Annotated in this window: 61 protein-coding genes and 1 pseudogene (1 of these 62 cut by a window edge); 34 read left to right on the forward strand and 28 right to left on the reverse strand. The window is 64.4% G+C overall.

Annotated elements, in window-relative coordinates; genetic code table 11:
- Positions 1-247: 247 nt before the first annotated feature.
- The 6 genes and pseudogenes from M2428_RS18260 to M2428_RS18285 all read left to right on the forward strand — a co-directional run bounded on the left by M2428_RS18260 (position 248) and on the right by M2428_RS18285 (position 4,581).
- Positions 248-835 carry a ferritin gene (locus M2428_RS18260; protein ID WP_277527376.1) on the forward strand — a complete coding sequence of 196 codons (588 nt, stop codon included), beginning with the start codon at positions 248-250 and terminating at the stop codon, positions 833-835.
- 128 nt (positions 836-963) lie between these two features.
- Positions 964-1,895 (forward strand): annotated as a pseudogene (ppk2, locus tag M2428_RS18265) (polyphosphate kinase 2).
- A 274-nt stretch (positions 1,896-2,169) separates the two neighbouring features.
- On the forward strand, positions 2,170-2,805 hold the full coding sequence (locus M2428_RS18270) for a LysE family translocator (RefSeq protein WP_277527377.1): 636 nt from the start codon (positions 2,170-2,172) through the stop codon (positions 2,803-2,805).
- 104 nt (positions 2,806-2,909) lie between these two features.
- The gene (locus M2428_RS18275) at positions 2,910-3,521 is read left to right on the forward strand and encodes a glyoxalase (RefSeq protein ID WP_277527378.1); all 612 of its coding nucleotides are present in this window, start codon (positions 2,910-2,912) and stop codon (positions 3,519-3,521) included.
- Positions 3,522-3,566: 45 nt separating this feature from the next.
- Complete coding sequence (locus tag M2428_RS18280) at positions 3,567-4,037, forward strand: group II truncated hemoglobin (RefSeq protein ID WP_277527379.1); 471 nt, start codon at positions 3,567-3,569, stop codon at positions 4,035-4,037.
- Between the two features lie 64 nt (positions 4,038-4,101).
- A complete protein-coding gene (locus M2428_RS18285; RefSeq protein WP_277527380.1) occupies positions 4,102-4,581 on the forward strand; it encodes an SRPBCC family protein in 480 nt (159 codons plus the stop codon).
- 136 nt (positions 4,582-4,717) lie between these two features.
- Here the strand turns inward: M2428_RS18285 and M2428_RS18290 are convergent, their stop codons facing one another.
- From M2428_RS18290 to M2428_RS18300, 3 genes are all read right to left on the reverse strand, one after another.
- Positions 4,718-5,020, reverse strand: a complete 303-nt coding sequence (locus M2428_RS18290) for a hypothetical protein (protein WP_277527381.1) — start codon at positions 5,018-5,020, stop codon at positions 4,718-4,720.
- 224 nt (positions 5,021-5,244) lie between these two features.
- Positions 5,245-5,700 carry a hypothetical protein gene (locus M2428_RS18295; RefSeq protein WP_277527382.1) on the reverse strand — a complete coding sequence of 152 codons (456 nt, stop codon included), beginning with the start codon at positions 5,698-5,700 and terminating at the stop codon, positions 5,245-5,247.
- A 154-nt stretch (positions 5,701-5,854) separates the two neighbouring features.
- Positions 5,855-6,007 (reverse strand): LPXTG cell wall anchor domain-containing protein, encoded by a 153-nt coding sequence (locus tag M2428_RS18300; protein WP_018773036.1) that lies wholly within the window; start codon positions 6,005-6,007, stop codon positions 5,855-5,857.
- Positions 6,008-6,639: 632 nt separating this feature from the next.
- On the opposite strand from M2428_RS18300, the gene M2428_RS18305 reads away from it, so the two are divergent.
- The 3 genes from M2428_RS18305 (at position 6,640) to M2428_RS18315 (ending at position 8,940) form a co-directional block, all read left to right on the forward strand.
- On the forward strand, positions 6,640-7,128 hold the full coding sequence (locus tag M2428_RS18305) for a GNAT family N-acetyltransferase (RefSeq protein WP_277527383.1): 489 nt from the start codon (positions 6,640-6,642) through the stop codon (positions 7,126-7,128).
- A 146-nt stretch (positions 7,129-7,274) separates the two neighbouring features.
- Positions 7,275-7,931: an alpha/beta hydrolase gene (locus M2428_RS18310; protein ID WP_277527465.1), complete on the forward strand. Its 657-nt coding sequence runs from the start codon at positions 7,275-7,277 to the stop codon at positions 7,929-7,931.
- A 61-nt stretch (positions 7,932-7,992) separates the two neighbouring features.
- Positions 7,993-8,940 carry an alpha/beta fold hydrolase gene (locus M2428_RS18315; protein WP_277527384.1) on the forward strand — a complete coding sequence of 316 codons (948 nt, stop codon included), beginning with the start codon at positions 7,993-7,995 and terminating at the stop codon, positions 8,938-8,940.
- A 109-nt stretch (positions 8,941-9,049) separates the two neighbouring features.
- Here M2428_RS18315 and M2428_RS18320 read toward each other — a convergent pair whose 3' ends face one another.
- Positions 9,050-10,486 carry an MFS transporter gene (locus M2428_RS18320; RefSeq protein ID WP_277527385.1) on the reverse strand — a complete coding sequence of 479 codons (1,437 nt, stop codon included), beginning with the start codon at positions 10,484-10,486 and terminating at the stop codon, positions 9,050-9,052.
- Between the two features lie 225 nt (positions 10,487-10,711).
- Here M2428_RS18320 and M2428_RS18325 point away from each other — a divergent pair, with 225 nt between their 5' ends.
- A complete protein-coding gene (locus M2428_RS18325) occupies positions 10,712-11,581 on the forward strand; it encodes a class II glutamine amidotransferase (RefSeq protein ID WP_277527386.1) in 870 nt (289 codons plus the stop codon).
- Positions 11,582-11,682: 101 nt separating this feature from the next.
- A complete protein-coding gene (locus M2428_RS18330; protein WP_277527387.1) occupies positions 11,683-12,465 on the forward strand; it encodes an IclR family transcriptional regulator in 783 nt (260 codons plus the stop codon).
- Positions 12,466-12,491: 26 nt separating this feature from the next.
- Here M2428_RS18330 and M2428_RS18335 read toward each other — a convergent pair whose 3' ends face one another.
- Genes M2428_RS18335 through M2428_RS18360 form a run of 6 tightly spaced genes read right to left on the reverse strand, consistent with a single transcriptional unit; the run spans position 12,492 to position 18,213 of the window.
- Complete coding sequence (locus M2428_RS18335) at positions 12,492-13,490, reverse strand: glycerate kinase (RefSeq protein ID WP_277527388.1); 999 nt, start codon at positions 13,488-13,490, stop codon at positions 12,492-12,494.
- On the reverse strand, positions 13,487-14,476 hold the full coding sequence (locus M2428_RS18340) for a D-glycerate dehydrogenase (RefSeq protein WP_277527389.1): 990 nt from the start codon (positions 14,474-14,476) through the stop codon (positions 13,487-13,489). The genes M2428_RS18335 and M2428_RS18340 overlap by 4 nt, the downstream gene beginning before the upstream one ends.
- Before the next feature lie 2 nt (positions 14,477-14,478).
- On the reverse strand, positions 14,479-15,453 hold the full coding sequence (locus M2428_RS18345) for a hydroxymethylglutaryl-CoA lyase (RefSeq protein WP_277527390.1): 975 nt from the start codon (positions 15,451-15,453) through the stop codon (positions 14,479-14,481).
- Positions 15,450-16,694, reverse strand: coding sequence for a CoA transferase (locus M2428_RS18350; protein ID WP_277527391.1), 1,245 nt, complete (start codon positions 16,692-16,694; stop codon positions 15,450-15,452). The genes M2428_RS18345 and M2428_RS18350 overlap by 4 nt, the downstream gene beginning before the upstream one ends.
- Positions 16,695-16,710: 16 nt before the next feature.
- Entirely contained in the window at positions 16,711-18,051 is a 1,341-nt protein-coding gene (locus M2428_RS18355) for an SLC13 family permease (RefSeq protein ID WP_277527392.1), read from the reverse strand.
- A gap of 15 nt (positions 18,052-18,066) precedes the next feature.
- A complete protein-coding gene (locus tag M2428_RS18360; protein WP_277527393.1) occupies positions 18,067-18,213 on the reverse strand; it encodes a hypothetical protein in 147 nt (48 codons plus the stop codon).
- A gap of 316 nt (positions 18,214-18,529) precedes the next feature.
- On the opposite strand from M2428_RS18360, the gene M2428_RS18365 reads away from it, so the two are divergent.
- Positions 18,530-19,270: an SDR family oxidoreductase gene (locus M2428_RS18365; protein ID WP_277527394.1), complete on the forward strand. Its 741-nt coding sequence runs from the start codon at positions 18,530-18,532 to the stop codon at positions 19,268-19,270.
- A gap of 283 nt (positions 19,271-19,553) precedes the next feature.
- Here M2428_RS18365 and M2428_RS18370 read toward each other — a convergent pair whose 3' ends face one another.
- From M2428_RS18370 to M2428_RS18400, 7 genes are all read right to left on the reverse strand, one after another.
- On the reverse strand, positions 19,554-20,933 hold the full coding sequence (locus M2428_RS18370; RefSeq protein ID WP_277527395.1) for a glutamate decarboxylase: 1,380 nt from the start codon (positions 20,931-20,933) through the stop codon (positions 19,554-19,556).
- Between the two features lie 31 nt (positions 20,934-20,964).
- The gene (locus M2428_RS18375; protein ID WP_277527396.1) at positions 20,965-23,037 is read right to left on the reverse strand and encodes a chloride channel protein; all 2,073 of its coding nucleotides are present in this window, start codon (positions 23,035-23,037) and stop codon (positions 20,965-20,967) included.
- Positions 23,038-23,602: 565 nt separating this feature from the next.
- Positions 23,603-24,022 (reverse strand): SRPBCC family protein, encoded by a 420-nt coding sequence (locus M2428_RS18380; protein WP_277527397.1) that lies wholly within the window; start codon positions 24,020-24,022, stop codon positions 23,603-23,605.
- A gap of 238 nt (positions 24,023-24,260) precedes the next feature.
- Positions 24,261-24,575, reverse strand: a complete 315-nt coding sequence (locus M2428_RS18385) for an ATP-binding protein (protein WP_277527398.1) — start codon at positions 24,573-24,575, stop codon at positions 24,261-24,263.
- Entirely contained in the window at positions 24,572-25,183 is a 612-nt protein-coding gene (locus M2428_RS18390; protein ID WP_277527399.1) for a hypothetical protein, read from the reverse strand. Before M2428_RS18390 ends, M2428_RS18385 begins: the two co-directional genes overlap by 4 nt.
- Positions 25,180-25,554, reverse strand: a complete 375-nt coding sequence (locus M2428_RS18395; RefSeq protein WP_277527400.1) for a response regulator transcription factor — start codon at positions 25,552-25,554, stop codon at positions 25,180-25,182. The genes M2428_RS18390 and M2428_RS18395 overlap by 4 nt, the downstream gene beginning before the upstream one ends.
- Entirely contained in the window at positions 25,449-25,862 is a 414-nt protein-coding gene (locus M2428_RS18400) for a response regulator (protein WP_277527401.1), read from the reverse strand. Before M2428_RS18400 ends, M2428_RS18395 begins: the two co-directional genes overlap by 106 nt.
- 132 nt (positions 25,863-25,994) lie before the next feature.
- On the opposite strand from M2428_RS18400, the gene M2428_RS18405 reads away from it, so the two are divergent.
- On the forward strand, positions 25,995-26,423 hold the full coding sequence (locus M2428_RS18405) for a hypothetical protein (protein ID WP_277527402.1): 429 nt from the start codon (positions 25,995-25,997) through the stop codon (positions 26,421-26,423).
- Positions 26,424-26,497: 74 nt separating this feature from the next.
- On the opposite strand, the gene M2428_RS18410 is transcribed toward M2428_RS18405, so the two are convergent.
- The gene (locus M2428_RS18410) at positions 26,498-27,898 is read right to left on the reverse strand and encodes an MFS transporter (RefSeq protein ID WP_277527403.1); all 1,401 of its coding nucleotides are present in this window, start codon (positions 27,896-27,898) and stop codon (positions 26,498-26,500) included.
- A 388-nt stretch (positions 27,899-28,286) separates the two neighbouring features.
- Between M2428_RS18410 and M2428_RS18415 the strand changes: the two genes are divergently transcribed.
- The 8 genes from M2428_RS18415 to M2428_RS18450 all read left to right on the forward strand — a co-directional run bounded on the left by M2428_RS18415 (position 28,287) and on the right by M2428_RS18450 (position 34,970).
- A complete protein-coding gene (locus M2428_RS18415) occupies positions 28,287-28,787 on the forward strand; it encodes a VOC family protein (RefSeq protein WP_277527404.1) in 501 nt (166 codons plus the stop codon).
- A gap of 27 nt (positions 28,788-28,814) precedes the next feature.
- Positions 28,815-28,982, forward strand: coding sequence for a hypothetical protein (locus M2428_RS18420; protein ID WP_277527405.1), 168 nt, complete (start codon positions 28,815-28,817; stop codon positions 28,980-28,982).
- A complete protein-coding gene (locus M2428_RS18425) occupies positions 28,979-30,352 on the forward strand; it encodes an NAD(P)/FAD-dependent oxidoreductase (RefSeq protein ID WP_277527406.1) in 1,374 nt (457 codons plus the stop codon). The genes M2428_RS18420 and M2428_RS18425 overlap by 4 nt, the downstream gene beginning before the upstream one ends.
- Before the next feature lie 446 nt (positions 30,353-30,798).
- Positions 30,799-31,923 carry a GNAT family N-acetyltransferase gene (locus M2428_RS18430; RefSeq protein ID WP_277527407.1) on the forward strand — a complete coding sequence of 375 codons (1,125 nt, stop codon included), beginning with the start codon at positions 30,799-30,801 and terminating at the stop codon, positions 31,921-31,923.
- A 408-nt stretch (positions 31,924-32,331) separates the two neighbouring features.
- A complete protein-coding gene (locus tag M2428_RS18435; protein WP_346780759.1) occupies positions 32,332-32,925 on the forward strand; it encodes a sulfite oxidase-like oxidoreductase in 594 nt (197 codons plus the stop codon).
- A gap of 10 nt (positions 32,926-32,935) precedes the next feature.
- On the forward strand, positions 32,936-33,673 hold the full coding sequence (locus tag M2428_RS18440; protein WP_277527409.1) for an FAD-binding oxidoreductase: 738 nt from the start codon (positions 32,936-32,938) through the stop codon (positions 33,671-33,673).
- Entirely contained in the window at positions 33,670-34,017 is a 348-nt protein-coding gene (locus M2428_RS18445; RefSeq protein WP_277527410.1) for a DUF6510 family protein, read from the forward strand. The genes M2428_RS18440 and M2428_RS18445 overlap by 4 nt, the downstream gene beginning before the upstream one ends.
- Positions 34,018-34,337: 320 nt before the next feature.
- Positions 34,338-34,970 (forward strand): hypothetical protein, encoded by a 633-nt coding sequence (locus tag M2428_RS18450; RefSeq protein WP_277527411.1) that lies wholly within the window; start codon positions 34,338-34,340, stop codon positions 34,968-34,970.
- Between the two features lie 12 nt (positions 34,971-34,982).
- Here M2428_RS18450 and M2428_RS18455 read toward each other — a convergent pair whose 3' ends face one another.
- The 4 genes from M2428_RS18455 to M2428_RS18470 all read right to left on the reverse strand — a co-directional run bounded on the left by M2428_RS18455 (position 34,983) and on the right by M2428_RS18470 (position 38,098).
- Positions 34,983-36,140 (reverse strand): YihY/virulence factor BrkB family protein, encoded by a 1,158-nt coding sequence (locus tag M2428_RS18455; RefSeq protein WP_277527412.1) that lies wholly within the window; start codon positions 36,138-36,140, stop codon positions 34,983-34,985.
- 81 nt (positions 36,141-36,221) lie between these two features.
- Positions 36,222-36,830: a DUF3618 domain-containing protein gene (locus M2428_RS18460; RefSeq protein ID WP_277527413.1), complete on the reverse strand. Its 609-nt coding sequence runs from the start codon at positions 36,828-36,830 to the stop codon at positions 36,222-36,224.
- Positions 36,831-36,848: 18 nt separating this feature from the next.
- Positions 36,849-37,262, reverse strand: coding sequence for a phage holin family protein (locus tag M2428_RS18465; protein WP_277527414.1), 414 nt, complete (start codon positions 37,260-37,262; stop codon positions 36,849-36,851).
- A complete protein-coding gene (locus M2428_RS18470) occupies positions 37,259-38,098 on the reverse strand; it encodes a hypothetical protein (protein WP_277527415.1) in 840 nt (279 codons plus the stop codon). Before M2428_RS18470 ends, M2428_RS18465 begins: the two co-directional genes overlap by 4 nt.
- Positions 38,099-38,401: 303 nt before the next feature.
- On the opposite strand from M2428_RS18470, the gene M2428_RS18475 reads away from it, so the two are divergent.
- From M2428_RS18475 to M2428_RS18500, 6 genes are all read left to right on the forward strand, one after another.
- On the forward strand, positions 38,402-38,890 hold the full coding sequence (locus M2428_RS18475; protein ID WP_277527416.1) for a MarR family transcriptional regulator: 489 nt from the start codon (positions 38,402-38,404) through the stop codon (positions 38,888-38,890).
- 103 nt (positions 38,891-38,993) lie between these two features.
- On the forward strand, positions 38,994-39,260 hold the full coding sequence (locus tag M2428_RS18480; protein ID WP_277527417.1) for a GlsB/YeaQ/YmgE family stress response membrane protein: 267 nt from the start codon (positions 38,994-38,996) through the stop codon (positions 39,258-39,260).
- Between the two features lie 274 nt (positions 39,261-39,534).
- Positions 39,535-39,981, forward strand: coding sequence for an Hsp20/alpha crystallin family protein (locus M2428_RS18485; protein ID WP_277527418.1), 447 nt, complete (start codon positions 39,535-39,537; stop codon positions 39,979-39,981).
- A gap of 29 nt (positions 39,982-40,010) precedes the next feature.
- Entirely contained in the window at positions 40,011-40,358 is a 348-nt protein-coding gene (locus tag M2428_RS18490) for a hypothetical protein (protein WP_277527419.1), read from the forward strand.
- A gap of 106 nt (positions 40,359-40,464) precedes the next feature.
- Positions 40,465-43,131 carry a PEP/pyruvate-binding domain-containing protein gene (locus M2428_RS18495; protein WP_277527420.1) on the forward strand — a complete coding sequence of 889 codons (2,667 nt, stop codon included), beginning with the start codon at positions 40,465-40,467 and terminating at the stop codon, positions 43,129-43,131.
- Between the two features lie 43 nt (positions 43,132-43,174).
- Positions 43,175-43,600 (forward strand): GNAT family N-acetyltransferase, encoded by a 426-nt coding sequence (locus M2428_RS18500; RefSeq protein WP_277527421.1) that lies wholly within the window; start codon positions 43,175-43,177, stop codon positions 43,598-43,600.
- A gap of 123 nt (positions 43,601-43,723) precedes the next feature.
- Here M2428_RS18500 and M2428_RS18505 read toward each other — a convergent pair whose 3' ends face one another.
- The gene (locus M2428_RS18505; RefSeq protein ID WP_277527422.1) at positions 43,724-44,689 is read right to left on the reverse strand and encodes a carbohydrate kinase; all 966 of its coding nucleotides are present in this window, start codon (positions 44,687-44,689) and stop codon (positions 43,724-43,726) included.
- Positions 44,690-44,720: 31 nt separating this feature from the next.
- On the opposite strand from M2428_RS18505, the gene M2428_RS18510 reads away from it, so the two are divergent.
- Genes M2428_RS18510 through M2428_RS18520 form a run of 3 tightly spaced genes read left to right on the forward strand, consistent with a single transcriptional unit; the run spans position 44,721 to position 46,022 of the window.
- Entirely contained in the window at positions 44,721-44,891 is a 171-nt protein-coding gene (locus M2428_RS18510) for a helix-turn-helix domain-containing protein (RefSeq protein ID WP_277527423.1), read from the forward strand.
- A 54-nt stretch (positions 44,892-44,945) separates the two neighbouring features.
- On the forward strand, positions 44,946-45,452 hold the full coding sequence (locus tag M2428_RS18515; protein WP_277527424.1) for a hypothetical protein: 507 nt from the start codon (positions 44,946-44,948) through the stop codon (positions 45,450-45,452).
- A gap of 33 nt (positions 45,453-45,485) precedes the next feature.
- Positions 45,486-46,022: a dihydrofolate reductase family protein gene (locus M2428_RS18520; protein ID WP_277527425.1), complete on the forward strand. Its 537-nt coding sequence runs from the start codon at positions 45,486-45,488 to the stop codon at positions 46,020-46,022.
- Between the two features lie 25 nt (positions 46,023-46,047).
- Here the strand turns inward: M2428_RS18520 and M2428_RS18525 are convergent, their stop codons facing one another.
- Positions 46,048-46,638: an XRE family transcriptional regulator gene (locus tag M2428_RS18525; protein WP_277527426.1), complete on the reverse strand. Its 591-nt coding sequence runs from the start codon at positions 46,636-46,638 to the stop codon at positions 46,048-46,050.
- Between the two features lie 196 nt (positions 46,639-46,834).
- Here M2428_RS18525 and M2428_RS18530 point away from each other — a divergent pair, with 196 nt between their 5' ends.
- Positions 46,835-47,470: a class I SAM-dependent methyltransferase gene (locus tag M2428_RS18530; RefSeq protein ID WP_277527427.1), complete on the forward strand. Its 636-nt coding sequence runs from the start codon at positions 46,835-46,837 to the stop codon at positions 47,468-47,470.
- A gap of 43 nt (positions 47,471-47,513) precedes the next feature.
- Here the strand turns inward: M2428_RS18530 and M2428_RS18535 are convergent, their stop codons facing one another.
- Positions 47,514-47,852 carry a hypothetical protein gene (locus M2428_RS18535; protein WP_277527466.1) on the reverse strand — a complete coding sequence of 113 codons (339 nt, stop codon included), beginning with the start codon at positions 47,850-47,852 and terminating at the stop codon, positions 47,514-47,516.
- Positions 47,853-48,101: 249 nt separating this feature from the next.
- Between M2428_RS18535 and helR the strand changes: the two genes are divergently transcribed.
- The 3 genes from helR to M2428_RS18550 all read left to right on the forward strand — a co-directional run bounded on the left by helR (position 48,102) and on the right by M2428_RS18550 (position 52,364).
- The gene (helR, locus tag M2428_RS18540; protein WP_277527428.1) at positions 48,102-50,330 is read left to right on the forward strand and encodes an RNA polymerase recycling motor ATPase HelR; all 2,229 of its coding nucleotides are present in this window, start codon (positions 48,102-48,104) and stop codon (positions 50,328-50,330) included.
- A gap of 96 nt (positions 50,331-50,426) precedes the next feature.
- A complete protein-coding gene (locus M2428_RS18545) occupies positions 50,427-51,251 on the forward strand; it encodes an SDR family NAD(P)-dependent oxidoreductase (RefSeq protein ID WP_277527429.1) in 825 nt (274 codons plus the stop codon).
- Positions 51,252-51,398: 147 nt separating this feature from the next.
- Positions 51,399-52,364 carry an NmrA family NAD(P)-binding protein gene (locus tag M2428_RS18550; RefSeq protein WP_277527430.1) on the forward strand — a complete coding sequence of 322 codons (966 nt, stop codon included), beginning with the start codon at positions 51,399-51,401 and terminating at the stop codon, positions 52,362-52,364.
- Positions 52,365-52,465: 101 nt separating this feature from the next.
- On the opposite strand, the gene M2428_RS18555 is transcribed toward M2428_RS18550, so the two are convergent.
- The 3 genes from M2428_RS18555 to M2428_RS18565 all read right to left on the reverse strand — a co-directional run.
- A complete protein-coding gene (locus M2428_RS18555) occupies positions 52,466-53,242 on the reverse strand; it encodes an ion transporter (protein WP_277527431.1) in 777 nt (258 codons plus the stop codon).
- 51 nt (positions 53,243-53,293) lie between these two features.
- Positions 53,294-54,043, reverse strand: a complete 750-nt coding sequence (locus M2428_RS18560) for a phosphotransferase (RefSeq protein WP_277527432.1) — start codon at positions 54,041-54,043, stop codon at positions 53,294-53,296.
- Between the two features lie 164 nt (positions 54,044-54,207).
- Positions 54,208-55,093, reverse strand: partial view of an FAD-binding oxidoreductase gene (locus tag M2428_RS18565; RefSeq protein WP_277527433.1) — the 3' portion only. Its footprint extends 488 nt past the window's final position; the window shows 886 of its 1,374 coding nt (coding positions 489-1,374); its start codon lies beyond the right edge, outside the window; it ends in the stop codon at positions 54,208-54,210.

Raw genomic sequence — 55,093 nt, forward strand, 5'->3', positions numbered from 1 at the left:
GTTTTTGTTTGAGTCACGACCACAGGGCGGAACGGCCAGCACCTACTCTGCCAGCCAGTCCCAGACCAGCCACACCAATCCTCACAGTTCTTGTTTGTGCGCCAGCCGCCGCGACCAGGAACGGCAGGGTCTTGACCGGCCATCACGCATTGGGGAAGCTCGAAACAAGAGCCCTGCCAATCGTGAACCGGCCGTCCACGGCCAGCTGTCCGCAGTTGCCCGCACCAACCCACGTAAGGAGATCCCGATGGAATCCGCCAAATTCACCGAACTGCTCACCCGCCAAGTTGGCAACGAATTCGCCGCCTCCCACCAATACGTCGCCGTGGCCGCATGGTTCGACGCGCAGGACCTTCCCCAGCTGGCCAAACACTTCTACCGCCAGTCGCTGGAAGAGCGCAACCACGCCATGATGATGGTCCGCTACATCCTGGACCGCGGACTCAAAATCGCAATCCCCGGCATTGATCCGGTCCGCAACGATTTCGCGAACGTCGAGGAACCCCTCGCCCTGGCCCTCGCTCAGGAACAGGAGGTTACCGAGAACATCAAGGCAATCTTCGCCGCGGCCAGGGCAGAGAACGACGCCTTGGGCGAGCAATTCATGCTGTGGTTCCTCAAGGAACAGGTCGAAGAGGTCGCCTCAATGACCACCCTGCTGAACATTGCCCGGCGCGCGGACAACCTCTTCGACATCGAAAACTTCCTGGCCCGTGAACGCGTCGGCGACCAAGGAGGTTTCGGCGGGCACGGCGGATCCGGCGGGCATCACGCCGGCCAGGCCGGAGGGGGCCACGACTCCGGAACGCCGGAAGCCGCCGGCGGATCACTCTGAAGCCCATCCCTATCGTGAGCTCCACCTGTCGGCTTAGGCTGGTCGCATTCTATGAACTCAGTTGAGCATCGAACGCTGCCACCCTGGAAGGCAGGCGACGGTTCAGCGGGGCCGGAAGGAGGCTGGGGATGGCGCAGGCGGACAGGACGTGGACACCCGAGGATCAGGGCTGGCTGCGGGAAAACCTGAGGGAGGCCATCGACCATCTGGTGGAGATGGGGTACACCGTTCGCGGGGGGCAAGGCGAGGATCCGGAACTGATCCACCCCGGCGGTTCGGCCGTGCAGACTTGGCGGGAAGACTACCCCTACGACGAGCGGATGTCCCGTGATGAGTACGAGCTGGAGAAATACCGGCTGCAGGTTGAACTGCTGAAGTTCCAGTACTGGGGCCAGGACCAAGACCTCAGGCACGTGATCGTTTTCGAGGGCCGGGATGCAGCCGGCAAGGGCGGTACGATCAAGCGCTTCACCGAGCACCTGAATCCCCGCTCGGCCCGGGCCGTAGCCTTGAGCAAACCTTCCGACCGTGAACTGGGCCAGTGGTATTTCCAGCGGTACATCCAGCATCTGCCCACGGCCGGGGAGATCGTGATGTTCGACCGCTCCTGGTACAACCGGGCAAATGTGGAGCGGGTCATGGGCTTCTGCACAGAGCAGGAGTTCGACACGTTTATGGTTCAGGCACCGCTCTTCGAGAGGATGCTGGTGGACTCCGGGATCCACCTGACCAAGTTCTGGTTTTCGGTGACCCGCCACGAGCAGCGCACCCGCTTTGCGATCCGGCAGATAGACCCGGTGCGGCGCTGGAAGCTCTCACCCATAGATCTGGCTTCCCTGGACCGGTGGGAGGAGTACACGGCAGCCAAGGAGGAGACCTGCGAACTGACACGGACCATGCGCCGTGGATCACCATCAAGTTCAACGACAAAAAGCGGGGACGGATCAACGCCATGCGCTACTTCCTCAACCAGTTCGACTACGAGGACAAAGACACGTCAGTGGTCCACGGCCCCGACCGGCTGATCGTGCGTCGCGGCCGCGACGCCGCCGGCGACTGATGTTCATCCTCCTCGGATGATCTGGGACGTGCTTCGCAGGTGATTGGTAGGTTCCGTGGGTACCGGCGCATTTGCCTGCTCCTGGGTTGCAGCGCAGCTCGCCAGGAGACGAACGGCACCATGGGGTTCCCTGGCAGTGCACCCCATGGTGCGAATGCCTCCCGGCGTCGATGAGTCCGACGACGGCTCGCGCCGCAGAGTCGATTGGCAGCGCAACATCTCGAAGTCTGGCCACAATTGCAACCAGACAGCCAGCACCCGGACAATGGTGCGCATGACCGCCGTAACCTTGCTGGCTTTTGCCGGGCTGTGCCTGCTGCTCTCCGTCACACCGGGCCCGGACACGTTCCTGGTGCTGCGGATCTCGCTGCAAAATGCCGGGGCCGGCCTTGCCGCGGCATTCGGCTCGGCACTGGCATCCCTGGTCTGGGCCGTGCTGGTGGGCGTAGGACTCGCCGCGGTGCTGGAGGACTCCGCCGAGGTGTTCCGCTGGCTGAAAATTGCAGGCGGGTTGTACCTGCTGTACTTGGGAATCTCGTCGCTGATCCGGGCCCGGCGCACAACACCCGATGCAACGGCGGGACACGCTCCGCGCCGGAGCCACACCCGAAGGGCAGGGTTCGGTGCCGGCGGGCTCTCCACACTGCTCAACCCCAAGGTCGGCCTGTTCTACCTCGCCGTCGTGCCGCAATTCATTCCGCAGAGCGGCAACACGCTGGACACCGCCATGGTGCTGGGTGCCATCGAAAGCGCCATCGGCTTCCTCTACCTGGCCGCCGTTTCCATTGCGGCAGCGAAGGCGATGGCCTGGCTGCAGCGGCCCCGTGTGAGCAGCTGGCTCGAGCGCGGCAGCAGTGGCATCATCGCTGCACTCGGCCTGGGTGTGCTGGCATCCAGCACCAGTTCTTAGCCCGCGACGGCTCGGAACGGATCGATCAGGATCGGAGAAGCGATTCGCGAGGCCACAGCATAGAGTCATCAACACGACCTGCCCACCTCACCGAAGGACGTGCCATGACCTCCATCGAATCAGTCACCCTGGAAGTACCCGACCCCGCAGCCGCCACCGCCTTCTACACCGCCGCCTTCGGCTTGGGCACGCAGGTGCGGGTGCGAACCTCGGATGCCCCGACGGCCGGGTTCCGCGGGTTCACGATGTCGCTCATAGTGTCTCAGCCGTCCACCGTCAGCAGCTTGATCGACAGCGCTCTGGCTGCTGGCGCCACGACGCTGAAGCCAGTCCAAAAGTCGCTGTGGGGCTACGGCGGCGTCGTACAGGCTCCTGATGGCGCGATCTGGAAGGTGGCGGCGTCGGCGCGGAAGGACACCGGTCCGGCCACCAGGCAGATCGACCAGATCGTGTTGTTGGTGGCGGCCGCCGACGTCGCTGCGAGCAAACGGTTCTACGTCGACCACGGCCTCACCGTAGGTAAGAGCTTCGGCAAGTACGTCGAGTTCGCCATGCCGGCGAGTCCCATCAAGCTGGGGCTCTACGGGCGCCGCGCCCTCGCCAAGGACGCCGGCGTCTCCCCCGACGGCACCGGCTCGCACCGGCTCGCGATCGGCAGCGACGCCGGCCCGTTCACCGACCCGGACGGGTTCGCGTGGGAGGCCGCATCACTGTGAGCCGGTCCCCTTCCGTGCATGGGTGTGGCGTGCCATCGTTGCAGAATGCAGACGGTATACGAAGCTGCTGGCGGTGATGACTTTTTCCTGGCGCTGGCGGAGGCATGGCATACCCGGGCAACGGCGGACGAGGTAGTCGGGCACGCGTTCAGCCATGGTTTCCATCCCGAGCACACGCGGCGGCTCGCAGCCTACTGGGCGGAGGCCTTAGGTGGCCCCACTACGTATTCAGACTCCTACGGCGACGAGACATCGGTGGTGCGGATGCATAGCGGCAACGGCCCGCACGAGGACATGGATCGTAGAGCGATCGTCTGCTTCGATCAGGCACTGACCGACGTCGGACTCGCGGACGACAACCGTCTCCGCAAGGTGCTGCACGACTACTTCGTATGGGCGGCCACCACCACGATGTCCCGGTACCACCGCTCGGCAGATGACGTTCCAGACGGCCTCCCCATCCAGCAGTGGTCCTGGGACGGGCCCGTCGGGAGGATGGGTTCCGACGCCATCTGATCGCACTACACCGCCGGTGTCATGGCGTTGCTGGAACACGAACGGCGTCTGTCAGACTCTGACCATGGCTGTCTACTTCGAATGCACAACGCGGACAAGCATGCCCAGGCCGGAGTTGTTTGACCTTGCACGCAGCATCGACGCCCACAAGGACTCGATGGCGCGGTCACGGGAGGATGCGGTCGCCGGTGTCAGGTCCGGCCTGATCTCGTTGGGAGAACAGGTTACCTGGCGCGCTTGGCACTTCGGGGTCCCGATCCGGATGACGAGCCGGATCACCCAGATGGAGGGGCCGGACTATTTCGTAGATGAGCAGGTCAAAGGCCCGTTCCGGCGGTTCCGGCACGTCCACGAGTTCAGCGAAGATTCCCATGGAACCACCATGGTTGACCGAATCGAGTTCGCGGCCCCGTTCGGCCCTATCGGACGAGTGGTCGAGCGGCTGGTCCTGGCCCGCTATCTCCAGACGCTCATCGAGACACGCAACCGGCACCTGACCGCGGACCCTCAGCCCGGCCAACAAGCGTCCGCTGCAGAGGGCTAGGTAGTTGAGGCAGACCGCAGGGGTTGTGCCACTTCGACGATCAGCCCTTCGGGCCCGCGGATGTAGGCGAGTCGGTAGACGTCCTGATAGTCCACGACGTTGCTGAATGTCGGACGCCCGGTAGTACTCTGACCCATTAGCCGCCGGCGCCGTTGCGCGGCTGCTGTTCGTCCGACCCATGGCAGCTTGCCTTCGTGGCGTCCATGTGGCGCATTACCAGCGAGGCTGAAACTAGGGCTGCTGAAAAAGGCAGACAACCGACTCCCGCGAGTTGATAAATAGCCGCAAAGACGGGCAGAAGCACCTGGCTCACCCCTGAATCCATGACAATCATCTGCAGCTGGCTCGCGGAGATAATCGTGACAACTCCGATCACTCCCAAAATCAAACCGGCCCGCAGCGTTCGCCTATACATCGACGGTGTCTCCGAATTGTCCATTTTCATCCCCCATTGAATGGCCGCTGGTGCCGCGGTTGTGATTCCACCTCAACACAAGGCCAAGGGTCTTACAAGCGAAATGTACCGGAAAATTCAAGGGTTACCTGCGACCGAACCCCTGACAATTCCGTTTGAGATCGCGCGCCCCCGGATGTCGATTCTTTGCGGACACTTTGGCCGCGTCGACCGACTCAACTACCCCGACTCTCCGTGGGAACTCTTCATCAACTGCTGTTGCCTGTGACCTGCCGCTGGCCGATGGAGCCGATCTGAACGTAGCCGACAAGGGTGACGTGCTGCATTGTGCAAGGTTCGCTGGCGCGTCGCCCGGTCACCGAAATCTTGATCTCGGAAGCGGACTCCGTAAGCCGCACGTTTTCAGGGGTGGTGCAATCAACCGAGGACGCGGAGAGGTACACCCGGTTGTCCTTTAGGTCCACGCGGATCAGATGCCAGGGCACAGTCTCAGCAGGTTGGGCGGTCTGGTCTATGGGAAGTTCCGTGAAGTTCGGGGTGATCGTCGATATCCCCGGCTGTGGCGGAAGCTTTGTCGTCGGCGCCGCAGAAGGTTGCGGCGGTCCGGGTTGTTCGCCACAGGCCGCTAATGACGCCGTCGACAAGACCGCCAAGACGACGATGCCACCGAACCGTTTCCCCACGCTGTTCCGGTCGTGTTCCATGTCTGCACAGTACTTCGAAGGGATTCGGGGTGAAAACCGCGGTGCGACCCGTAATACGGGGCAGGATGCGTGATCCTGAAAAACTTCGACGCACGAAAGCGGCGGCCGGTCCTGTGTGGGACCGGCCGCCGCCGATGAGCGATCAGGGTGAGCGTCAGGCCTTGGCCTTTCGCTTCACCCAGCCCCAAACAGCCGTAGCCACCAGCAGCACCAGGCCGATGATGGCCAACCAAAGCAGGCCCTTCACGGCGAAGCCAAGGATCGAAAGAACAAGCCAAATGATAAGTAGTGTGATTATTAGTCCCATACCGGAAGCTTATGCCACGCCAGTGGCCGACGGCGCCGTCGGGAATGCGCCCTGTGTCCGCTTTGGTGCTGCTCAGAGCCACGGTCGTTGACTATGTGGTGGCCGCGGCTCAGCTGTTCCTGGTGATCTGCGGGGTGAAGCGAGGACGAAGCCCGTCATGGATTCGAGTACACGACGACGGTCTCTCTGAGACAATTCGTTCGTCCGGTGGCCTGCCGTAGACCAAGGTAAAGCGTGCGCGAGGAATGGCCCGTCCGTCTGTTGATGTGTGATGATCCTGCCATCGGACGAAAACCTCAAAGGGGGTCCCGTTTGACTCCGATCTGGCCCAATCGATGACGTCAGTGACCTGCTCGACCTCGGAGATTTCCCACTCGTCAACTAGCCAAGCGAACCGTTCCGCGGGCGGCGGTGCCCAAATGCGCACTCGATACTGAGGCGGCGAATCACCGCCACCAACCGGATCAGTCGATTCAGCACGGACACAGCGCACGATGATCAGCCTACGCCGTGAACAGCCATGGCCCGTGGCTGGATCCGGCTACAGGCCGCGATTGGTCGCATCCCGTTCGCCCCGCTACGGGATGCTGAACGTCAGCCTAGGCGCGTCCTCACGAAGCTAGGCTGGGCATATGGAATACCAGATCCGCCAGGCCACTGCTGACGATGCTGATGCCGCGGTTCGAATGCACACCCTGGCCCATGAGGAATGCTATGGACCGCTCTTTCCCTCAGAGTTCTTCGCTGCCCGCCGCGCCAGCATCCCCGCGCGGGTGGAAAGACGCCGACCATATCTGGACAGCGCTCAACCCCGAATCATCGCCTTGGACGCAAGCAACGAAATCGTGGGCTTCGCTGACGCGGGTCCGGGGCGTGACGAGCACCCTCCCCAGGATTTGGAGCTGTACTCCATCTACACCCTGAACCGCACCTATGGCACGGGGCTCGGCGCCGCCCTGCTGAAGGCCGCCATAGGAGACTCATCCGCCTACCTTTGGGTAATTGAGGCCAACCCAAGAGCTCAAGCTTTTTATAGCAAGCACGGGTTTCATCCCGACGGGAAACGTAAACTGCTTCCACCTGACTGGGACGAACTGCCCGAGATACGAATGGTCCGTTAGCGGTTGCCGGGGTGCCGGTGCCATCCGGGGGGTGAAAATGAGGAGATGAGATCCACGTTGAAACAAGATCGGTCCAATAGCCCCTGCCTGCCGCTCCGGGGCTGGGGTCCCGTCGGCGTTTGGTCGGCACTGCGGTGAGCACGTTCGTGCTGATCCCGGGAGCAGGCGGCGCAGCTTGGTACTGGAGCCGTGTCGTTCCTTTGCTTCAGGGGGCTGGCCACGCAGCCGTGGCGGTCGATCTCCCCGGCGACGATGAAAGCGCCGGGCTGCCCGAGTACGCGCGGCTGGTTCTCGAAGCCACCGGCGGGCGGGACGATGTGGTGCTCGTTGCGCAGTCGCTGGGCGGCTTCACCGCCCCGCTCGTTTGCCAGCGAGCTACCGTCCGAGAGCTTGTCCTGGTGAATGCGATGATCCCGTTACCAGGCGAGACCCCCGGCGCATGGTGGGACAACACAGGCTGGGCTGCGGCGCAGCAAAGCGCGGCGAAGGCCCACGGGTACAGTACCGAGTTCGACACGGACACGTACTTCCTGCACGACGTTTCACCGGACGTAGCGGCCGAAGGGGAACCGCATCAACGCCCTGAAGCAAACGCGGTTTTCGAGTCGGTATGCAACTTCACGGACTGGCCCAGGATCCCGACCCGCGTGCTGAGTGGGGAGGCAGACCGGTTCTTTCCACTGGATTTCCAACGACGGGTTGCCCGCGAACGCCTCGGCGTGGAGCCCGACGTCGTGCCCGGCGGCCACCTCCTCGCCCTGGCAAACCCCGACGGTGTGGTCAATTACCTGCTGCGCCGTTGAACGAAGGAAATAGCGCCCTCCGCGCGCAACTATTCTGGGTAATTCCAATACTGTGGAGCGAGTGACGGGCGAGCAAACGGAGACAACAAGCGGCTGGGTGAACGTGCCCCATGCGAGGATCTACTGGGAATCGACCGGCGAACCCTCCGGCATTCCGGTCCTATACCTTCATGGCGGCCCCGGCGGTTCCCTTGGTAAGGGCGGATACCGCAAACGACACGACCACACCCGCTTTAGGATCATCGGGCTGGATCAACGAGGGTGCGGCAAGAGCACTCCGACGGTCCAAGAGGACCTCGACCACCTGTCCGAGAACAACACGCAAGCCTTGATCGAAGACATTGATGCGGTGCGCGAGCACCTCGGTATCCAAAAGTGGATCGTCACCGGTGTTTCCTGGGGCAGTACGCTCGCCCTCGCATATGCCCTCAAATACCCTGCTCGGGTCCTCGGCATCGCTCTCGTAGCCGTGACATCAACTAGCCGCGACGAGGTCCAATGGATCACTGAAGACGTCGGACGCATCTTCCCCGAAGCGTGGAACGAGTTCTCCGAGGCAGCCAACGCAAACCCGGGCGAGCGAGTGGTCGAGGCTTACGCTCGGCGGCTGGCTGGGGAAGACCGCGACGACGCCAGACTAGCCGCCTTATCTTGGGACCGCTGGGAATCCACGCATGTATCCCTGGACCCCAACTGGGTGCCTGGAGCGCTGTTCGAAGATGACCGAGAGCGTATGACGTTCGCCCTTCTGGTTGCGCACTATTGGGCCAACGACGGATTCCTGACCAACGGGCAGGAAATCATCCCCCGGATTCATGAGCTCAACGGCATCCCCGGTTACCTTATCCACGGCCGGCGAGACATCAGTGGCCCTACTAGCACCGCGTGGCAGCTGCAGCGGCGATGGCAATCAAGTCGCCTTGTCGTCATCGAGGACGAGGGGCACGGCGGCCCTTCATCCATGGCGGCATTGTCAGTTGCAGTCGAAGATATTGCTGGAATGATCTGAAACGCTTCTCACTTCGGACAATGCCCCTGAAAGAGGGTCGACGTCGCCGAACGCTGCCGAGCTATGGATGCGGATCCGCCGGCCCTCACTAGGGCATCGAGCTTTGCGACTACCTTCGCGCACCGGCGTAGGCCTGTTTGACCGGCTTGGTGGCGGGCATCGCGATGACGGCGACGACGGTGAGTACGGCGGCGATCATGACGGCCAGGAACACGGCGGCGGAGGCCGACACAATGGTTTGGGGGTCCGTTCCGCCGTGCGGGGTGCCGGCGTAGACGGCGTTCGCTATCGCCCCGAATACGGCGACGCCGATGGAGCTGCCGATTGATCGGGCGAAAAGGTTGGTGCCGGTGACCACGCCGCGCTCGTTCCAGTCGACGCTCGTCTGGGCGGCGATGAGGGTCGGGGTCGCGACGAGCCCGAGTCCGAGCCCGACGATGAAGCAGCTGCCTGCGACCAGCGCAATATTGGGGACGGAGGCGGTGAGGGCCAGGACTGCTGTGCCGATGACGGTGACCGTGATGCCGATCAGGGCAGTGTTCCGGAACCCGATCCGCAGATACAGGCGCCCCGATTGGGACGCACTGATCGGCCAGCCGATGGTCAGTGCCGCCAGGGCGAGCCCGGCCACGATCGGGGAGGTCGAGAGGGCTCCTACGAGAAACGTGGGAACGTAAGAAGTGATGCCAAGCATGACCGCTCCCACGCCGAAGGCGACCATCGCCGTCGTCGCCAGCAGCCGGCGGGACACCACCCACGGCGGCAGGACCGGCTCCGCCGCCCGCCGCTCAACCAGGATAAACGCGACGAACAAGATCGCACCGCCGGCGAACACGGCGTCGCTGGCGGCGGAGTCCCAGGCCCAGGCCTGGCCGCCCTCGAGGGCCCCGAGAATAAGAAGGGTGAGCGAACCCGTGAGCAGCCCCGCCCCCAGATAGTCGACCCGGTGCTTCACACGCTCGATGTTCTCGTGGAACGACCGGACCAGCATCCACCCTGCCAACAGGCACAGCGGGATGTTCACGAGGAATATGCCGCGCCAGATGCCCAGCGTGGCAAACACTCCTCCGAGCGTCGGACCCACCACTGAGGAGACCGCCCATACGCTCGCCAGGTAGCCCTGCACCTTTGCCCGCTCTGCCAGCGTGTAGATATCGCCGGCGATGGTGATGGCCATCGGCTGGACGGCTCCGGCACCCAGGCCCTGTACCACGCGGAAGGCGATGAGAACCGGCATGCTCCAGGCGACTCCGCACAGGATCGAACCGAGCAGGAACAGTCCGATTCCGATCAGCATGATCGGCTTGCGGCCGATGGTGTCAGAGAGCTTCGCGTAGACAGGTACCGACACGGCCTGCGCTAGCAAGTAGGCGGAGAAAAGCCATGGGAACGACGTGAACCCCCCAATGTCATGCACGATCGCAGGGACGGCTGTCGCCACAACGGTCGCGTCGATCGCCACCAGACCAGTTGAAAGCATCAGGGCAATAAGGACAGGTCCGCGTTTGGACCGGAAGCCGACTCCCTCGGCAGGCGTAGCCGTCACGTGACCTCATTCCCATCGGCGCCGAATGGGGGCGTTGCGCGCAGAACCGGTTCCAGCCCCGACTGCATAACGGCACCATTCACCGAATTAGTCCCGGATCTCCCTCATAATCGGGGGATGGTCCGGAAGTGGGTTGGCGGCAGGGGCCACCCCGAGTAGCCTGAACCTCGGGCAGGTCGTGCTGCCGCCGCTGCCGGGCGATTTCTAAGGAGCCAGCCACTTGTCATGTGTCGACTCTTCGGCTTGCACGCCGGCCCCCAATCGGTCAGGGCGACTTTCTGGCTCTTGGACGCCCCAGACAGCCTCGCCGAGCAGAGCCGGCGGGAGCCCGACGGCGCCGGTATAGGCACCTTCGACGGTGACGGTAGAGCCCATGTGGCAAAGCAGCCGCTTGCCGCGTGGGAGGACCACGCGTTCGCGCGCGAGGCGCGGGTTCTGAAGAGCACAACGTTCCTTGCCCATGTGCGGTATGCCAGCACCGGCGCCCATACGCTGTTCAACACGCACCCGTTCGAGCAGGATGGGCGGCTGTTCGCCCACAACGGTGCCTTCGGCGGTCTCAAGCGGCTTGATCAGCATCTGGCCGCGCTCGGTGTTACGGACCTTGTGCAGGGTCAGACCGACAGCGAACGCCTCTTCACGCTCATCACTGCCGAGACCCGCCGGACAGGCGGCGACGTCGGAGAAGGCATCGCCCGGGCCATCAGGTGGATCGCCAGGGAGTTGCCCGTCTTTAGCCTGAACCTCATCGTGACCACTGCCACGGACCTCTGGTCGCTCAGGTATCCGGCAACCCACGAGTTGCACATTCTTGAACGGGACCCTGCCGCTGCTCCGGCCCCGGCGGCCCCTCTGGACGCCCGGAGCATCCGAATCCACGCCCGGAGCACGGATCTAGCCCGTTCCCCGCATGTCCTCTTCGCTACCGAACCGATGGATCACAACCCGGGCTGGCGGCCCATGGCTGCGGGCGAACTGGTGCACGTTGGCCCGTTGCTGGCGGTGACCGCCACTTTTCCATTCCCGGACTCCCCTGCGCATCAGCTCAGCCTCTCCGATCTTGAACCGTCCGCGGCGGCGTCCCAGAAGCCATGACCGCGGCTAGCCAGACGTTGGGTTGGTCATTAGATACTGAACTTTCCCAAGTGCGAGCGTCGGACGGTCTCTGCGATGTGGGCCGACCATAGAATTGGCCCATGGTTACTCCCACGAACCAGGGGCCCGCCCCTTTGCTTGTCTTGGCCAAAATCAGTGACATTCTGGATTCCTTTTCACTCGCTCGGCCGGAGTTGACGCTGGCCGAAATTCGCGATTCGACGGGTCTTCCTACGTCCACGGTGCAGCGCCTGGTGGGGAACCTCGTGGGGCATGGATTTATTGACCGGGTGGATGACAGGTACCGGATCGGCGTGCGGATGGCGTATTGGGCTGCCCCCGCCACGCGGGGAATGGAAGTCCTGGACATCATCGGCCCTCTGCTCAAGTCGCTGCGGGACAGCACGGGCGAGACCACCTGCTTCTTCAAGGCAGAGCAGCACTACCGTGTGTGCGTCGCCATGGCCGAAACGCGCCATGCTCTTCGACGCGAGATGCACCTTGGCAAGATCCTTCCCCTCCACGCCGGCTCTGCGGGGCGGGTCCTCCTGGCCTGGGACGCGGAGCTAATGGACGCCGTCATGCGCGATCCATTGGAATCGATCACTGATTCCACCATCACCACTTCTGAAGATCTGGAAGCTGCGGTGAAGCAGACCCGTACCGACGGATTCGCCATCACAGTGGGTGAGCGTGATGACGGCGCATCCGGTCTTTCGGCCCCGGTTTTCGACTCTGCGGCAGCTCTGGTGGGGGCGGTGGCAATCAGCGGTCCGACCCTGCGGATGACCCGTGAGACCTGTGAGTCATGGGTGGAACCGCTTCTTGCCACAGCCGAAAACATGACGCGACTGATCGGCGGACGGTTTCCCGGCGAGGTGTGACGCTCGCCAGCATCCGGAAGCATCATTCAATTCTCTGGCGGCGCTCCTGCATTGAGTAGCCGGGCTATCTTCCTGCCCGCCTGATGCATCTCAGCAGGGTCAGTGGCTATAAGAATGTCGGTGAAATTTTCGGCATAGGCGCCCAGGTCGGCTGCTACCGAGCCAACGACGGCCACCACAGGGATTCTGCGGCCGGATTTCTGGACCCTGGCCAGGATGGCCGAGATGATCTTGCCCTGCCCGGTCTGCGAATCGAGCCTGCCTTCGCCCACGACGACGGCGGCCGCGCTCTTCAAATGCTCGTCGAAGTCCGCGGCGTCCAGCACCGCGTCGGCACCGGAAACCAGATCGGCGCCGAAGTGCGCCCATAAGCCGCCGGAAAGACCGCCGGCCGCGCCGCTGCGTGGCACGCCTGCCGGATTACGCGGATACTCCACGGATAGCCGGTTGAGACGGGCTTCCAACAGCATGATGCTGGCCGGATCGGCCCCTTTCTGGGGGCCGAAAACCTGAGGAGCGTCTAGGAACCTCGTCGTTACGTCGGACAGGACAGTGATCCGGGCGCCCCTGAGACCGCCGTTGTCATGAATGGCCCGGACGGCACCGGCGCCTCCGTCAGTTGTAGCGGAGCCGCCGGCCGCGACCATGATGTGTTGTGCGCCCCGGTCGATTGCTGCAGCTATCACCATTCCGGTGCCGTAGGTACTGGCCGCTAACGCGTCGTGCGGGGTGTTCCTCCCCGCTGTCAGACCGCTGGCCTGGGCAACCTCGACCACAGCTGTGCCGTCCGCCGCCACGCCAATAGTCGCCGTGATTGGCTCGCCCCAGGGATTCTGCGCCCTAACGGTCAACGCAGTTGCGGCCAGACTGCGGCAAATGGCGTCGAAGGTTCCCTCGCCGCCGTCTGCAACCGGCAGAGGCATTGCCCTGCCGCCGCCGTCGGAGATGCCGGCCGCAAGGGCCGTGGCGACCTCGAGAGCGGAGTAAGTGCCCTTGAAGCTGTCCGGGGCCACAACAATCGTCATGCGCACACCAGTGGGTTGACGGCATTCGGGGGCATGCGCCCTTCGGCGATGGCCATCGCGTTCAGGGCGCTCAGCCGGGCCATCTCGTTGCGGACCGGCACGGTGGCGCTGCCGACGTGGGGCAAGAGGACAGTGTTGGGTAACTCAGCCAGCCCGGGCGCCAACCGCGGTTCGTCCTCGAAGACGTCCAGGCCGGCACCGGCGATCAGGCCCGTCCGCAGGGCCTCCACAAGAGCGGTCTCGTGCACCACCGGCCCGCGGGCGGTGTTGATCAGGATGGCGTCCGGCTTCATGCGCCGCAGCACGTCGGCGTCCACCAGGTGTCGGGTCTGGTCAGTCAGCGGCACGTGCATGGAGAGGAAATCGCTGCGTTTCACGAGTTCCTCCCACCGCACCTGCCGGACCTTGCCCGCGAATTCGCCGAGTTCATCGTCGCTGACAGCGCGGTCGCCCGGCGGCCGCGGCGAGAAGAGCACTTCCATGCCGAAGCCGAGGGCACGCCGGGCGGTGGCGCGGGCAATCCTGCCAAAACCGGCGAGGCCCAGCACAGCACCGGAGACGTCCCGGCCCAACAGGAGCTCCGGCTCCCACCCGTGGAACTGGCCGTCGCGGACCAGCCGGTCCGCTTCAACCACCCGGCGGGCGGTTCCGAGGATCAGCAGCATGGCGATGTCCGCCGTCGCATCCGTCAGCACGCCGGGGGTGTTGCCCACCATGATGCCGTGGCGGGTCGCCGCATCGACGTCGATGTTGTTGTACCCAACGGCGAAGTTGGACACGCCCCGGACGCGGGCGTCGGCCAAGAGTGGCGCGTCGATCACGTCGCGTAGCTGGGTGACGACGACGTCGAACTCGCCTGAGGCGCACAGCGCCGCCAGCGTCCCGTAGTCGGGAGGTTCGGGCAGCACGGTCACGCGGCCGGCATCGCGAAGCAGTTGCAGCCCGGGAGCCGGGATGGCAGTGGTCACAAGGAAGTTGCTGGCCATAGTCAGTTGCCCCCCGTAGCACAGCTGAGGCTGTCCGAACCCGGGATGTTTGACGGGATGACCCATTCGAAGGCCGGCGCCTTGGACCGTGCGCCCTGGGCGGACTTTGACCGGTTGGGTTCGCCGAGTTCTGCAAGCAGCTTCTCGGAAAGACCTACGAGTCCTGCGAACCTATCGGTCGTCAGCCAGCCCGGACGGGTGGCGAACAGGATGTCTTCGGTGGAGGTGTTTCCGCTGGCGCCCGGGGCGAAGGGACAGCCGCCGAGACCACCCAGCGCGCCGTCGACCATGGTTGCTCCGGCCTCAAGGGCGGCAAGGGTGTTTGCGACGCCCAGCCCCCAGGTGTCGTGGCCGTGGTAGACGATGCGCCGTGCCGGGGACTCCTCGCGGACACGCCGGATCAGACTGGAAACCTGTGCGGGGATGGCCTGGCCGAGGGTGTCGCAGAGGACGATGTCGGTGGTGCCTTCGGCGCGCGGGTCGTTGGCGATGGACAGCACCCGCTCCTCCGGGACGGTTCCTTCGAAGGGGCAGGTGAACGAGGTGGCGATGCACAGTTGGATCTGCCCGTTGACCGCCTTAGTGTATTCCACTGCCTGCGGCAGTGCGGCCAGGCTTTGATCCGTGGTGCGGCCGATGTTCGCTTTGTTGTGCGAGTCCGACGCCGAGAGGCAGTACTGGAAGTTCCGCGCCCCGGCGGCTGCGGCCCTGGCCACGTGCCCCGGTGTGGCCACCCAGATCCAGCACTTCTCCAGTTCGTCGGGAGTGAGGGATTGGACCACTTCCAGGGTGTTGGCCATGGGGGGAACGAGCTCCGGGCGGGCCATGGAGCCGAGCTCGATGGCAGGGACGCCGAGGCGCAGCAGTTCCCGGACGGTCTCCACCTTCTGTTCGGTGGAGAGCATGCCGCCGGTGAGCTGCAGTCCGTCCCGGAGGGTGACGTCACGCAGCTGATATTCGGATGCGCTGGTGTTCATACTGTTTCCATCTCCATTTTTGCAATCAGCGAATCGGCCTCGTCCGGCGTTTTGCCGAGCACGCGTTCGAGAATGTCTTTGGTGTCGGCGCCGAGGTCCGGCCCGAGGTTCCTGATCGGCAGGGATTTGCCCCCGATGACCGGGATGATTCCGGGAAACGCCACGTTGGTGAGAGTCTCGTCCCCCGTGGACACATCGAACCTTTGGATCATGTTCCTGGCGGCGTATTGGCTGTCCGAGACGATGTCGGCTGCTGTGTAGATCGGTCCGGCGGGCACCCCCGCCGCGTCGAGGATGGCCAATGCCTGGGCGGTGGTCAGGTTTTTGGCCCAGTCCCCGATCGCGTGGTCCAGTTCATCTCGACGTTCCCACCGGTCGGCGTTGGTCTGCAGTCCCGGGTCGTTGCCGAGGTCGGGGCGTCGGATGACCTCCATGTAGCGTTTGAAGATGGCGTCACCGTTCCCGGCGACGACGATGCTTCCGTCGAGGCAGAGATAGGCATTCGACGGGGCAATGCCTTCCATGCGCCCGCCTGTCCGTTGTCGGTTGATGCCGAAGGCGGTGTGGTCGGGAATCAAGGACTCGGTGACCGACAGCATCGCTTCGTTGAGGGCGACGTCGATCATCCGTTGCCCAAGGGGAATCGGGGTCTTGCCGCGTTTGACTTCGCGTTCGAAGAGCGACATGACGGAACCGAAAGCCGCGTACAGGCCGGCAATGGTGTCACCAATGGAAACCCCCACCCGGACCGGAGGACGGTCGGGATCGCCCACCAGTTCGCGGAAGCCTCCGAAAGCCTCGGCGACGGCGGCGAAGCCGGGCCGGGCCGCCATCGGGCCGGTCTGGCCGAAGGCGGAAATCCGGGTGAGTATCAGCTCCGGATTGGCTTCATTCAACGCGTCCGGGCCAAGACCCCACCTTTCCAGCGTGCCGGGCCGGAAATTTTCCAGCACGATGTCAGAGGCCGCGGCCAGTTCCAGGACAAGTTCCCGCCCTTCCTCGGTCCGCAGATCGATCACGACGGATTTCTTATTGCGATTAATGGTTCTGTAAAGCATCGAGGTGTCCCCCGCGTACAGCCTCCAGTTTCTGAGCTCGTCGCCCGTGCGGGGCCGCTCTACCTTGATGACTTCCGCGCCAAAGTCGGCAAGCAGGCGGCCGGCAGTGGGGGCGGCGATGTAATTTCCCAGTTCCAGGACGCGAACCCCTTGAAGCGGCGCCACCGTGTTTTCAATCGTCATTAGCATTAGTTCTTTCCTAGATGAAGATGCTCAGGACCAGGATGAAGCCCAGAGCCACGACGGATGCAACGGAAACCCCGAGGGTGCAGCTTTTGAGTGTTCCACGGGTGGTTTGACCGAGCATGGACTGCAGCAGCCAGAAGGTATTCGACGTAACGTGGACGACGAACAGTGATCCCGCGCCGGCCGCCAGGGCCAGCAGCACCGGGTTGATGCCCAGCGCCGGCGCGATCGGGGCGAGCAGCCCTGCAGCGGTGATCGCCGAAATTGAGACGGATCCGACGGCGATGTGCAGTACCGCCGCGATGCCCCAGACCACGAGCAGCGGGGCCACCGTCGAGGCCGAGAAGTACTTGCCCAGAATTTCGCCCATGCCGCTGGTCGCCACCATGGCAGCGAGCGAGCCGCCTGCGCCGGTCAGGATCAGGATCTGCCCGGATTCCTTGAACCCGTTCACGACGGCGGCCTCGACCCGTTTTGTGCCGATTGTCATTCGCGCAACGATGCTGGTTCCGAGCAGGCCGATCAACAGGGCAACCACCGGCGTTGAGAGGAAGACCGCGGCATCCGGGGTGAAGCCCGCCATTTTCATGAACGCTCCCGACGCGATCAGCACCAGGGACACGAGCATGGGAGCGAACATGAGCAGGAGTCCCGGCTCCTTGGAGGCCCCGGTTCCGGGTTCGCGCACGTCATGGGGCAGTAGACCCACCCGGCTCGACGTCGCTGTGCGTTCGGCTCCGCCGCCCTGAACAACTGCATGCTGGGAGGTCTTCCCGTGTGAAGGTTCCCCGTGCTCGTGTCCGTGTTCGTGCGAGACGGTGTGGACAACCATCCCGTCGACATCCTCCAATTCCGGGGATTCCGCTACGGCCTGCTCCTCGTCCGTCTCTGTCTTCCACAGCCCGCGCTGGATGAAGAAATTCATGATGAAAATCGATACGAGGATCGTGGGAATGATGACCAGGAGGCCGAAGATGAGCATCTCGCCCAGCGGGACCCGGAGCAGACCGGCAAGGGCGACGGCGGCAACGCCCGGGACCATGAGGACGATCCCGCACTCCAGGCTGATGGCCATGGCCGTGGCCATTTTCGCGGTGCCGAACTTGCCCAGCTTCGGGGCTATTCTGCGCGCCAGCGGAGCGCTCATCACCAGGAGCACGTCAAGGAAAATCGACTGCAGCAGCGTGCCGATGGTCAGGCCCAGCGCGTACGGCACACCCTTGGGTCCGAAGACGTGCAGCAGCTTGTCCACCAGCTTCGAAATGGCTCCCATTTCATTCAGGATGGCCCCCATCAGCACGCCCCAGGCTATGAGCAATCCCACCTTGGCCATGATGTCGCCGAAGCCGGTCATCACTGTCTTCGTGGTCTATACCGTTCCCAGACCCGTCAGGAGTCCTAAGACCATTGCCCCGATCACCAGCGCCAGCGCCGGGTTAATGCGAAGCCGCAGGATCATGACGACGATGCCGATGATCACCGCCGCCGTGATGCTAAGTATTTGCCAATCTTCCATGAGTAATCCTCCATTGGATCCATGTTGGTCGGTAAGCCAAGTCACACTCCTACAATATGAACATGAACTCACGATGTGAGTCAATGATCAGTCGATCCGCCCCCCTGGCTCCGGGTCCAAACTCCTTGGCCGCGCACGCGGCTGGGCATGACCGCGTCTACCGCTATTTCCGCCGTCGAACAGACAACGCCGCCACCGCCGAAGACCTGTGTGCGGAAGTTGCCCAAGACCCCCGACTGGGCCGTTGACGGTCGCCCATTGCGATGCTCATTCCGGCGTTGCCAGGCCACGAGGCGAGATGTCATAGGATCAACGAATGACCCAGCAACGTCCCATTGTCTTGATTACTGGCGTCGGCCGGCAGATCTCCATCGGTACGGAAATCGCCCGCCAACTTGCCACGGACGGGTGGGACATCGCCTTCGCGAATCACAGCCCGGAACGCGGATTCGTGGATGAATTCACCCTCGAGTTGCACGAACTTGGGGCTAAGACCTTAGCCTCCGACACCGATCTGGCAGACCCGTTGGCTCCCGAGACATTGATGCAGGCGGTCACAGACCAGTTAGGGCCCGTCCGGGCACTAGTCGCCAGCCACGCCCAGTCCATAGACAGCAGCATCCATGACACGTCCATTGAGAGTTTTGACCGTCATTTCGCCATCAACACCCGCGCCAACTGGCTATTAATCAAAGCGTTCGCGCAGCAGTACTCGTCAGCGCCTGGGCTCGGGCGAATCGTGGCGCTGACGAGCGACCACACAACCCACAACCTTCCCTACGGAGCCAGCAAGGGCGCACTTGATCGAATTGTGATCGCGGCCGCCGGCGAACTTGGGCACCGTGGGATCACCGCGAACTTGATCAACCCGGGCCCGATCGACACCGGCTGGATCAGCCCGGAACTCGGGGAGGCACTGAGCAGCGAGACCGCGCTTGGTCGGCTTGGTACACAACGAGACGCGGCGAACCTCGTGTCGTTCCTGCTCTCCGAGCGCGGCGGCTGGATCAACGGCCAGCTCCTACATTCAAACGGCGGTTTCCACCTGCCCGTCTAAACCTTCGCGGAGCGGGATGACGATTGCGGAGACTTCCCGGTGATGATTCAATCCCTGACTGTCCGCGCGGAGGGATCCCTGGCGGCGGGGGGCGCTGCTGAGATCCCGCCCAGCCTTAGCCGGAAGTGCGAGCCCCACATGCTGCGGAACCTCGCCCAGCGCGACCCGGTCGAGGTCACTGCCGACCTCACCCGGATCCACCGCCGGAGCACTGTAGATGTGATCCGGTTCCCGCGTCAGCCCGGTCGGATGAGTCGGGCCGGTGTGTCACCGTTGCACTGGATCAATGGCCGGGTCCGGTAACGATCTTCTTTCGTTCGGATTCGTGCGCGCCGCCCTTCTTAGCCAGCGTGGAGCACGCCTCTTCGATGTCTCGGGCGAGCGTGTCGACGTGCTCGCGGCTCATCGTTTCCTTGACCAGGGCCCGCATGATCGTCACGTCTTGGGCGTTCGGCGGCAGGGTGTATGCCGGCACCATCCAGCCGCGCTCGGCCGAGAGTTGCCAGGCAATGTCGAACTCGTCGTACCCGGTGTCGGCGGCGAGCCGGAACGCGACCAGGGGAAGTTGCTCCTCGTCGGGGCCGATGATCTCGAACCTGCCCATGGCCTCCAACTTCTCGGCGAGGACGCGGGCGTTAGTCTGCATGTTCTGCATGATGTAGGTGTAACCGGCGCGACCATAGCGCACGAAGTTGTAGTACTGGGCGAGAACCATCGCCGAGCCGGTGGAGAAGTTCAGGGTAAAGGTCGAGTCCGTCTTGCCGAGGTAGTTCTCCTCGAAGACGAGGTCCTTGGCCAGGTCGGCCTTCTCCCGGAAGATCAGCCAGCCAATGCCGGGATAGACCAGTCCAAACTTGTGCCCGGAAACATTGATCGAGCGGACCTGCTCGAGCCGGAAGTCCCACTCGGAGTCCGGGTAGAGGAAGGGCCAGACGAACCCCCCGCTGGCCCCGTCCACGTGTATCGGCACATCAAGGCCTCGCTCACGCTTGATCCGTAGCAGCAGGTCGTTGATGCCGACGATGTCGTCTTTGTGCCCGGTGAACGTCGTCCCCAGCACGGCTGCGACACCGATGGTGTTCTCATCGACATGGGCCTGCACGTCGTCCGGGCCGATCGTGTACTTCCCCGGCTGCAGTGGCACGATCCGCGGTTCGACGTCAAAGTAGCGGCAGAACTTCTCCCACACCACGTGCACGTCGCCGCCGAACACCAGGTTCGGGCTCGACGTCGACGCGCCGGCGGCCTCGCGACGCTTGCGCCAGTTCCACTTCAGGGACAGACCGCCGAGCATGATTGCCTCGGACGATCCCTGGGTTCGGGCTCCCGTCGTCTCGCCGGGTGCGTGGAAGAGGTCGGCGAGCATCCGAATGCAGCGCTGTTCGATCTCGGCCGTGCGGGGATATTCGGCGTGGTCGATGAAATTGCGGTGCAGGTTCGCGGCGATGATCTGCTGGGCCTCCGGCTCCATCCATGTCGTCACGAAGGTCGCCAGATTCCGGGCCGGATCACCCTCCAACGCCAGGTCCTCCGACACCAGCCGCAAAGCGTCCTGAGCAGGAATGCCGGTCTCCGGGAACACCCGGCTCGGCACCTCCTGGGTGACAAATCGGTTGCCGAACAGCGCCACGTCGGCATCCGTCTGCTGGGAATCTATTGACATCACTTCTCCTTCAGAGACTGTTGAAAAGGGGCTACGGATGAGTGCCCCGGACCAAAGGAACCGAGGCGTCGGTGGATTCTGGGCTCAGCATCAGAATCGCGCCGGCGAGGAAGCACAGGGCTCCCACGAGTGTGCCGAGATTGGACAGCTCGGCATTCCAGACATTGCCGCTCGACGGTATGACAAAGGCCGCGACGGCCGAGATGCCGAACGCAACAGAACCGGCCACGTTGATCACGGCGATCGTCCACGTCCGAGGCCTGGGTCGGCCGGCAATGGCGCCCAGACCGGCTTCCCGCAACGCCACACAGCTTGACACGAGGAAGGCGACTGAACCCAGAGCGTCGGGTCGCCACACCCGCTGATCGGTCAGCGCCGCACCGAGATTTTCCCGCACTGCGTTTCCCGTACTCCAGTTGAACCACAGCGTTCCGGCAAGTTGAATCGCGCCAGCAAGCCAAACGAGATTCCGCGGCGCCCACACCCAAAACGAGTGGCGCCGCGTGGCACCCGCGGCCGGGAGCGCGTCAACGGCTTCGCGGTACTGCAGGAACGCCGCACACGTGAAGAACAGCGAACCGACGAAGAATGTGACTGCACACAAGCGCAATCCCACGGCCTCGGCGTATGACGGCACCGCCCCCAAGGCGAACAGACTCGAGCCAATGATGAACAACCAGGCGGTCCACCGGCCGCGTACGCTCGAACGGCCAGCGCTCTTGCTCTCAGCTTCAGGGTCGGCCCTCGAGGGAGCCCGATGTTGGACGCCACCGCTATCGTCAGGACCCACGGGCTCCCCCGGGCCAGGGGCCGGGAGCACATTGGTGATCACGAAGGCCACCGCCACAGCCACCACCACCTGGGGTGTCACGGCCACACCGTCCACCCCCAGCAGCAGCGTGGCCAGCAGGGTCGACGTCAACGGCAGCCGCAGCATAGCTGCGCACATGGCTCCCATGCCCATGCCGATCCCTGCCGCGAGATTCATTCCGGGCAACCCGCTCGCAGCAATACCGAGCGCCGCACCGATGAACATCGACGGGAACACCGGACCACCACGGAATGCGCTCAGCGAGAGCCCGTAGGCCAAGGTCTTGCAAGCGATCAGCAGGACCAGCACAGGAAGCGAGTAGTCCGCGGCGCCTTCGACCAGCTCCGGAAGTGCGTCCTGCCCCGAGAACAACACCTGCGTGAAGCTGTGCCCAGAGATCAACTGATACGTCATCGCGGTAAGACCAATCAGCAAGCCGAGCGCAGAGGTCACCAACACCCGGTTCAGATGCACGAGAGGACGAAGCGACAACGCAACCCAGCGGACCAACCATCCCAACAGCGCGCCGACCGCGCCCATGACCACCGCCCAGCCCAACGTCGCCAACGTCGGCGGCACCGCAGGCGGCACCACGGGCAGCGCCAGCGAGAAGCTGCCCAACCCGGTCCAGCCGTCCAAGCCGACGAACACAAGCGCCCCGACGCCGGAAGCGAGTAGTCCGGGCAGGGCCATCAGACTCAGCGTCATTCCCCCGATCCCGGCGGCCTCCATGATCAGGAATGCACCGAGCACCGGAGACCCGAGCAAGGTACTGATCGCTGCGAAGCTGCCTGCCGACGCCATGATCGTCAGGGCCATCGGCGGAGCGTCCTTCTTCACCAGGTGCACCGCCAGCGCTCCGAGGCCGCCACCGATCGCGATAAGCGGCCCCTCGGGCCCGAGCACCGCACCCAGGCTGAGAGTGGTCAGCGCCGCGAGAATGATACCCACGAGCTCCCGCCCGTTCGGCGGGCCGCCGCCCGTCTTAAATCCGAAAGCGGGTGAGTGGCCCCCGGTTCCCGGCAGATACCGAATGGTCAACGCCGTCAACAACCCACACAGCACCAACCACGGAACCGGCCACCACGCAGGAGCAGGACCCCCGAGGACTTGATTCGGAAGCCCGTTGAAGACGAACTGCTGGACGGCCGAGACCAAAGCGAGAAAGCCGTAGGCAATGGCCGAGATGGGAACGCCCAAGACCGCTGCCAGCACGAGCGCAGCGATGTACGCCCTGGAACGAATGACAACGGCCGGATCGAAACTGGGCGCCGCCGCGGCAGGCCCGCTCATTCCCGGCAACCCAGCGCGTCTGTGACGATTCCGCCCGAAAGACGGCCCTCAGCAAACGGAGGTGCTGAGAAAACGGGTTCGGTGCGCCCGTTGTAACAGTTGAGCATCCCTTCTCCTTCCGCGCGCCGTCCGCAAGGCGGCGGGAGCCTCTAATGAGGTCTCACAAGCGATAGAGGCTGGTTGATCAGATGTTCTCCAAGCTAACGCTTCAAGTGGGGGCGGTCTTCACCCAATGCGGGTGAAAGAGCATCAAAAGAACACCGCCGTCCATCGCGGACGTTAAACGGAGGGCAACGCAGGCCCTCGAGTCGAGGTCGGCTGGCGGCAGCGTCAGATGATTGCTATTGCAAGCTTGCTTATCATCGTTTAGTTTAGGGCTGGGATGCGGCCCGCCTTGCGAACGCGGGCCTCCGGCACACGCCTCTTGCCGACTTCCTGACGAGCCGGCTCTGCGTCCAAGTGTGGAGCCGGCCTCGGGGCGTCCCGGACGGTATCCGTCCCGATCACTCGGAGACCGGGCGCCGCTTCTGACGTCGCCCATCAGCCCATCAGCCCATAGAGCGTGTTAGCCAAGGATTTCGGAACGTTTCCGGACGGCGTTGACGTAATCTATGAGAGGCTGCCGCGCGTCCGCCATGGCCTTCGCGAACAGGCCGCGCAACGGGCCCGTAAACTCCTCTTTCCCGCGCAGGTGCGTCATGCCGCTCTGTGGTTCGAGCGTGAATGTGCACACGCCGGTGAATAGGCCCAGGGGCAGGCCTCCGGTCCAGGTCATCACCTCGCCTGGCATCTGCTGGACACGGAGCCGGAAGACACGGCTCCCACGGACGCGGGTCCGGATTTTGATGGTGCCACCGTTGCGCAGCTCGCCTGTAACGTGCGTGATGCCGGATTCCCAAACCGTGTAGTTCCTGGCATCGGTGATGATGTCCCAGACGGTAGAGCCTCGGGCTTTGATCAGCGCCTCAGCCTCGGCAAAATGCATGGACCTACCGTAACCGGCGCATCCGGGGACGGCGCTAGAGGATTTGGGCACCAGTTTGGTGAACATCACGCCCACGGGCCGCGGCATCGGCCACCGCGAGCCGCGCGGCGTCGTCAGCGAGCGTCTTCCTCCGCCAGGGCGAGGTGTTCCGCTGCGACGGCGTGCAAGGGTCACGTTATGGCTGTGCACCGTCCCCGACAAGGGTCAAAGGGGCCCAACGAGCTACCTCCTGCCGGCCTTAGGCTGATCTGAACTTCACGCAGGCGTCCAGACCGGTGGCTCCCGTGGCAGTCCCTAAGGTTCTGGGCGTCAGTGAGGCCTCGGCGCCGCTCGCCCGGGCCAGCTGGTGCACGATGGACAGGCCGAGGCCGCTGCCCTCCCCGCTCTGCGTGCCCCGCCAGAAGCGGCTAAAGGCCCGGTGGCAATCTTCCAGGGAAAGTCCCGGTCCCTCATCCAGGATGTGCAGTTCGATGATGCCTGGTTGTTCACCGTGGGACACCACGAGCTGGATCTGGGAGCCCGGCGGAGCCACGGCAAGCGCGTTGTCGATCAAATTGTCGATGATCTGCTCGGCAAAAGTCTTCTGGTTACCGCGCCCGCCATGACGTACGCCAGGATGCCGGCGAGCAATACCGTGGTACCGGCGACGGTCCAGATGGTTCGCAGCTGGCCGTTTACCTGCTCGGTCACCACCGAGGCAGGGTACGTCAGCCGGACGACGCCGGAGATCTTCTCACCGCTGAGGACAGGGACTGCGACGTAGAGCAGATCAAGGCCCAACGTCTGGGAATACCGCTGGCCGGCGTTGATCTGCCCGGTCAATGCGGCGGCAATTTCCGGGCGTGAACTGTACGTTGATCCGGTGGCTGCCTGATCGTCATCCGAAGTGGCCAAGGCCGTCCCGCCGGCGTCGACTATCACTACACGAGCGCCGCCCGCCTCCCCGTATCGACGCACGTCGGCGGCTACTTCCGCGGGTAGCGGGCCACCAGCTCTCAACGCGTCGCCGGACCGGCCGGCCAGCAGAAACGCGTCGCGTTCGAGGGAGGTGGTGAGGCGCTCACGTTCAACGCGGACCAGATAGTTCCCCAGCGGAATGTCCTGCACCAGGACCACGAGCAACGTGATGAACATGAACGCACCGATCAGCCTCCATCTCATCCAGGCACTCCCAGCCTGAACCCGACGCCCCGGACGGCCTCGATCCAGCGTGGATCACCGAGCTTCTTGCGGTTCCCGGCTATGTGGGCATCCACGGTTTTCGTGGTGCCGTACCAGTCGCCGTCCCACACTGCGCGGAGGATCTCGCGACGCTCGAACACGGCACCCGGGTCTGCGGCAAGGAAGTACAGGAGCTCAAACTCTTTTGCCGTCAGATAGACCTCCCTCCCGTCGAGGGCCACGCGACGCGACCGCTGGTCAATGCTCAGGCCGCCGATGTTCCCGCTAATGTCCGCCTCTGGACGGCCGTCCGGGAGCCGCTCTTCGGAGCGGCGGGCCACTGCCCGGATCCGTGCGATGAGTTCCCGCATCCCGAAGGGCTTGACCAAATAGTCGTCGCGCCCAGTTCCAACGCCAGCACCCGGTCGATCTCTTCATCCCGTGCACTGACAACGATGATCGGGGTGGCGGTCAGCGCGCGAATGGCTCGGCACACATCGGTTCCGTCCATATCCGGCAGCCCCAGATCCAGGAGGACAAAATCCGGACACTGCTCACGGACCACGTCCAGTGCCCGGCCGCCCGTCCCGACATGGCTTGCCCCGAAGCCGGCCCGGCTCAGCCCTTCAAGGACTCCGGCGGCCACTGATTCGTCGTCCTCCACTACCAGGATTTGCATACCTGATTATGTTCCTGCCCGACGCGATTCGTGTCGCAATCCGCACAAATTAGCCGATCGCGCGCGCAAACTTGGACGGTTCTTGGATTTCCTGAGGGTCTGTCCTTGCCGTTGAATTCCTAGGGTTGAGACATGAATACAAAAACAGCCCTCGTCCTCACAGCAGCCGGTGTCCTCCTCACCGGATCCGCGGCCCTCGCGGTGAATGTTCAGACCCTCAGCGGTGCACCGGCCGGGACGACCCCCGCGAACACCGTCCTTCTGCCGCAGGATTCCACCACTGCCACGTCCCCTTCCCCCGCGTCGACGCCGACCACTTCGACCGTGGAGGACCGCCGACCGGCATCATCGCTGAGCCCTTCCGCCAGTGACGACCGGGGCAACGAAAATTCGACCGCACCCAGACCCGCCACCGGCGGCCGGACCGCCGTTTCCCCCGCTCCCGTACCGGTACCGGTGCCGGCCCGTGCACCCTCCCGCACCAATGAACCCGGTGACGATCACGGCGGCCACGGCGAACCCGAACCGGGCGACGATAAGCACTCGGGCAACGACGACTGACAGACCACTGCCAGAGAGCGATACCAACTGGGCACCGCGCAGACACCGCCCCGCGTCCGGGCAACTCCGTGCCTCTATCGGCCAGATCTGAAAATCCGGTAGCTCCGGGTGCCTTGCGATGGGGCTTTCTGTCGAGTCCGGACCGCCGGCCGCTTGATCGGGTTCTGGATACCGACGGCGGAAACAATGCCGCCGAGAATGAGCAGCACCGCCGTCACGGCCACCACGCGGTGAAAACCTTCGAGCTCCAGTTTGCCGCCCACCACCAGGCCCACCAGCGCGATGCCGATCAGACCGGCAACCCTGCTGACGGCGTTATTCACTGCCGAGCCGATGCCGGCCTGCTGTTCCGAAACGGACCCGAGAATGGCGGCGGTGAGCGGTGCGACGGTCGCCGAGAGCCCGAGCGCGAACAGGAGGATCCCCGGCATCAGTTGGGTCCAATAGTTGATCGGAATTTCAGACTCAAGCATCAGGAGGTAGCCGACTCCGGCCAGCGCAGGTCCGCCTGCCATGAACCACCGCGGGCCGAACCGTCCGGCCAGGGAACCAAACCATGACGCGAGGAGGATGTTGACGATGCTGACTGGGAGCAAAGCAAGAGCGGCCAACGTCGCCGGGTAGCCGGCAACCTGCTGCAGGAAAAGCACAATGATGAATCCCCCGATCGACAGCGCGGCGTAGACGAAGGCCGTAGCCACATTGCCGACGGCAAAGTTCCGGACGGAGAAGAGGCTGAGCGGCAGGAGCGGCTGCCGCGCGGTCTTTTCCCGCCAAAGGAACCCGGCGAGGCACAGGATGCCGAGGACGAAGGGCATCATGATGAGCGGGCTCCCCCAGCCATAGTTGCCTTGTTCGATCAACGCGTAGACCGGACCGGCCAAACCGAGCACACAGAGCACAGCGCCCGGGTAGTCGATGCTCACCCCCTCCTCGCGAACGTCCTTGGCCCGCAGCACGCCTAAAAGGTACAAGGTCACAACAATGGGCAGGACGTTGATTCCGAAGACCCAACGCCAGCCCACAGAATCGACGAGCACTCCGCCGAGCAGGGGGCCGGCGATGAAAGCCACGGTGGTACCAGCTGTCCACTGGCCGATCGCCTTCGCCCGCGGCGCCTCGTCGAAGTTGGACGTGATCAGGGCCAGGGAACTGGGCACCAGCAACGCGCCCGCGACGCCTTGAAGCGCCCTGGCCACGACCAGCACCTCGGCTGTGGGTGCCAGCGCACACATCACTGACGTCGCGCCGAACCCGATCAGCCCGGCCCGGAGAACCACAACGCGTCCGAGCAAATCGGAAAGCGAGCCGGCGACCAGGATCAGGGAACCCAGGGTGATCAGGTAGGCATCGACAACCCATTGCTGCGTAGTGAGTCCGCCGCCCAGTTCCCGGGAAATGGCAGGCAGTGCGACGTTGATGACGCTGCTGTCGAGAAAAGACACGAAGGACGCGAGAATCGCGATCCAAAGCACGAGCCTCTGCGTACGCGCCGACGGTAGGGAACTCACCTTCCCAGTAAACACCCGCACCCGAGGTAGCCGGACCCGACGGCGCCCAGTTGCCCGCGCCGTGGCACCGCCGCTCCTGCGGGCGAGCCTACGCCGACGCCGGGAGGCCAGCAAGGGTGCCTGTAGCGGACGGTAATTTACCCTTGACTTTCGCCTTGGAGCGGACAAATGTGGGCTTCCGAGGGCAGCGTCCCCGGCCCGCAGACCGGCCGGGGGGCGACCAGGAAGAGCTTGCGGCGACCCCGCAGCGCGGACCGCAGCGTCGGCATGTTGACCGTCGTTCGGCAGCGTTCCAGGGTCCATGAGTCTGGTGTCGCCCTGTTCTGGCGCGCCCGACTTAGGGGAGGCCGAGATGAATAGTGTCGGTACGAACAGCAAGAGCGCTATCGCCAGCCCGCCGGTGAAGCCCGGAGAGTTCAGGCTCGAGGTCATCGTCGTGCCAGTCTCCGACGTCGACCGGGCCAAGCGCTTCTACGAGTCCTTGGGCTGGCGGCTGGACGCCGAAGTCGCCGTCGAGGACGGCTACCGACTGATGCAGCTGACGCCTCCAGGTTCCGGCTGCTCGATCATCTTCGGTGAGGGCGTCACCTCGGCGCCGCCGGGCTCGGCCCAGGGCCTGCACCTGGCGGTCTACGACATCGACGCCGCCCGGGCCGACCTCGTTTCGCGCGGGGTCGAGGTCAGCGAGACATTCCACGACACCACGGGCGTCTTCCATCACGCCGGGACCGAGGGACGCCTGGACGGCCCGGCTCCCGGACACCGGGACTACGGCTCGTTCGCGTCCTTCAGCGACCCGGACGGCAACGGCTGGGTCCTCCAGGAAATCAAGACCCGGCTGCCGGGCCGCTGAAGCATTCAACGCTGAAAGGAGAGGCTGATGGCCACCACTTACGAGTCCGTGGGCGAGCTTGCGGACGCCCTCAGGCGCGCCGCGACAGCTCACGGCAAACACGAGGAGCTCACCGGCCAGGAGGACGCGAACTGGCCAGACTGGTACGCGCTCTACATGGTGCGCGAGCACGCCGGGGAGGAGCTGCCGACATGAGCGACTACGACGTCATCGTGATCGGCGCCGGCTCACCGGGCGAACACTGCGCGGGCGCGCTCGCCGAGGGCGGCCTGCGCGTGGCCGTCGTCGAGCGTGAACTGGTCGGCGGCGAGTGCTCGTACTGGGCCTGCATCCCGTCCAAGACGCTGTTACGGCCGGGTGAGGCGGTTCATGCGGCACGTGCGGCCGCCGCCACTGCCGACGTCGACGTCGACGTCGACGCGGCGCTGGCCTGGCGCGACTTCATGGTCTCGGACTACTCCGACGCCGGGCAGGAACGCTGGCTGGCCGATCACGGCATCGACCTGCTGCGCGGCACCGGGCGGCTCGCCGGTACGGGCGCCGTCGAGGTCGACGGCGTGCGCCACACCGCCGGCCATGTGGTCCTCGCCAATGGTGCCGAACCCGTTATCCCCCCGGTCCCAGGCCTGAGCGGGATGGAGGGTGTCTGGACGAGCCGCGAGGCGACCTCCATGAAGGCCGTTCCCCGCCGCCTGCTCATCCTCGGCGGCGGCCCGGTCGGCGTCGAAATGGCCCAGGCAGTCCGCAGGCTCGGCGGAGAGGTGGCATTGGCGGACATGTCGGCGCATGTCCTCGGCCGGGAGCCGGCACCGCTGGGCGAGGCCCTCGGTGAGGTGTTGAGCCGCGAGGGCATCGAGCTCGTTTTGTCCGCGCGCGCGTCCGCAGCACGGCGCGAGGGCGGGGACTTTGTGGTGGAGTTCGACGACGGGCGTGAACTCCGCGGTGACCGGCTGCTCGTCGCCACGGGGCGGCGCCCGCGCATCCGCGGGATCGGCCTGGAGAGTGTCGGCGTCGAGCCGGAGGCCCATGGAGTACCTGTCGACGCGCGCCTGCGTGTGGCCGAGGGCCTATGGGCGATCGGCGACGTCACCGGCATCTGGCCGCTGACCCACGTGGGGAAGTACCAGGGCGATATCGTCGCCGCGAACATCCTCGGGGAGCCGCGAGTGGCCAACTATGAGGCCGTCCCGCGCGTCGCCTACACGGACCCGCAGGCCGCTGCGGTGGGTGCCGCCGACGGCCGCTTCAGCGCCACAGTCCCGGTCTCGGAACTTCCCAAGACCGCTACCTACACGCGCGGCTACGCCGAGAGCAACGGCTTCCTCACGCTCGTCAGCGACGGCGACCGGCTTACCGGCGCATACGCGCTCGGCCCGGAGGCCGGCGAGTGGCTGCAGCAGGCGACCCTGGCGATTCGGGCGCATATCCCCTTCGACGTCCTGAGCGACACCATCCAGCCGTTCCCGACATTTTCAGAGATCTACATCGCCGCCCTTAAAGCCCTCCGCGAACAAATAGCGGCCAGCCACAAGCTCATGGGCGCGGGACCACAAACGGCGGGCTGATGACTCACAAGCGCCATCAAATTTGCCATTCTGACAACTGGGAAGCTCGCAACCGCTGAGCCAGGCAGTTGACCGATGAAATTTTGGCAGGAGAAGAGGGAAGGCCGCCATGGAGTTTCTGACCCACCTCGTCACCACTGTGCCCGACGGAACGCGGGACGCAACCGTGGACGAAACCAGGTCACGGAAGCGATCAGGGCGGCAGAACTAGCGGCCGAAGGTCATCTTCTCCGGCTGTGGAAGCCCCCGGCGGCCCCGGGTGAGTGGCGAAGTCTTGGCCTTTGGAGTGCGGAAAATGAGAGCGAGCTGATGGGCGTCCTCGCAAGCCTGCCTTTGCACGTATGGATGACGGTCGAAATCATCCCCCTGCAGCCGCACCCTAACGACCCCGCAAGCAAGAAGGCCTGAACGGTTGAATTCGCAAGCCACGCTACGGCTGGTAGTACTTGGTACCCGTTGAAGTATCCTCGCCGGAGCAGCTCGTTCAGGTGGAGGGCGCGAAAGGGGAACAGTGTTCACAATCGAAGAACTCCATTCCGCGCAGCCTGGATAGCGCGGATGCGACGCCGTTTGAAGAGATGGTTGCGGTCAGGAACGCGGTTGAGACTCAGATTCTTGGCGGTGACGTGCTGTCGCACAGCGCGGTGGAGTTGTTGCCAGGATTCCGCAACGTATACAAACCCCGCCGCCTGTTCGTTGCCGGTGTGGGTGGCCGCATGGTTGGCCGCGCCGTCGTATCGTGGCTGGCTTCGGTGAACTCCCCCGTCAGTTCTGTCAACGTTGAAGTGCTCCGCAGACACAGGGGACGCGGCATTGGAACTGCGCTGCTTGACCGAATGGAGCGCATCGCCCGCGAGTCCGGCCGCGCCACCGTCCAGAGCCATGTTGAGCACTCAGCATTGACCGGCGGATCAGTGATCAGTCCGCCCACCAGGTTCGGTCAGCTCTCTCTTGATGACGACCCCGGCGTACGGTTCCTCGCGAATCGAGGCTACGTCCTTGAACAAATCAAGAGGATCAGTTTCCTGGGCCTGCCAATGGATGCCGCCCGCCTCAACGAACTCGTGCAAACCGCCCAACGCGCGGCCGATCCGGTGTACGCGTTGGTGGAATGGACCGGGGCCACGCCCAACCGCTGGCTGACGGACGTGGCATGGCTGAAGACCCGGATGAGCACCGACAATCCGACGGCGGGATTGGATTCGGTGGAAGATCCTTGGGACGAGGCAAGACTCCTCCAACGTGATCGAGACCAGCAGGCGAGTGGTCGCAGCCTTTTCACTGTCGCCGTGGAACACCTTCCCTCGGGGCGGGTTGCGGGCTTTAGCGAGTTGTCCCTTCCCGACGTTGGACGCGCCGCCCGCCAGGAGGACACCCTGGTCCTGTCAGAGCATCGGGGTCTACGACTCGGCATGCTGCTCAAGGCCGCGAATTTTCGGCAGCTCGGGGCCCGGGCGGATCTCATCTACACCTTCAATGCGGAGGAGAACCGCCCGATGCTGGCCGTGAATGAAGCGGTTGGCTTCAGGCCCGCGGGCTTCGGAGGAGGGTGGCGAAAGGTACTGATCTGACCCTCGTCCGTTGGCGCGAACCCTGTTCCGGAGCCGACGCGGCCCTGACGGGCTCGAGACGTGCCGGTGGGAATAGGATCAAACCGCCCAGCTCAGTGATCTCGCACGGGAGCTTCAGCAGGAGGTCGACGTCCACGCCGTGCTCTCCGGCAGAGATAGCCACTCACCCCACATCCGAGCCCTGAGAATCCCTGACCAGCCAAGCAATGACTTACCGCACGCGACGTTCGCCCGCCGCGGGCCGTCTCGAGGTCGTGTTTTTCCACCCTGATTGTCGATGACAGGAAACGGGGAGCCCGCTGACTGGACCGGGAGTAGGTTTGTATGTCTGGTCTCTGCCCCGCCGTTGCCATATCGTTGGGGCACCGATTACATTCGACCGGCGGAGCCCCGCATCGGAGGTACATGATGGGAATCATCTCGTCTGGTTTTCATGGAAAACGGCGCACCGATAACCCAGCGTTACCACCCGGCCAATACGAAACAGCAAGCTTTCCCGTGCTGACGGCGGGCCCTGCACCCTATATCGCCACCGCTGACTGGGAATTCTTCATTACAACAGAGACTGGGCAGCGCCGCGCCTGGACCTGGGATGAGTTCCTGGCGCTGCCGCAGGTTGATATCCGGACCGACATTCATTGCGTGACCAGCTGGTCCAAGCTGGGCACCTCGTGGCGCGGGGTGTCCCTGGACACCTTGTTCGAGGACATGGAAACAACGTCCGAGTTCACCACGGCTCACTCCTACGGCGGCTATACGACCAATGTCCCGTTGCAGGACCTGCTGGACGGCCAGGCATGGGTGGCCTGGGAATTCGACGGTGAGCCACTGGAACGGGCCCACGGCGGCCCCGCCCGCCTGCTGGTACCCCACTTGTACTTTTGGAAGAGTGCGAAGTGGATCAATGGCATCGAACTGATGCCGCATGATGTTCCCGGCTTCTGGGAATCCAACGGGTACCACATCTACGGCGACCCGTGGCGCGAGGAGCGCTACTCATGAGGCAAGACACATGAGCACCCTGTGGCGCGCCGCCGACGTCGTCAGCGGCGTTCCCGAAACGGAATCGTCCAGAACCATCGGGCTGCGCGTGGACGGTCTGAACGGCAACCTTGCCGGCCAGCACATCGATATCCGGCTCACAGCCGACGACGGCTACACGGCAGTGCGGTCCTACTCCGTGGCTACAGCCGGGATGGACGAAATCCTGGAGATCACGGTCGACGAATTGACCAATGGGGAGGTCTCCCCCTATCTGGTCAGAGACCTGATGGTCGGAGACCAGTTGGAGATCCGGGGCCCCGTCGGCGGCTGGTTCGTGTGGCGCCCGACGGACCCGAACCCGGTTCAGCTGATCGCCGGAGGATCCGGCATCGTCCCGCTCATGTCCATGATCCGCGCCCACGAGGCATCCGAGAATCCCTCACAGTTCCGGTTGCTGTACTCGCTCAAATCACCCGAGGCAGGGTTCTATCGGGAGGAGCTGCTCACCCTGAGCCAGGAATCTCCCAAGCTGACCGTCGACTACTTCTATACACGCAAAGTCCCGGAGGGCTGGCCTAGCCCCCCAAAGCGACTCACCGCTGAAACACTGTTGGCAAACATCCTGCAGGCGGACGTTGCCCCCGACATTTTCATCTGCGGTCAGACGATGTTTGTCGAGACGGTCACGGAGTGGCTGGTGCGGGCGGGGTATCCGACCGCCTCGATCAAAACCGAACGCTTCGGCGGAACGGGAGGAATACGGTGACTGGCAACAACGGCTCCGCAACCCCTGGTGCTGAGGACCCGCGCCTCGAGGACCAGGACATCGCCGGAACCGCAGGCAATCCAATACCTTATCTTGACGGGAACGCGGCGGCAGGACCGCTGTGGGAATTGTTCCGCATTGACATCATTGCGGCGATCGGTCGGTGCAAGAACTGTGGCGCTGTGAGGGTCTTCGGGGAAGCAGCGGTCTATGCCGACGCACCGGGAATAGTTGTGCGGTGCAGTTCCTGTGGGGGCGTCTTGCTGCGTCTCGTAGAGACTCCGACCAAATTCTGGCTCGATGTCAGTGGACTCAGCTACCTTCAGATCGACCGGGAGAGCTAAGGCACGACTCTGGTTTCCGCCCCGCCGTGCTCAGGACCCCGGACGCGGACTGTGTGGAGGTAATCTGCGACGATGCTGAACATCCTCAACCCTTGCCGCCTGTTCATCATGGGTGCTAGCGGATCGGGAACCACAACACTCGGCCGGGCAATCGCCAACGAATGGGCAGTACCCCACGCCGACGCCGACGATTAATTCTGGCAGCCGACATCAACGCCCTACCGGGACCAGCGGGCCCCTTGCCGGTGGACCGCCTAGTTCATGCAGTTTCACGGGCTCATTCTGCCGGAACGACCGCGGCCGCGGTTAGGCTTGCAGCCATGGCGATCATTCATCAGGCAGAACTGCGGCCGACGAAACTTGAACTACTCGAAGGGTGGCTGCCCCGCCAGCCCTGGTTCACCGAGCCGGGCACGGCAGGACTGCGCAAAGTCGGCTCCTACCGGTTCGACGACCCCGCCGGCGAAGTCGGCATAGAAACGATCATCGTCTCGGTGGGCACCTCCACCGTTCAAGTTCCGCTCACCTACAGGGCCCGGCCCCTGACCGGCGCGGAACCGTGGCTGGTCGGAACGATGCAGCACTCGGTTCTCGGCCCCAGATGGGTTTACGACGCCTGCGCCGATCCCATCTACGTCGCAGCATTGGCCGCGAGCATCATGCTGGGCCGGCCGCAGGCAGAGCAATACCTCCAAAAAGGGGGAACACAAGAACTCCTGGCCCAGTCAGTCTTCGTGCACAGCACCGGACCGAAACTCGATGCAGTTCCGGACGTCTCTTCGGCCACCCCACGCACCATCGACGACGGCACGGCTATCGAGACTGCCGGCCTCCACATAATCGTTGTCCGGCGACTGGACCTTAGCGGGCAGCCAGTCGACCGGCTCACGTTGACCGGTACCTGGGAAGGACAAAAGAACAGCGTCAAACTCGCCGCCATAAGCGAGGCCTGACATTCTCGTGACCTAGGTGCGGTCTATTCCATCGTTGTCTCTGGGATGGTTGCTGCCTTCCTGTTGTTCATCCTGGTTCCCGTGCTGTTCCCGCAGTTCCCGCCCGCGGCGGATATCGTCTTCCTCGCGGGCCTGCAGCTTGTCGCTCTGTTTCGTGTCCCGGGGCGGCAGCTGGAGGGTCTCTTCGGCCTCGATGCCAGCCTGGAGCTGCCGCCCACGCTCCATCTCGGCGTCGAACTCGGCACCGAACAGCAGCGACATGTTCAGGATCCAGAGCCACAGCAGCGAGACGATGACGCCGCCGATCGCACCATAAGTCTTCTCGTAGCTGTTGAAGTTGGCGACGTAGAAGGCGAAGGCCAGGGATGCAAGCAGGAAGATCACCAAGGCGATTGTGGATCCCAGGCTCATCCAGCGGAACTTGGGCTGCTTTACGTTCGGCGTGGCGTAGTAGAGGATCGCGATCGCGAGGATCACGAGCAGCAGGATTACCGGCCACTTGAGAATGTTCCATGCGGTCAGGACGGCGCCGCCCAAGCCGATTGCGTTGCCGACCGCTTCGGCCACCGGCCCGCTCAGGACCAGCATGGCTGAGAGCACCAGGACGATCAGCACGGTGGCAATCGTGACCAGGAGCATCGTGCCCCGAAGTTTGATAAACGGCCGGCCCTCGTCAATTTCGTAGATCCGGTTCATGGCCCGGCCAAACGCCCCGACATAACCGGAGGCGGACCAGAGGGCGGTGAGGATGCCGATCACCAGGGTGAGTCCGGCAGCGGAGGAGCTGCTGAGCTGCTCGACTGGCTGGCGGATGGCTTCCACAGTGTCACCGGGCGCGAACCCCTGGACGATCTCCAGGAGCGCGGAGGTGGTCTTCTCGGCCTGTCCGAAAATGCCCAGCAACGACACGAGGGCCAGCAGCGCCGGGAAAATTGAGAGGACCGAGTAGTACGTCAGGGCTGCCGCGAGATCCGGGCACTGGTCCTTCGTGAATTCACGCAAGGTCTTCTTGGCGATGTACTTCCAGGAGGGCTTGGTGACGTCGGCGGGGCTGTCCGGTTTGCGGGAGTCGTCCGGGGCGGGCGCCGTGCGGGCCTTAGCGGTGCTGCTCTCGTCCGTTTCGGCGTCGGTCATGGAGTCATTTTCTGCCTTGGCAGGGTTCTTGGCCATGGAAAATCCTTCTTGGGGTTAAGCGGCGTGGCCGGCCGCCTGCGCATTAGCGAGGGCAGCCGGCCATATTCAGATGCGGCCTCAGGCCTGCTGAACGTTGTCCTTGGCTTCGGCGGTCCGATCCTTGACGTCCGCCACAGCCGTTTGGCCTTCTGCCTTGACATGTTCGGTAGCGTCCGCCGCAGTGGCCTTGACGTTCTCCATCGCCTCTTGGGCGGGCTCCTTGAGTCCCTCCGCCACGTGCTTAGCGGCGTCCGTCAGTTCCGTGGTGAGCGGCTCGGCGGCCGTCTTGAGGGCGTCGGCGGCTTCACGCTCCTTCTGGCTGGCCGGAATCAGGGAGGACACCAACAGGCCGGCGCCGAAAGCGATCAGCCCGGCGGCCAGCGGGTTCCCCTGGGTCTTCGCCTTCAGCTGGGTCGGCGCGGCCGCGACCGCTGAACCGGCGTCACTCACGTGCGCGCCGGCGCTTCCTGCGGCTGAATGGACGTTGTCGGCGGTGTGGTCCGCGGCTCCCATGACCTTCTCCTTCACTCCGAAGACTGCGTCCTTGACGTTCTCTTTAACCTTGTCGGTTTGGCGCTGGACAATGTGCGACGGCGTGACCTTGTCGGCGACGGCGTCCACGTTGGTGCCCAGGCGGGCGCGGGTTGCTTCAATATCTGCTCGGATGACATCCGGGTTTTCACTCATCGTGTTTCCTCGCTGGATCTAAGAGTTGGGTTTCAAGGTGGGCGGGATTTCCTGCAGGGTCGCGGCGGTCTGCGGCATGCCCTTGATCGCGTTGAGTTCCTTGCGGCCCATGGCTGCCAGGATGGCGGCGACAATGGCCCAGATGACGGCGACAACGACGGCGGACCACCCCAGACCCATCAGGGTCCCTAGCGCCCACCAGAGCGCCAAAGACAGGAACAGGAGCACGAAGTGACCAGCGACGCCGGCGCCGGCCAGCATGCCGGTGCCTTTGCCGGCCCGGGTGGCGGACTGCTTGAGTTCGACCTTGGCCAGTTCCACTTCCTGCCGCATCAGGGTGGACATGTCTCGGGTGACTTCGCCCAGCAGGTCACCCAAGGAATTGGATTCCGCCTTCGCGTGGGCGGCGGTGGGAGGGATTTCGCTGCTCATCGACGGCCGCCGTCAAAGGGATCATCGCGCAGCGGATCAGCCGACCGCAGGGGCTCGCCGGCAAGGGGCTCAGAGGCCCGGCGGCCCGGTGCGGCGTCGCGGAGGGGATCGGTAGTGCCCAACTCGGAGTCCAACGGATTCGGAGGATACGTGTCCGCGAAGCCCGCCGTCGTGGTTTGCGGAGCCGGCATCTGCACCGGCGGCGGCGGAACTGCTACCCCGGTATCGGGGATCCGGCCGGCGGCGGACGTTCCGGAAGCGGTGGTGCCAGTCGTTTCGGGGGCCCCGGCGCTCAGGCTGCGGCTGAGACGTCCGGCCAGCACGCCGGCTCCGGCCGCGAGGAGAAGGAACGTGCCCGGGCGCTGGCGGGCAAAGGACTTTACCTCGGTCAGCAGCGAACCCGGGTCCCGATTATCGAGCCAGGACGCAACGGCGGAGGACCGCTCTGCGGCTTGGCGGACAAGGTCAGTCGCCACGCCGGGCTGATCGGAGGCAGCGGCCATGGAATGCAGTTCGCCGGCGACGGATCGCAGGCCTTCGGCGACCTTCTGCTGCTGGGTTCCTGCCTGTTCGGTGAGATCAGACTTGGCCTTGTGCATCAGGTCCCGGGCATTGGTCTTGACCTCGACGGCGACGTTGGCTGCCTCCGTCTTGGCAGTCTCGGCGACGTTCTGGGCTGAGTCTGCCGCGTGCCGCGTTACGTCCGCCGCTTCGTCCCTGGCTGCCTCCTGTTTGGAGCCAGCGCGTTCCGCACCCTGAGGGGGCACCACGCCAACGCCGGCGTACTGGTCCGTGGAAGCTTGGGGTGTTGCCTGGGCCCATGGGTTCTCTGTCATCGTTGCTCTCTTTCAGGAATGGTCCGCGTGGGATCGTGACTAGCGGAACCGGGTGAATTAGTAAGCACGGTTACTAATTAGATAGTAAGCACACTTGGTATATGTAGCGCAAGCCCTTGACCGAAAATCTGACGGAACGCTTGCAGCGAACGGCGTGCGGAGCGGGCTTCGTTCATGCAAAATAGTAAGCATGCTTGCAAAATGGATGCGCGGCATGCTTACTGTGGAGGTGGACGTCGGCCAGTTTGGCGCCGTCCTTGACAACGTGATTTCGTTGCCATCCCAATCAGGAAGGCTCTCGTAGTGATCCTCGCCCCTGAGCCCCATGCCCGGGACGGTTACCGGCTTCTGACCGCAGCGGCCCGTCTAGTCCAGCGCCTCTACGACGATGCACTGGCGCCGTTGGGACTGACGCGTGCCGCCGTCATCGCCTTAGAAGCCGTGGCACCCTGCCCCATGTACCAAGAACAGCTCGCCGCCAAAATTCATGTCCAGAGCCAAACGCTCGGGCGCGTTCTCGCCCGTCTGGAGGAGGGAGGACTGGTCACGAGGACACGAAACCCAGCTGACCGGCGCCAATTTCGCGTCCAGATAACCGCCGCCGGAAATGAAGCCCTGGAAGCGGCCTCTCAGGCTGAGCGTGCGGCCGTGCCTGCGGACTTCGACGGTTGGGAGATCCTGTCAGAACAACTCGCCCGGTTTGTGGAGTTCTTCCAGTCTCCACGACCGGGAACTCGAAAGCCCAGCGCTCCTCCGGCACCCAAACGTGGTCCTGCAGCTTCAATGAACTAGCGTCCTGCGGTTGGATCCCGGCTATTGCACGACACAACGCATGCTGATTAAATCGCGGTTACGGCCGCATTCCACGACCGGTCTACCGAAAGGAAGTACAGCAATGGGAATTCTTGCATTCCTCATTCTCGGCCTTATCGCAGGAGCTATCGCCAAGGCGGTTCTTCCCGGCCGGCAGGGAGGCGGCTGGGTGATCACACTCGTTATCGGCGTCGTGGGCGCCATCCTCGGAGGCTGGATAGGTTCGTTGATCTTCGGCGGAGGCCTCGCTGACTTCTTCGATCTGCGAACCTGGCTCCTCTCCATCCTCGGAGCCGTTATTGTGCTCCTGATCTATGGCGCCATCGCCGGCCGCAGAACCAGGGCCTAGAGCCCTCGAATGCATGATCTTCCCGTGAGGGTGGTCTGCGATTTCTGTTAGCCGGCTCCTTGCCGGTGCTCTGACACCCCGGGAAGCAACGCCCGGGGTGTTCGGCCCGCACCTTGCAGGAGGACACCCTGAACGACACCTAGGACCACGACCGGTCCGGCTGCCCCGCAACCCTTCGTCGAGCACAGACTCCGGAGGTCCCTTGCGGCCTAATTAGCCGCTCCGAGCACCCCACAACGGTGAGCAGAGATGCAAAATCAGCAAGGAGATAGACATGGACAACCTATTCCGCCGCACCGGTATTGACGTGCCCGAGCCAGTCCGACGCTTCTTGCAAGGTGAGACAGATGCCTGGCTAAGAGTCGAGGAATACCGGGACGGCAACACGTTGGTAGTCAGAACCGATGTCCCCGGCATCGACCCAGATAAGGACATCGATATCACCGTCACCGACGGTTCCTTGCATGTTGCTGCCCGGCGAACGGAACCAGCCCACAAGGATCAACCGGGTTACCGGAGCGAAGTGCGCTACGGCGAATTTTCGCGCAGCATCCCGCTCCCCCGCGGCGCGAACCCCGAGGCTGTTGAGGCCAGCTACATCGACGGTGTCCTGGAAATCCGCGCCCAGCTGCCGGAGCAGTCAGGAACGCCGGCCACGAAAGTCCATGTCTCCCGCGGTGGAGGCCAGCCGCCGGAGGCACCCGAAAACTACACAACCTGACCGGCACCCAGAGGGCGGAAGCGACCCCGATGACGATCAAGCTCAACACCGAGGCGCTGCGCCATGCCCGACGGCTGATCAAGGACGCAACGATTGCCCGGGATACCCGGGGCGACTGGAGCGAGCACGCCCCTGACACTGACCAGGAAAACGCGTTCATCGACCGGCACGGCTACACCGAGTACGGCACGTGGCATCTGGGCGAAGACACCGAGAAACCCCACGACACCAAAGCACGTTACAGCTTTCCCTTTGGGGATTTCCGGCGGCTGCACCGCTGCGCGATTCTTGCCATCGAGAGCCGGGCCGCCCAGAACAACCATGACGACATCGCCAAAGCAGCGAAGTCCCTCCTCGACGAACTCGACAAGGACTAGAACCGGCTGCCCGGTGCAGCTATGGCCTCGGGCCTGCGGCAGTGCCAGTATGTTGGCAATCGGGATCCAACACGGCACCCGGCGCCGGCAGAAAGGACGCACGGTCATGACCTACATCAACAACTTCGCCGATGTGGGACAAGGCGACGTCGACGTGGCCGGCGGCAAGGGCGTCGGACTGGGCGGCCTCACCCAGGCCGGGCTGCCGGTTCCTCCGGGGTTTGTGTTGAACACCGCGGCCTATGCGGATTTTGTGGCTGCCAACCACCTCGAGGCCGGCATCCGCGAGCTGGCCGCACTGCCGCCGCTGGCGGCGCCACAGGACTACGAGGATGCCTCGAAGCGAATCCGCGCCTTGTTCTCCGGCGGCACCATGCCAGCCGTGATCGCAGCAGAACTCGGCGATGCTTACGGGCGCCTGGGCACAGGGGATTCGGCTGTGGCTGTGCGCTCCTCTGCCACGGCCGAGGACCTCGCCTCGGCCAGCTTCGCCGGGCAACAGGAAACCTACCTTAACGTCCGCGGGGCAGACGCCTTGGCCGAGGCCGTGACCGACTGCTGGGCTTCCCTGTGGACGGCGCGTGCCATGGCGTACCGGGCCCGTGAGGGCATTGGGCCGGACGCGGTACGCCTCGCGGTGGTGGTCCAGCAGATGGTCGAGGCCGAGGCAGCCGGGGTCATGTTCACCGCCAATCCGGAAAACGGCCGCCGCGACCAGATCGTGATCAGTGCCGCGTGGGGTCTGGGCGAGTCCGTGGTCAGCGGCACGGTGACCACGGATGACGTCGTCGTCGAGGCAGCCACGGGCTGGGTGCTGTCGCGCCGCACGGCTGACAAGGAGGTCATGACTGTCTATGCGGACCACGGCACGCGGGAGCAGCCGGTGCTGGCGGCGCGGCGTCGTCAGCCCGTCCTAGACAACCAGGCGGCGGCAGCGCTGGCTGGCTATGGGACGCGGATTGCTGATCATTTCGGGGTGCCGCAGGACATCGAGTGGGCACGGGCCGGCGGCGAGTTCTTCATCCTGCAATCCCGGCCGATCACGGCACTGCCAGAACCGGCGGCTGACACCCCGGATGTCTGGACGGTGCCGTACCCGAAGGGGATGTACTTCCGGGCGAGCATCGTGGAACAGTTGCCCGACCCGCTCTCGCCGCTGTTCGCCGACCTCATCGACGGCTCGGTGGCCCGTTCGTTGCGGGCCTTGATGGCCGAGGCCGTCGGGAAGAACGTCATCCGCGATGACGACGTGGGACTGCCCACCATTAACGGCTACGCCTATTACTACTACCGCACCTCCGGAATGTGGCGGATGATGGGCAAGTCGCTGACCGCGGTACGTGCCCTGGTCCGCGGCAAGGCGCACATGGGAGTGGCCGGCTGGCGGGAATTTTCGCGGCCGCGCTACGAGCAGGCGATCAAGGACCGGTCCGCGTCCCCCGTCGAGGAGCTCTCTGGCGAGGAACTGTTCGAGGGCGTGCAGGCGCTGCTGGACGCCGGCACCGTGTACTACACGGCCGTGCAGTCGATCATTCCCATCGCCGCAACAAGCGAAATATCCTTCCGGGCCTACTACGACAGGTTCGTTCGGCGCGACGGAGATCCCCCCGCCCAGACGTTCCTCCTCGGCTACGACAGCGAACCCATCCGGGCGGAGAAGTCGCTGTACGATCTAGCGGCCTGGGCCCGGGAAGTTCCGGGGCTGGCCCCGGCGATCCTCAACGAACCCACAGCGGCACTGGTCGAGGCGCAGCGCTCCGGGATCCCGCCGGCCGGCGTGGACCAGGCCCTCTGGCAGCAATGGCATCCCCGCTTCCGGGATCACCTCGACCGGTTCGGCCATGCGGTCTACAACCTCGACTTCGTCAGCCCGTTGCCGGCCGACGATCCCTCGACCCTGCAGGAGACCGTGAAGTTCTACCTGCGGGGACAGGGCAACGACCCACACGAGCGCCAGCGGCTGTCGGCCGAGCGCAGGGAGAACCAAACCAACCAGGCGATCACCCGGCTCGGGCCGAAGCGCAAGGCCGCGTTCCTCCGGTTGCTCCGGTGGGCGCAGAACGCCGCCCCGATCCGCGAGGACGCTCTGGCCGACGTCGGTCTGGCCTGGCCGCTGCTACGGCGGATGCTGCTCGAACTCGGACGGCGGCTGGTGGACTCCGCCGTCATCGCCGAGCCTGCCGACGTCTTCTGGCTGCGCCGCCAGGAGCTGCAAAGCGCCGTCGAGTTTGGCCTCGCCGCGCCGGGCGCATCGCCGGCTGTGGCAATTACCGGCGCGGACCGGCCCGTCCGCGCCGACGCCGTCGAGGAGCGCAAGATGCTGTGGCGAGGGCAAGCCAAAGCCTCTGCCCCGCAGCTGCTCCCGGAAAGCCGGTGGATGGAGGGGGCCTTAGGGAAAATGATGCCCGCGGGCGCTCAGGACCAGCTGGGCGACATCATCAAGGGTGTCGGCGCCAGCTCGGGCCGGGTCACCGCTCCGGCCCGCGTCCTAAGGGGCCCCCAGGATTTCGGCCTGATGGTGCCCGGAGATGTCCTGGTGGCCCGCATCACCACTCCCGCCTGGACCTCGCTGTTCGCGATGGCCTCCGCCGTTGTCACCGACGTCGGCGGACCGTTGAGCCACAGCTCGATCGTGGCCCGCGAGTACGGCATTCCCGCCGTGCTCGGCACCGGGGTGGCCACCCAGCGGCTGACCAGCGGCCGGCGCATCCGCGTGGACGGCGACGCCGGCACCGTGGCGATCGAGGATCCGGGAGTTACGCAGGGGCCGTGACCCGATCACGTCCGGGGGCGCACAACCGTGCAACACTGATCCGATGTTGACCTTCAGCATCTCCACTTCCTGCGAGTTTTCCGACGTCGAACTTCTCTCCTTGTACGAATCCGTGGGCTGGACCGCCTATACACGGGACCCAGAACTGCTCACCAGAGCGATCCGAAGTTCCTCGTTTGTTGTCACAGCACGAAACGAGGACGCCGGGCTGGTTGGCCTCGCGCGGGTAATATCCGACGACGCGACCATCTGCTATCTGCAGGACATCCTGGTGCGCCCGACATTCCAAGGCACGGGAATAGGGCGGGCTCTGGTGGAGCAAGTGTCAGCAAGGTACCAGCATGTCCGGCAAACAGTGCTCATTACAGACAATGAACCAGGGCAGCGCGCCTTCTACGAAGCCTTGGGCTTTACCGAGGGGTCGAACTTCACTCCGGAACCCGTACGTGTCTTCGCCCAATTTCACTAACCGGAGGCGGGCAAACGGCCTAACTGGGTCAACTTGATTGGCCTCCCGCCGCCGGCTAGTGCTCGATGATGCGTTCCGTAAGCCCCTCCCCCACCGCGTATCCCCCGTTGGCTCAACACCTCTTCATGCAGACCGGCCACTGGGAGCCGGTGTCTGGATGGACAGCGGCCCCAGTTCCGCCAACCGCGGTGGATTCGCACCCTTCCGGGAACAGGTGATCGCTGCCGCGCGGTTCGCGTATGAGGCGAGTGCGTGCAACTGATCCAGGCTCAGGGTCTGCAGTTGCTGCCTTCCCTGCCCCCCGAGCGCTTCAAGTTGGGCGAGTCCGGATATAAGCCCCGCCATGAAGGAGTCGCCGGCGCCCACGGTATCAGCCACCGTGACGGGTTCGGCTGCCATCTCCACCCGCCCCTTGCCGGAGAGGATGACCGGCCCGGAGGCTCCCCGCGTCAGGGCCACAACCGCAGGACCCAGTTCCAGCCAGGCCTGCAGGGATTCTTCCGCGGTTCGGTCCGGGTAGAGCCAGAGCAGGTCTTCATCGCTGGCTTTGACCACATCACTGGCCGCCACGAACAATTCCGCCTGCCGGCGTGCCGCAGCCGCATTGGGGCTGATTGCGGGCCGGCAGTTGGGGTCGTAGCTGATGGTCGCGTGCTCCCGGGCGGCCTGTACCAGGACAAGAGTGGCCTGCTCCCCCGGCGGAAGCACCGTGGCGATCGATCCCGTGTGGACGTGGGTGGAACTCCTAACAGCGGCGAGGGCAGGCAGGGACGCCCCATCGATTGCCCACGTGATCGAGAAGGCGTACTCGGCGGCACCGTCGGAACCCAGCGTGGCGAGGGCCGATGATGTCGGCGTGGTTCCGCCGTTAATCACCCGGACGCCGTTCGCCTGCAGATGCTCTTCGAGCATGAGTCCGTGCGGGTCAACGCCATAGTGGGTCACCAGGTTCGTCCCGAGGTCGAGGCGCGCGGCCCCTACCGCCACGTTGAGCGGGCTGCCGCCGGGATGGGCCTGGAGGCCGGCCGACCCGCGGGGGTCGCTGATGATGTCGACGAGTGATTCGCCGACATTTTCGAAGTATTTCAAGCGTGCAACCGGCCAGAATTTCAGCGATCTGGTGCGTAAACTTCGTCTGGCCCATGCCCGCCGGCTGCTGGAGCGGAGCGACAAGTCCATCTCCGATATCTGCTACGAAGTGGGATTCACCAACCTGTCCAATTTCAACCGGCATTTCCGCAATGACGCTGGCGAGACTCCCCGGGACTATCGTCAGCGGGTTCAGAACTGACGCTGTGACTGAACTGCATGGCCAGGCGATGGGCATCAGCGGTAGATTGTCGCCATGGGACAGACTTCCTCGGGCCGCCGGGATTTGCTCACCGATCGGCTATTGGGTGTGGCGGAGTTCAGCCATGCGCATTGGTTCTTCGGCAATCTCTATGAGGCCCTCGTCAAAATCCCTCACCGCGTCGCGGCCGCGGAAGCAAGCCGTGAACTCCCCCGCTCGCCTTTTGGCGCGGGAAGCCCCGGCCGCTACTACGCCCCGATCGCCCCGATCAACGCCCCAGCGGCCATCGCTGCCCTGGTGGCAGGCTGGAAGCATGCCGACAGCAGGCCATGGCTGATAGTCGCTGCTGCCAGTTCGACGACGGGGGCGGCCGTCACCGCGTATCTGCTACGGTCCATCAACCCCGACCTGTTCTTCAGCCCACAACCGCTCAGCGAGATGCGGCGCAACCCCCTGCTGAAACGGTGGTACAGGGTCCACGCACTCCGGCTCGCAGCCAGCGCTGTTGCCCTGGCCGCCATCCATGAGGCACGAACACTCCGGCTCACAAGCCGCGGATAACAGCCAAGCGCCACCGACCTGAAGGGGATCTTCATGGGCAAGCTCACTGTCACCGCTTTTACCACTCTGGACAACGTTGCCGAGGAGCCCCAGCTCTGGACGGGCCCGTTCTTCAGTGACGCTACCGCGGCATTCAACGAACAAGTGCTGACCGATGCGGACTCGATGCTGCTCGGCCGGGTCACCTATGACGGATTCGCCGCCTCCTGGCCGTCACGGTCGGGCGACTTCACCGCCGACAAGTTCAACGCCATGCCGAAGTATGTCGTGTCAACCACCATGGACCACGCGGACTGGAACAACAGCACGATTATCACCAACGACATACCCGGCAGGGTCCGCGCGCTTCGCGAACGGGAAAACGTGATCGTCTGGGGAAGCCCGACGCTCGTCAAGACGCTCATGGCGGAGAACCTCGTCGACGAGTACGTTCTGCTGGTCTCCCCCATCGTGCTCGGGGGTGGCAAGAAGATGCTGCCGGAGGACGGAACCCGGCACACGCTGCACATCGTCGAACTTGAACTCCTCGAAGGCGGGATGCTGGCACTCCGGATGGCGCCTGCGGCCTGAGGCATGAGCCGATCAGCCGATAGGCCTAGGTATCCAGTTTGGGTGCTGCGCGGACGTGAACGCGTTGGCCTTGCTTGCCGATGAGGCTGAGGAATTCGACGGGACCGGCGCTCGTGGCGCCGAACCAGTGCGGGGTCCGCGTGTCGAACTCCGCGGCTTCGCCGGGCTTGAGGATGAGGTCGTGTTCACCGAGCACCAGACGCAAGGTGCCGTTGAGGACATAGGCCCAGTCGTAGCCGTCGTGCGTGCGTAGCTGAGGCTCCTGCCCATCTTGACCTTTGGGGAGGATGAACTTGTAGGCCTGAATACCCCCTGGCCGGCGCGTGAGAGGCAGGATCGTCGACCCGTCTGCACCGGCAACAGGTCGAAAATTCAGTCGGGGGTCGCCGGTCGGTGGCGCGTCGACGAGTTCGTCGAGACTGACACCGTGCACGCGGGCCAGTGGAAGCAGCTGCTCGAGTGTGGGGCGCCGTAAGCCTGATTCGAGCCTAGAGAGTGTGCTGGCGGAGATGCCTGTCTGCTCGGCCAGGTCCGCGAGTGTGACGTCCCGGCGGAGTCGGAGTCGCTTGAGGCGCGGTCCGACGGCGTCGAGAGTTTGGTCGAGATCGTCGTTCATGGAGATATTTTGCCATTTGGCAATATAGCTTGCACATCCGCCGGCCTGTTCGGGACCATCGTGTCTGAAGCGAAATCAGATCGGAAGGGATTCGAGACATGGCCGAGACAGGGACGTTGAGGGATGTGGTGGTGGCCGGTGGTGGCACAGCAGGATTGGGCGCCGCGTCGCCTCTGGCGCAGGCGAAGGTGACGCGATGACGCACAGCTTCGACAAGGACTACTGGGAACGGCACTGGGAACAGGCCCACGATGCTGCGCCGGTAGATGCCGGAAGTAGCGCCCCGAACCCGCATCTCATGAGTGCAGCCAGTGGACTCGAGCCGGGTACAGCGCTGGATGCCGGATGCGGGACGGGCCCGGAAGCAACATGGCTGGCCGCGCACGGCTGGCAGGTCACCGGCGCCGACATCTCCGGCGCTGCCCTCGCCCAAGCATCCGAGCGTGCAGAAAGGCAGTCCGTGTCCGGCAGGGTGACCTGGGTCGAGGCGGACCTGACCTCCTGGGAGCCAGGAAGCCGGTTCGGCCTTGTGACCAGCAACTACGCGCACCCCGCGATGCCGCAGCTGGCCTTCTACGAACGCATCTCGGAATGGGTGGCCCCGGGGGGCACATTGCTGATCACCGGGCACCTGCAGCGCACTGCCTCTGCGGGACACGGGCATCATCCTCCCGCCGAGGCGACGGCCACTCTCGGCGACATCATCCGGAGCCTCGACGCTGCAATATGGAGCATCGAGACTGCGGAGGAGATAACCCGAACACTCCTCGGCCCCGGGGGTCGAGCCTTCCCGCTGCACGACGTCGTCGTGCGGGCCACCCGGCACCCCTGACCTGCCCCTTCCGGCGTCGGGAACCTCGTGTTCCCCGACTGCGCTAGTCCCCGGGGCCCGTTCCGTCCGGCAGGCTGGCATCGACCGGGAAGGTCATGAACGCCGGCGTCTCGTACGGATGCGCGGACAGCGCGGCGTCGACGACGGCGTTGCGCCGGGAGCGCGGGTAGATCGCCTCGACCCGGGTTTCCGGCACTCCTTCGGGCGTATCGACGACGCCGATGGTCGGGTTCGCGCCCTGCAGCGGCGTAAAGCGGCCGGTGCCTTCGAGGCTGAAGGAGCAGTGCGAGTAGTTGCCCAGCCTGCCCGCGCCGGCGTCGCCAATGGCCTGCCGGACCGCGTGCGCAGCTTCGGTGGGGACGTAGATGACCAGACAATCCATTGGCTCCATGGCAGAAAGTCTGCCACGGAGCACAGTGGGGCAGGGGGCCATACGTCGGCGGCGGGATAGGGGAAATGGAAGACGACACATTCCTTCCTTACTTTCAATCTATAGGGCATAGGGGGTCTTGCCGCAAGCCCCGGTTCAGGCCGCAAAATTGGGAGGCCAACGAACCCACCGGGACCGCGCGCCCGCTCTGCGGGAAGCGATCTCCACCTGGTTCGGCACCTCTAGAAAAGAGCTGATGACGTGCCCTTGACCACCAGTGCGTTCAACCTTCCCAACCACCTCACGCCCAAGGCCGACCCGATGCTGATCGCCGGCGACGAGCAGCACTTCGCAGCCATCGCGGAGAGCCTCGAGCAGACGATCGCCGACCTCTCCGACCGTCTCGATACCACGCGCAGGGCGCCCGCCCACCTCGGCCAGGAGGCGCTGGAGCGGGACGTGGAAATCGGCCGGCTGACCGCCCGCCTGCGCGCCCTGCGCCGCTTCGGTTTGGACCTGTGCCTCGGACACATGGTCAGCGCAGACAACCCCGAGCCCGTGTACGTCGGACGGCTTGGCCTCACGGACAGCGACGGGCGCCGGCTGCTCATCGACTGGCGCTCCCCCGCCGCCGAGCCGTTCTTCGGAGCAACCCACGCCAACCCGATGGGTCTGGCAAGCCGCCGCAGGTATCGCTGGACCCGCGGCCGAATCACCGACTACTGGGACGAGGTGTTCACCCCGGACGGCCTGGTTGGGCACGCCGCCCTCGAGGACCTTTCCGCCTTCATCGCCAGCCTGGGCAGCAGCCGCTCCGCCCGGATGCGAGACGTGCTCGGCACCATCCAGGCTGACCAGGACGCCATCATTCGCGCGTCATCCCGCGGCGCTCTCGTCGTCGACGGCGGTCCAGGGACGGGGAAAACGGTCGTCGCCCTGCACCGCTCCGCCTACCTCCTTTACTCCGACCCCCGCCTTGGCCACCGTGGTGTCCACGGCAAAAGCGGCGTGCTGTTCATCGGACCGCACCGGCCCTACCTGGCCTACGTCGCCGACGTCCTCCCCAGCCTCGGAGAGGAAGGCGTGCGGACCTGCACGTTGCGGGACCTCGTCCCCGAGGGAGCCACCGCAGCGATCGAGACCGACCCGGACGTAGCCCTCCTGAAGTCGAACGCGGACATGGTGAAGGCGATCGAGCCAGCCGTCCGGTTCTACGAGGAGCCGCCCTCCAAGGGGATGGCGATCGAGACGCCGTACGCCGACCTCTGGCTCAGCGTTGACGAGTGGGCCGAGGCGTACGCAGCGCCAGAACCCGGCACCCCGCACAACGAGGCGCGTGAACAGGTCTGGGAGGAGCTGCTCACAATCCTCGTGGACAAGCACGACGGCGACGACGTCCCGGACGGCTTGCTCCGCAGGGCGTTGGCGCAGAACGCGGAGTTGGTCGGCGCGTTCAGCAGGGCGTGGCCGCTGCTGAACTACACCGACCTTGTCGGCGACCTCTGGTCCGTGCCCGCGTACCTGCGCATGTGCGCCCCTTGGCTCCGTCCTGACGAGGTCACTAAGCTGCAGCGCCACGACGCCCAGGCCTGGACCGTGTCCGACTTGCCGCTCCTGGATGCGGCCCGGCAGCGGCTCGGCGACCCCGAGGCCTCACGGCGCAAGCGTCGGCAGGACGCCGTCGTGAATGCGGAGCGAGAGCTCATGGACCGTGTGGTCGACGACCTGATCGCGGCCGACGACTCCGAACTCCTGGTGATGTCGATGCTGCGCGGGCAGGACTTGCAGGACAAGTTGGGCGACGAGGGTGTCACTCCCAGCGCGGACCCGGACGAGCTTGCAGGCCCGTTCGCCCACGCCGTCGTGGACGAGGCGCAGGAGCTGACCGACGCGGAGTGGCAGATGCTGCTGCTCCGCTGCCCGTCCCGGAGCTTCACCGTCGTCGGGGACCGCGCCCAGGCCAGGCACGTGTTCGCGGAGCCGTGGCTGGAACGGCTCGAGCGGGTCGGAGTGACCAGCGTGAATCTGGCGACCCTTGGCATCAACTACCGAACGCCCGAGGAGGTCATGGCGGAAGCCGAGCCGGTCATCAGGGCAGCCCTTCCGGACGCCAATGTGCCGACGTCTATCCGCAGCAGCGGCATCCCCGTCGTCCACGGGTCGACGGCGGAGCTGGGCTCGATCCTCGACAGCTGGCTCGCCGCGCATGCCGACGGGACCGCCTGCGTCATCGGCCCTGGCGGCATCGAGACCGGCCCGTTCCGGGCGACGTCCCGCGTCAGATCGCTGACCCCGGAGCTGGCGAAGGGACTCGAGTTCGACCTGGTGGTCCTCGTCGACCCGGAGGCGTTCGGCACAGGCATTGAGGGAGCGGTGGACCGCTATGTCGCGATGACCCGGGCCACCCAGCAACTCGTCATCCTCACAAATCCCCGACGTCGGCCAACGACCATGACTGCCACCCGACGGTCACGATGTGGGGAACGCTGAGCGGCGCGAAGCGACGTGCGGGCGCCCGGCGCCAAGGCGCCGGCTCCGGCCTATCATGGGGATCACGGAACGGAACGCAAGCGGGGGCCGCTAAGCATGATCAACGGACGCGAACGCAATGAAGCGCCGACGGGAAAAGTCGCGCTCGTGACCGGTGCCAGCCGAGGCGTCGGCCGGGGCATCGCGATTGGCCTGCTGGAAGCGGAATTTCGAGTTTACGGCTCGGGCCGCTCGATCGAGCAGGCGGACCTGCCGCCGGAGATCCGGCGCCTGCGCTGCGACCATCTCAAAGACGAAGAAACGGCGCACGTGTTCGAAACGATCCGGTCCGAGTGCGGCCGCCTCGATCTCCTAGTCAATTGCGCCTGGGGCGGCTACGAGAAGATGGTCGAAGATGGAGCATTCACGTGGCCTGCGCCGTTTTGGGACCAGCCGGCGCATCGCTGGACCGGCATGATGGACGCCGGAGTGCGCGCGGCATTTGAGTGTTCGGCACACGCGGCGCGCATGATGACGCCACGGCGCCGCGGCTTGATCATCAACATCAGCTTCTGGTCGGCGCAGCGCCACCTCGGCAACACGATCTACGGCATCGCAAAAGCAGCCACGGACAAGATGACCTCCGACATGGCCGTCGAGCTGAAACCGTTCGCTGTTCCGGTGGTCTCGCTCTACCCCGGGCTGGTTCGAACCGAGGCGGTCGTGGCTGCGGCGAAAAGCGGCGCGTTCGATCTCTCCACCAGCGAAAGCCCCGAGTTCATCGGCCGCGTGATCAACGCGCTGTTCCGCGACCCGAACCTGATGGCGCGGACCGGCCAAGTGCTGGTCGCCGCCGCGGTTGCCAAGGAGTTCGGCGTAGTGGACATCGACGGAAGTTCCCCGCCGGCGCTGACATTGGCGGACATCGGTTTCGAGGAGTGAGCCCCCAGATGATGATGTAGGGAGGCCTTCGATCACCCTCGGTTGAGGGCGGCGAGCCGGTGCCGCACTCAGAATCTGTCTCCCCCGCTGTTGGTAGTCTTGAGCGGACTATCGCCTTTCCACCAGACATCACTCGAGGTGCAATCAATGACCGCGACAACACCCCCTCCAGGCACCGTCCTTCTCGCCGGTGCCACCGGCGATCTCGGCGGACTAATCCTGCGGAATCTGATCGCCCTGGGGGCCACCGTTCGGGTCCTGACTCGACCCGAGACCAACTCAGCGCGGATCGCACAACTACGCGCCCAGGGCGCCGAGGTGGTCCAGGCGGACTACGATGATCCGGACGCTCTCCGAAGGGCCTGCACGGATGTTGGCTGTGTGGTCTCGGCGATCAACGGTCTCGACAGCGTTATCCTAGGTGCTCAATCGCGCTTGCTGGAGGCGGCGGCCGCGGTGGGCGTGCCCCGTTTCATCCCGTCCGATTTCTCAATCGATTACCGTGGTATCCGGCCTCGAAGCAACCGGAACTTGGAGCTCCGCAGAGACTTCGCTCAGAGACTGGACGCAACTCAAATCCAGGCCACATCGATCCTCAACGGCGCCTTCACCGACATGCTCTCCGGGCAGGCACCAATGATCCTGTTCTCACGGCGCCGTGTGCTCTTCTGGTCCGACCCCGACCAGGTGCTCGACTTCACCACCAAAGACGACACTGCCACCTACACAGCCGCTGCCGCCGTCGACGAGCGGGCGCCCCGTGTCCTCCAGATCGCCGGGGACCAGGTCACGGCAAGGAATCTGGCATCCACCATGACCGACCTGACCGGCACGCCATTCCGGCTACTCTACGCGGGCAGTGTTGGTTCCCTGACTGCCATGAGTCGGGCAGTCAGAGCCATCATGCCGGCCTCTACCGAACCGTTCCCGCCATGGCAGGGCATGCAGTACTTCGCCAGCATGTTCAGCGGAGACGCTACTCTGCGCTTCATCAACAACGACCGGTACGGAAGGCGGAAATGGACCACCGCCCGGGACGTTCTGGAGCAGCACCACCAGAGCCAAACGCCACGCCCACAAAGTAGCCCACGAGCGACCGTTCACAAGACATGATGGATGCCGCGACCCACCGAAAACTCATCCTTCGGGCTTAGTGCAACCTGCAGTTCCGGCACGCCGACGGGACGGCCCGCGCCGGGTCCGGAGCGGCGCGTTCATTGGGTTGGGCCGGCAAGGAGCTTTCTGATCTGGGCGAGCTTCGCTTCGGACTCTTCGAGGTTCAGGCGGAGCCCTTCGACTGTCGCGGTACTCGCGTCAGCCACATCGACGGGCGGTGCGGAATCCTTCTTGGGGGCCAGGAAGAAGTTGGCCAGGTATCCGGTGAACGTGCCGAAGATACCGACACCGAGGACGATGATGCCTGACCCGATGACACGGCCCAGATCGGTGACCGGATATTGGTCACCGTATCCAACTGTCGAGATCGTGACGATGGTGTACCAGATGGCGTCCGAGGCGCTAGTGATATTGGCCCCTGGGGCGTACTGCTCGACGCGGAGCATCGTGAAGCTTCCGAATTCCAGGACCAAAATGCCCATGAGCAACAGTACGTACAGGGAACTGCCGGCCCGGTCTTTGATCAGCGCGCGGCCGATCGTGCGGACGCCGACCTCGCGGAGCAGGCGGTACACCCTGATCAGCCGGAAGATCCGTAGGATCTTGAATTGCGCGACAGGCACGCTGGCCAACAGGTCGGCCCAGCCGAAGTGCTTGAAGAAATAGGCACCCGCCGATGGCGCGGTGACAATCCGAAAAAGGAAGTCGGCGAGGAAGATCACGCTGAAAATGGCGTTCATCACGGTGAGCACGGTGTCGAGCGACGTGTCCTGCACGACATACAAGAGCACGAGATTGACGATCGACAGGATCGAAAGGATGCCGATGAAGATCTCGTATCCGGTGCTCTTCAGTTCACTGCGTTCCTTGGTCATGTGAGGATTCTGGCACGTAGGCGGCTGCGTAGCCGAAACTTTTTTGCCCAGCTACGCGAGGGCCTGCTCCCAGGCCGCTTGATGCCGTGCGACGTATTGAGCCGCGGCTCGCCAGTGCTCGCCGTGTCCATTGACGCACATGTCGGCCCAGGGCTGGAACCCGGTCTGGTTCGAGGACTCCAGAAGATTGAACATCGCTGCTGTTCGTTTCGCCATAACGGCCGGCAGCGCCTTGCGTAATGCGCCATCGGCTTCGTATCCGTCAACAACGGCACGCAATCTCAGAGCCGCATTTTCCACTGGTTGCCCGTCGCACAGCTGGCCGAACGACTGCGCGGCGTAGGCCAAATCCCACAGCCGCGTGCTGGGACCGGCGCCATCCCAATCGATGAACACCCAGCGGTCTCCGATGATCAGGTTCCACGGAGCGAGGTCGTTATGGCACATCAGGTTCGGATTCTCAGCGGGCAGCAGCATGTTCCAGTCGTCCGGATGGGGAATCACGGCAACTTCACTCGCATCATGGATATGCCGAATCATCCGGCCAACCCGTAGCAAATCGTCCTGCCCGAGCGGCATCTGATCCAGCGCGAGTACGCCTTCGATGTACTCGACCACATGCCGGTCGTCTGCGTCCCGGCCTAGGGGCTGAGGAACATCCACGCCTGATGACCGGAGCGCACCAAGATAGCTCTGTACGGCGGAAGAGATTTCCAGCCAAGGTTTTCGGACGGTTTGACCAACGCGCACGACCCTTGCCGACGCGTTTCCCCCTGTCAGTTCCTGCTCGTCCTCCAACATCCCAGAAGGCTACTGGGCGCAGGCCAGATTGGCCAAAGGCCCGCGTGGCCTTACAAACTGTGGCTGCCGGGCAAATGAGAGAGTCCTTCCTGCCTGTGGATCGGTCAATGGTTGCCCCGGCCAGTCTCCGACGTCGCCTTGCGCCGATCCCAGCGGCGGACTTCCTATGCGATCGGGCGGACGTTCTGATTTGATCGGAAGAGGTTGGTTGGGTCGTATGTGGCTTTGACGGCGGCCAGCCGATCGTAATTGGCGCCGTAGGCTGCCCTCACGCGCTCCTCCCCCTCTTGGCCCAGATCGTTAACGTAAACCCCGCCCGCGGCGAAGGGCTGCATCGCCTCGAAGAACGCGCGGGCCCAGCCGACGTTGCGCTCCGTCTCTGCCGGGTCGGCCCACTGGGCCAGGATGAGGAGCTCGCTCTGCGACCGGCGATGGGGAAATGCCGTGGCTGCCGGGTCGACCCGGGCGGCCACACCATGTAGTTGCTGCATTCCGATGCCACTCGCCGCTGAAGGCATCTCGGTCGCAAACTGGAGCAGGATATCGACGGCGTCGGCGGTGAACTCGGTGAAGAAGCTCGATTTCCAGTAGTGGTTCTGGCCCACCGGAAAGCCCACGTCGTGAGCGCTCTGCAGGACGACGTAGTCGGTTGGCACCACCACGTCCACAGCTGGGCCGAGCTCGCGGAGCGGTCGGAGGGCCAGCTCCGCCTCATCATGCTCTCCGCTCCAGCAGACGCCTACGCCAAACACAGGGCGCCCCGAGGCGTCACACCCCAGACTCGCCGACATCGAGAGTTCGTCCGGACAAGAAGCGGCGAATTCGGGGTAAAACCGCAGGACCTCCCCCGTCCGTTCGGCCGGGAACGAGAGCGCCCCGGCAAGAACCGGCCCAACGGGATGCAAACGATAGGTGAACGACGTAACAACGCCGAAGTTCCCGCCGCCACCCCGGATGGCCCAGTAGAGGTCTACGTGTTGGTCGGGGCTCACCGTCAGCAGCTTGCCATCGGACGTCACGACGTCGGCGGCCAGCACGTTGTCGCAGGCG

Origin of the sequence: Arthrobacter sp. ES3-54 (genome assembly GCF_029504395.1) — a bacterium.
Classification (GTDB): domain Bacteria; phylum Actinomycetota; class Actinomycetes; order Actinomycetales; family Micrococcaceae; genus Arthrobacter.

Bases quoted from the DNA above. Each gene is read 5' to 3' on its own strand.
- M2428_RS18260 (WP_277527376.1), top strand. From the start codon at position 248: ATGGAATCCGCCAAATTCACCGAACTGCTCACCCGCCAAGTTGGCAAC.
- M2428_RS18270 (WP_277527377.1), top strand. From the start codon at position 2,170: ATGACCGCCGTAACCTTGCTGGCTTTTGCCGGGCTGTGCCTGCTGCTC.
- M2428_RS18275 (WP_277527378.1), top strand. From the start codon at position 2,910: ATGACCTCCATCGAATCAGTCACCCTGGAAGTACCCGACCCCGCAGCC.
- M2428_RS18280 (WP_277527379.1), top strand. From the start codon at position 3,567: ATGCAGACGGTATACGAAGCTGCTGGCGGTGATGACTTTTTCCTGGCG.
- M2428_RS18285 (WP_277527380.1), top strand. From the start codon at position 4,102: ATGGCTGTCTACTTCGAATGCACAACGCGGACAAGCATGCCCAGGCCG.
- M2428_RS18290 (WP_277527381.1), bottom strand. From the start codon at position 5,020: ATGGACAATTCGGAGACACCGTCGATGTATAGGCGAACGCTGCGGGCC.
- M2428_RS18295 (WP_277527382.1), bottom strand. From the start codon at position 5,700: ATGGAACACGACCGGAACAGCGTGGGGAAACGGTTCGGTGGCATCGTC.
- M2428_RS18300 (WP_018773036.1), bottom strand. From the start codon at position 6,007: ATGGGACTAATAATCACACTACTTATCATTTGGCTTGTTCTTTCGATC.
- M2428_RS18305 (WP_277527383.1), top strand. From the start codon at position 6,640: ATGGAATACCAGATCCGCCAGGCCACTGCTGACGATGCTGATGCCGCG.
- M2428_RS18325 (WP_277527386.1), top strand. From the start codon at position 10,712: ATGTGTCGACTCTTCGGCTTGCACGCCGGCCCCCAATCGGTCAGGGCG.
- M2428_RS18330 (WP_277527387.1), top strand. From the start codon at position 11,683: ATGGTTACTCCCACGAACCAGGGGCCCGCCCCTTTGCTTGTCTTGGCC.
- M2428_RS18335 (WP_277527388.1), bottom strand. From the start codon at position 13,490: ATGACGATTGTTGTGGCCCCGGACAGCTTCAAGGGCACTTACTCCGCT.
- M2428_RS18340 (WP_277527389.1), bottom strand. From the start codon at position 14,476: ATGGCCAGCAACTTCCTTGTGACCACTGCCATCCCGGCTCCCGGGCTG.
- M2428_RS18345 (WP_277527390.1), bottom strand. From the start codon at position 15,453: ATGAACACCAGCGCATCCGAATATCAGCTGCGTGACGTCACCCTCCGG.
- M2428_RS18350 (WP_277527391.1), bottom strand. From the start codon at position 16,694: ATGACGATTGAAAACACGGTGGCGCCGCTTCAAGGGGTTCGCGTCCTG.
- M2428_RS18355 (WP_277527392.1), bottom strand. From the start codon at position 18,051: ATGACCGGCTTCGGCGACATCATGGCCAAGGTGGGATTGCTCATAGCC.
- M2428_RS18360 (WP_277527393.1), bottom strand. From the start codon at position 18,213: ATGGAAGATTGGCAAATACTTAGCATCACGGCGGCGGTGATCATCGGC.
- M2428_RS18365 (WP_277527394.1), top strand. From the start codon at position 18,530: ATGACCCAGCAACGTCCCATTGTCTTGATTACTGGCGTCGGCCGGCAG.
- M2428_RS18370 (WP_277527395.1), bottom strand. From the start codon at position 20,933: ATGTCAATAGATTCCCAGCAGACGGATGCCGACGTGGCGCTGTTCGGC.
- M2428_RS18375 (WP_277527396.1), bottom strand. From the start codon at position 23,037: ATGAGCGGGCCTGCCGCGGCGGCGCCCAGTTTCGATCCGGCCGTTGTC.
- M2428_RS18380 (WP_277527397.1), bottom strand. From the start codon at position 24,022: ATGCATTTTGCCGAGGCTGAGGCGCTGATCAAAGCCCGAGGCTCTACC.
- M2428_RS18390 (WP_277527399.1), bottom strand. From the start codon at position 25,183: ATGAGATGGAGGCTGATCGGTGCGTTCATGTTCATCACGTTGCTCGTG.
- M2428_RS18395 (WP_277527400.1), bottom strand. From the start codon at position 25,554: ATGCGGGAACTCATCGCACGGATCCGGGCAGTGGCCCGCCGCTCCGAA.
- M2428_RS18400 (WP_277527401.1), bottom strand. From the start codon at position 25,862: ATGCAAATCCTGGTAGTGGAGGACGACGAATCAGTGGCCGCCGGAGTC.
- M2428_RS18405 (WP_277527402.1), top strand. From the start codon at position 25,995: ATGAATACAAAAACAGCCCTCGTCCTCACAGCAGCCGGTGTCCTCCTC.
- M2428_RS18415 (WP_277527404.1), top strand. From the start codon at position 28,287: ATGAATAGTGTCGGTACGAACAGCAAGAGCGCTATCGCCAGCCCGCCG.
- M2428_RS18420 (WP_277527405.1), top strand. From the start codon at position 28,815: ATGGCCACCACTTACGAGTCCGTGGGCGAGCTTGCGGACGCCCTCAGG.
- M2428_RS18425 (WP_277527406.1), top strand. From the start codon at position 28,979: ATGAGCGACTACGACGTCATCGTGATCGGCGCCGGCTCACCGGGCGAA.
- M2428_RS18435 (WP_346780759.1), top strand. From the start codon at position 32,332: ATGGGAATCATCTCGTCTGGTTTTCATGGAAAACGGCGCACCGATAAC.
- M2428_RS18440 (WP_277527409.1), top strand. From the start codon at position 32,936: ATGAGCACCCTGTGGCGCGCCGCCGACGTCGTCAGCGGCGTTCCCGAA.
- M2428_RS18450 (WP_277527411.1), top strand. From the start codon at position 34,338: ATGGCGATCATTCATCAGGCAGAACTGCGGCCGACGAAACTTGAACTA.
- M2428_RS18455 (WP_277527412.1), bottom strand. From the start codon at position 36,140: ATGGCCAAGAACCCTGCCAAGGCAGAAAATGACTCCATGACCGACGCC.
- M2428_RS18460 (WP_277527413.1), bottom strand. From the start codon at position 36,830: ATGAGTGAAAACCCGGATGTCATCCGAGCAGATATTGAAGCAACCCGC.
- M2428_RS18465 (WP_277527414.1), bottom strand. From the start codon at position 37,262: ATGAGCAGCGAAATCCCTCCCACCGCCGCCCACGCGAAGGCGGAATCC.
- M2428_RS18470 (WP_277527415.1), bottom strand. From the start codon at position 38,098: ATGACAGAGAACCCATGGGCCCAGGCAACACCCCAAGCTTCCACGGAC.
- M2428_RS18480 (WP_277527417.1), top strand. From the start codon at position 38,994: ATGGGAATTCTTGCATTCCTCATTCTCGGCCTTATCGCAGGAGCTATC.
- M2428_RS18485 (WP_277527418.1), top strand. From the start codon at position 39,535: ATGGACAACCTATTCCGCCGCACCGGTATTGACGTGCCCGAGCCAGTC.
- M2428_RS18490 (WP_277527419.1), top strand. From the start codon at position 40,011: ATGACGATCAAGCTCAACACCGAGGCGCTGCGCCATGCCCGACGGCTG.
- M2428_RS18495 (WP_277527420.1), top strand. From the start codon at position 40,465: ATGACCTACATCAACAACTTCGCCGATGTGGGACAAGGCGACGTCGAC.
- M2428_RS18500 (WP_277527421.1), top strand. From the start codon at position 43,175: ATGTTGACCTTCAGCATCTCCACTTCCTGCGAGTTTTCCGACGTCGAA.
- M2428_RS18515 (WP_277527424.1), top strand. From the start codon at position 44,946: ATGGGACAGACTTCCTCGGGCCGCCGGGATTTGCTCACCGATCGGCTA.
- M2428_RS18520 (WP_277527425.1), top strand. From the start codon at position 45,486: ATGGGCAAGCTCACTGTCACCGCTTTTACCACTCTGGACAACGTTGCC.
- M2428_RS18525 (WP_277527426.1), bottom strand. From the start codon at position 46,638: ATGAACGACGATCTCGACCAAACTCTCGACGCCGTCGGACCGCGCCTC.
- M2428_RS18530 (WP_277527427.1), top strand. From the start codon at position 46,835: ATGACGCACAGCTTCGACAAGGACTACTGGGAACGGCACTGGGAACAG.
- M2428_RS18535 (WP_277527466.1), bottom strand. From the start codon at position 47,852: ATGGATTGTCTGGTCATCTACGTCCCCACCGAAGCTGCGCACGCGGTC.
- M2428_RS18545 (WP_277527429.1), top strand. From the start codon at position 50,427: ATGATCAACGGACGCGAACGCAATGAAGCGCCGACGGGAAAAGTCGCG.
- M2428_RS18550 (WP_277527430.1), top strand. From the start codon at position 51,399: ATGACCGCGACAACACCCCCTCCAGGCACCGTCCTTCTCGCCGGTGCC.
- M2428_RS18555 (WP_277527431.1), bottom strand. From the start codon at position 53,242: ATGACCAAGGAACGCAGTGAACTGAAGAGCACCGGATACGAGATCTTC.
- M2428_RS18560 (WP_277527432.1), bottom strand. From the start codon at position 54,043: ATGTTGGAGGACGAGCAGGAACTGACAGGGGGAAACGCGTCGGCAAGG.